Source organism: Cereibacter sediminicola (genome assembly GCF_007668225.1).
Classification (GTDB): Bacteria; Pseudomonadota; Alphaproteobacteria; order Rhodobacterales; family Rhodobacteraceae; genus Cereibacter_A; species Cereibacter_A azotoformans.
Genome location: NZ_VDEK01000005.1, coordinates 1 through 54,542, shown reverse-complemented (window position 1 = coordinate 54,542; position 54,542 = coordinate 1). Strand labels below are relative to the sequence as shown.

Sequence of the window (54,542 nt, the reverse complement as noted above, 5' to 3'; positions counted from 1 at the left end):
CTATCCGCTCGCCCTTCCTGTCTTTCTCGTGACGCCGCGCCGTCGCCTCCCGCTTTTTGCGCGCGAGTTTCTCGAGTTTCTCTCGACGGCGCCCGCCCAGCGTGCGGTGGCCGAAGCAGGCTTCGTGGACCGTCGGCCAAGCCGCGTGCCCCTCGTGTCCGACGGGCAGAGGTTGATGAACGCGATCCGCGTGGCGGGCGAAGAGGTGCCGCTTGCGGAACTCAAACGGCTGACCAGCCTGATGGTCGGCGCAGAGCGCCTGTCGATCACCTTCCGCTTCGAGGAGGGTGGCAACACACTGGAGGAACAGAGCCGTGAGGGCCTGACGGAGCTCGTCAAGCTGGTGGAGGTCGGTCGCTTCCGGGACCAGCAGCTGATGCTGGTCGGATTTTCCGATGGACGCGGGTCGGCCGAGGCGAACCTCTCCCTCTCGCGCGATCGGGCCGCAACCGTGGCGAGGGCGCTGCAGGAGGCCGCCCCCGATCTTGCACCGCCGCTCGTCGAAGGGTTTGGCGAAGCCCTCCCCCTGGCCTGCGATACGACCGTGGCCGGGCGGCGCATGAACCGGCGGGTGGAGCTGTGGCTTCGGCCGCTCACAGGTAGCCCTGGGCCCTGAAGCTCAGCTCGCGCTCGCGGCCCACGATCAGGTGGTCGTGCAGCACGATGCCCAGCGTCGCCGCCGCGTCCTGGATCTGGCCCGTCATGGCGATATCCTGTTCCGAAGGTGTCGGATCGCCCGAAGGGTGGTTATGCACAAGGATCAGCGCCGAGGCGTTCAGCTCCAGCGCACGCTTGACCACCTCGCGCGGATAGACGGGCACGTGATCCACCGTTCCCCGCGCCTGCTCTTCATCGGCGATCAGGACGTTCTTGCGGTCGAGGAACAGCACCCGGAACTGCTCGGTCGCGCGGTGGGCCATGGCCGTATGGCAATAGTCGAGCAGCGCCGCCCACGACGACAGCACCGGCCGATGCATGACCCGTGCCCGCGCCATCCGCTGCGCCAAGGCCTCAACCAGCTTGAGATCCTGCGCCACCGCCTCTCCGACCCCGTCGATCTCGAGGAGCCGGACGGGTTCGGCGGCAATGACGCTGTTCAGGTCGCCGAACCGGTCGATCAGGCGCCGCGCCAGAGGCTTCACGTCCTGACGCGGAATGGAGCGGAACAGCAGCAACTCCAGCAGTTCGTAATCCGGCATGGCCGTCGCTCCACCCTCCCGAAACCTCAGGCGGAGGCGCTTGCGGTGATCGGCGATATAGGACGGCAGCCGGCCGGCGATCGGCGCTGCCGCAGCCTCATCCCCGTCGCCGGGGAAGAGGGGCAGCGCAGCTTCATGAAAGGCCCGAGTCGCACACATGGGGTCAGTCTGGGCGCCACAGGGTTGCAAAACCCTTAACGCCTCACTGAAACCGCTCGGAAGGGGCTGCGCCGGCCGGGGCGCAGCCCTCGGACAGGCTCAGCCGGTCATGCCATCCCAGAAGCCCTTCACCTTCGAGAAAAAGCTCTTGCCTTCGGGATTGTTGTCCTCGGACAGCTTCTCGAACTCGCGCAGAAGCTCTTTCTGACGGGCGGTCAGGTTCACCGGCGTCTCGACGGCAAGCTCGATCAGCATGTCACCCGCGCCACCGCCACGCAGCGCCGGCATCCCCTTGCCGCGCAGACGCATCTGCTTGCCGGTCTGGCTGCCGGCCGGGATCTTCACCCGGCTGGAACCGCCGTCGATGGTCGGCACCTCGACCTCGCCGCCGAGCGCGGCCGCGGTGATCGAGACCGGCACGCGGCAGAAAAGATGCACGCCGTCGCGCTGGAAGAGCGCATGCTCACGCACCTCTATGAAGATGTAGAGGTCGCCCGAAGGGCCACCCCGCATCCCGGCCTCGCCCTCGCCGGCGAGGCGGATCCGGGTTCCGGTCTCGACCCCGGCCGGAATGTTGACCGAGAGCGAGCGTTCCTTCTCGACCCGTCCGGCGCCGTGGCAGGCCTTGCACGGGTTCTTCACGATCTGGCCCATGCCGTTGCAGGTCGGACAGGTGCGCTCGACGGTGAAGAACCCCTGCTGGGCCCGCACCTTGCCCATGCCCGAGCAGGTCGGGCAGGTCACAGGCTCGGCCCCGCCCTCGGCGCCGGTGCCCTTGCAGCTGTCACAGGCGACCGAGGCCGGCACGTTGATCGTCTTCTGGACCCCGCGATAGGCCTCGTCGAGCGTCACGCGCAGGTTGTAGCGCAGGTCCGACCCGCGCTGCGCCCGTGTGCGGGCAGCGCCGCCGCGGCCACCCATGAAATCGCCGAAAAGATCCTCGAACACATCCGAAAAGGCCGAAGCGAAATCGGCCTGCTGGCCGTAGCCGCCGCGGGCGCCACCGCCACCGCCCATGCCACCCTCGAAGGCCGCATGGCCGTAGCGGTCATAGGCGGCCTTCTTGTCGGCATCCCGCAGGACGTCGTAGGCCTCGTTCACTTCCTTGAACTGCGCCTCGGCCTGAGGATTGTCCGCATTCCGGTCGGGGTGCAGCTCTTTCGCCTTCGTCCGGTAGGCCTTCTTCAACTCATCCGCCGAGGCACCGCGGGAGACGCCCAGAACCTCGTAATAGTCGCGTTTTGCCATTGGCACATCCCCTTGGGCAACGTGAGTGGGGCGGCCCTTTCGAGACCGCCCCCTTCACGTTCCGCTGCGGCCTTACTTCCGCTTGTTCTCGCCGAGATCCTCGAAGTCGGCGTCGACGATGTCGTCATCCACCGACCGCGGACCGTCCTCGTCCGGCGTGGCGCCGGTCTCGGACTGGCTGGCCTTGTAGATCGCCTCGCCGAGACGCATCGCGGCCTCGGTCAGGTTCTGGATGCCGCCCTTGATCTTGCCGGCATCCTCGGTCTTGAGGCTTTCCTCGAGCGCGCCCATCGCCAGTTCGATCGCCTCGACGGTCGAGGGATCGACCTTGTCGCCATGCTCCTCGATCGACTTGCGGGTCGAGTGCAGCAGGCTCTCGCCCTGGTTCTTGGTCTCGACCAGCTCGCGGCGCTTCTTGTCGGCCTCGGCGTTGGCCTCGGCGTCCCGCACCATCTTCTCGATGTCCTCGTCGGACAGGCCGCCCGAGGCCTGGATGGTGATGTTCTGCGACTTGCCGGTGCCCTTGTCCTTGGCGCTGACCGACACGATGCCGTTGGCGTCGATGTCGAAGGTCACCTCGATCTGCGGCATGCCGCGCGGGGCCGGCGGAATGTCTTCCAGGTTGAACTGGCCGAGCAGCTTGTTGTCGGCCGCCATCTCGCGCTCGCCCTGGAAGACCCGGATCGTCACCGCGTTCTGGTTGTCCTCGGCGGTCGAGAACACCTGGCTCTTCTTGGTCGGGATCGTGGTGTTGCGGTCGATCAGGCGGGTGAACACGCCGCCCAGCGTCTCGATGCCGAGCGAGAGCGGGGTCACGTCGAGCAGCACCACGTCCTTGACGTCGCCCTGCAGCACGCCCGCCTGAATGGCGGCGCCGAGCGCCACGACCTCATCAGGGTTCACGCCCTTGTGCGGCTCCTTGCCGAAGAACTTGGTGACCTCTTCCACCACCCGCGGCATCCGGGTCATGCCGCCGACGAGAACCACCTCGTCGATGTCCGACTTCGAGACGCCGGCATCCTTCAGCGCGGCCTCGCAGGGCTTCAGCGACTTCTTGATGAGATCGGCCACGAGGCTTTCGAGCTTCGCCCGGGTCAGCTTCATCACCATGTGCAGCGGCTGGCCGGTGTTGCGGTCCATGCTGATGAAGGGCTGGTTGATCTCGGTCTGCTGGCTCGACGACAGCTCGATCTTGGCCTTTTCAGCCGCTTCCTTCAGCCGCTGCAGCGCCATCTTGTCGAGCGTCAGATCAACGCCATGCTCTTTCTTGAACTCGTCCGCGAGGTAGTTGACGATCCGCATGTCGAAGTCCTCGCCGCCGAGGAACGTGTCCCCGTTGGTCGATTTCACCTCGAAGAGGCCGTCGTCGATCTCGAGGATCGTGATGTCGAAGGTGCCGCCGCCGAGGTCATAGACCGCGATCGTCTTGGTGTCCTTCTTGTCGAGACCGTAGGCCAGTGCTGCCGCCGTCGGCTCGTTGATGATGCGCAGCACCTCGAGGCCCGCGATCTTGCCGGCGTCCTTGGTCGCCTGACGCTGGGCGTCGTTGAAATAGGCGGGCACGGTGATGACGGCCTGCGTGACCGTCTCGCCGAGGTAGGCCTCGGCGGTTTCCTTCATCTTCTGCAGGATGAAGGCCGAGATCTGGCTCGGCGAATATTTCTCGCCACGCACCTCGACCCAGGCGTCGCCATTGCCGCCGTTGACGATGGAATAGGGGACGAGCTTCTTGTCCTTTTCCACCTCGGCATCGCCCACGCGGCGGCCGATCAGGCGCTTGACGGCGAAGACGGTGTTCGAGGGGTTGGTGACCGCCTGACGCTTGGCCGGCTGGCCCACGAGGCGTTCGCTGTCGGTGAAACCGACGATCGAGGGCGTCGTGCGCGCCCCTTCCGAGTTCTCGATCACACGGGGTTGCGCGCCGTCCATGATGGCAACGCAGGAGTTGGTCGTCCCGAGGTCGATCCCGATGACTTTGGCCATGTATGCACCTCTCTTGCGGCGATGTTGTGGGGGTCAGGCCCGACTGTCGGCGTCCGATCCCCTATCCCGAATTCAGGCCGAAGGAGTGGCACCCCCTTCGGCTACCGGGCGTATATAGGGGGGGGCATTTGGGGCTGCAAGCGTCACGCCGCCGTGAAAATCATGTCAAACTGCCGATGATTTTCAGGCCCCGGCCGCCAGGCGGGCCTAGCGCGGAAGCGTGTCCATCACGCGTACCAGCTCGGCGCTGATGCCGGGCTCCGAAAGAGCGTGGCCCGCGAAGGGCACCAGCCGCAGGTCCGCCTTGTCCCAGCCCTCGGCCAGTTTCCAGGCAGAGAGCGGGGGGCAGATCATGTCGTAGCGCCCCTGCACGATCACGGCCGGGATGTGCGCGATCCGCGAGCGGTTGGCGAGGATCCAGCCGTCATGCTCGAGGAAACCTGCATTCGAGAAATAATGATTCTCCAGCCGGGCGAAGGCGCGCGCATATTCCGACGGGCTCTCGCCCATCGGCCCGTCCTGCGTGACCGAGGCCAGCGCATTCTCCCAGTTGGCCCAGGTTCGGCCAAAGCGCGACTCTTCCATCAGGTTGCCCGAGAAGAGCCGCCTCCGGTAGGCCGCGATCAGGTCGCCCCGCTCTTCCGGCGGAACCGGAGCGATGAACCGTGCCCAGACGTCGGGAAAGAAGGCAGCCGCGCCACCCCCGTAGAACCAGTCCAGTTCGGCCCGGGTCATCAGGAAGACACCGCGCAGCACGAGGTTCGTCACCCGCTCGGGGTGCGAAATGGCGTAGATCAGCGCCAGCGTGGCGCCCCAGCTGCCTCCGAAGCAGGTCCAGCGGTCGATCCCCAGCTTGGCGCGGATCACCTCGATGTCCGAGACGAGATGCCAGGTCGTGTTGGCCTCGACCGAGGCATGGGGCCGCGACCGCCCGCAGCCGCGCTGGTCGAAGAGCACCACACGGTAGCGTTCGGGATTGAAATAGCGGCGCATCGAGGGGCTGCAGCCGCCGCCCGGCCCGCCATGGAGCACGAGCACCGCCTCACCGCGGGGGTTGCCGCACTGCTCGACATAGATCCGGTGGCCGTCGCCCATGTCGATCACCCGCTGATCGAACGGGTCGATCGACGGATAAAGGAATTCGACTGCGCGCTTTTGGCCTGATCTTTGATCCATGGTCGTCCTATATAACCTCGCCAGCCTGATCCGCTACCGTTGAAACCGCAAGGAGTTTCCCATGTCTGCCACCTCCACCATCGACCCGGCCGAAGTCGCCAAGTTCGAGGCCATGGCGGCGGAATGGTGGAACCCGCACGGAAAGTTCAAGCCCCTCCATCAGATGAACCCCTGCCGGCTGGATTACATCACCCGGCAGATCGCCGCCGAGTTTGACCGCGACCTCTCGGCCCCTCTGCCGTTCCAGGGTCTGCGGCTGCTCGACATCGGCTGCGGCGGCGGGCTTCTGTCGGAACCGATGGCGCGACTTGGCGCGGACGTGGTGGGCGCCGACGCGGCGCCGCGCAACATTCCGGTGGCGAGGCTTCATGCCGAGCAGTCGGGCCTGACCATCGACTACCGCAACACGACCGCCGAGGATCTCGTGGCCGCAGGCGAGCGGTTCGACGTCGTGCTGAACATGGAGGTGGTCGAGCATGTGGCCGACCCCCTGGCCTATCTGACCGCCTGCCGCGAGCTGCTGAAGCCCGGTGGCCTGATGGTCTGCTCGACCCTCAACCGCAATCCCAAGAGCTTTGCGATGGCGATCGTCGGGGCCGAATGGATCATGCGCTGGCTGCCCAAGGGCACGCACGACTGGTCCAAGTTCATCACGCCGGACGAGCTTTACGAGCTGATCCGCAAGGCGGGCCTCGATCCGGTGGACCGCAAGGGCATGGTGTTCAACCCCGTCAGCTGGAGCTGGAGCCTGTCGGATCGGGACCTGTCGGTGAATTACGTGACCGCCAGCGTGCGCCCGCGCTAGTGGCCCGTCCACGTCGCGGGCGCGGGCCTGGCCGGATCGAAAGGACCGGCCGCGGGACGCGCGGCGTGATCCGTTCGCCCCGGGATCAGGCGGCCTGCGGCGCGCGGGTTTCCGTCAGGATCGCGTGAAGCTTGGCGGGATCGGTGTTCGCGCGCAGCTTGGTGCAGACGCCCGCATCGCGCATGGTGCGCGACACGAGCGCCAGGGCCTTGAGGTGGTCCACCCCGGAGTCCTTCGGCGCGAAGAGCGCGAAGACGAGGTCCACCGGCTGGCGGTCCACGCTGTCGTAGTCGAGCGGCTTTTCAAGGCGCAGGAACACGCCCACGATCCTGTCCAGATCCTCGAGCCGGGCGTGCGGCAGTGCGATGCCGTGCCCGACGCCCGTCGGGCCAAGGCTCTCGCGCTCCTGCAGCCCGTCGATGGCCACCGAGGCATTCAGGCCATAGGCCTGAGCGGCAACCTCTCCCAGTTCCTGGAAGAGGCGCTTCTTGCTGGTAACCTGACTCAGAACCCGAACGGCTTCCGGCATCAGAAGTTTGGATAGTTCCATGGGCGGTCGCTTGTCCTGCGCCTTGGGCGCGCGCTATTTGCTGTTGCGCGGGTCGATCCAGCCGATGTTCCCGTCATCCCGACGGTAGACGACGTTCACCCCGCCATGACCTTCATTGCGGAAGACAAGCATGTTGTGGCCCGCGAGTTCCAGCTGCATGACGGCCTCGCCCACGGTGATCGAAGGAACCTTCGTCTCCATCTCGGCGATCACCATCGGCTGAAGCGTATCGGCCTCTCCATCCTCGGCTTCCTCGGATGCGGCGAGGATATAGGAGGAACCCGGACCGAATTCAACCGGGGCCGTTCGCTCCCGGTGATGGTCGCGCAGGCGGCGCTTGTAGCGGCGCAACTGCTTGTCCATCTTCTCGCGGCAGCTCTCGAAGGCGGCATAGATCTCGGTCGCCCGGCCCGTGGCCTGCGCGGTCAGTCCGGTCGAGAGATGGATGGTGGCTTCGCAGACATGTTCATGCGCAACGCGCGAAAAGACGATCGTCGCCTCGGTGGGGCGCTGGGCATACTTCTCGATCACCTCGCCAAGCTCGGACTTGACGTGGGTCTGCAGCGCCTCACCGATGTCGATCTGTTTCCCGCTGATCTGGTATCGCATGATTCCTCCTTTTGACTCGGCATGGCCAGTCCGCCCCGAACCGGGGTGCCCGCCGATCTGTTATTGCGGATGCGGGCAAACGTCGGAACCCATGGGGCCTTGCACTTCTGCGGGGCCTTGAAGGAGCGGCGACGAGGGCGGGTTCTGCACGCATCAAGGTCATTTGGCTGCTTTTGGCGCGCGCTTGTCAACAGCAAGCTCAAGCCCTTCGCCTGACCTGAAGGTGCTACGAGATGCGGAAGTTCTGCCCGAGATAGACCCGCCGCACCATTTCGTCGTGAACCACTTCTTCCGTCGTTCCGCTCTTGAGGACGGTGCCGTCGTGCAGAATGTAGGCCCTGTCCACGATTTCCAGCGTTTCCCGTACGTTATGGTCGGTGATCAGCACCCCGATGCCCCGGCTCTTGAGGTCGTGGACGAGGCTGCGGATCTCGCCCACGGCGATCGGATCGACGCCTGCGAAGGGCTCGTCGAGCAGCAGGTAGCGGGGATCTGCGGCAAGACAGCGCGCAATCTCCACCCGTCGCCGCTCACCGCCCGAGAGGGCGAGCGCGGGCGTGCGCCGCAGATGGGCGATCGAGAATTCGCCCAGCAGCTCCTCGAGCCGCTCGCGCCGGGTGTGGGGGTCCTTTTCGGTGATCTCGAGCACCGCGAGGATGTTGTCCTCGACCGACAGGCCGCGGAAGATCGAGACCTCCTGCGGCAGGTAGCCGATCCCCATCCGCGCGCGGCGATACATCGGCAGGGCCGTGACGTCGCGGCCCTCGATCATGACCTGACCGCTCTCGGGGCTGATGAGGCCGGCGATGGCGTAAAAGCAGGTCGTCTTGCCCGACCCGTTCGGCCCGAGCAGTGCGACGACCTCTCCACGGTCGAGATGCATGGTCACATCGCGGATGACCGGCCGGCGCTTGTAGCTCTTGCGCAGGCCGATGACCTGAAGACCGGACCTTTCGTCCGAGAGGATGAACCCGGATTTCGCGTTCATGGCGACGTGCCCGGACGGAAGACGGTCTGCACCCGGCCCTCCATGCGGCCGGTGCCGGCGGTGAGGTCGATCACCAGCCTCTGACCGGCGAGCGTGTTGGGCCCCTGCGTGAGCAGGACATCGCCGGTCATCACGACCTCGCCGCTCTCGATCGTGTAGATGGCCTCCTGCGCCTCGGCCGCCTCGCGCTCGTTGGCCAGCGTGACCCCGCCGGAGGCGTGGAGCCTGCGGATCCCGCCCCCGTCGGGCCCGTATTCCACCCGGACCGACTGCGCGGCGAGGCGCATCGGACCCTGCACCACCCGGACATTGCCGAGAAAGATCGCCGTTCCGTCCGCCTGGTTCACCTGCAGCTCATCGGACTCGATCTCGACGGGCAGCGAGGTGTCCTGCGTCAGCCCGCCCCCGAAGGCCACGTTGGCGCCCTGTGCGAGCGCCGCCGCGGGCAGCCAGAGCGCGGCGGCCGCCGCCATCAGGATCGTCTTCATCACATGCCTCGACATCGGGTCCATCACTTCGTCGGATCGTACACCAGCTTCACACGATTCCCGAAGGTGAGCACATAGCTGCCGGGTGCTCCGGGATCCTCGCTCAGGCGCATCGAGCCGGCATCGATGCGGCCGGCGGGGCCTGTCGCCTCGAGCGCGCCCACGGACCGCACGTCGGTCTCGTCCAGCCCGGCCGTCATGGCCTCGGTTGTCAGATGGTAGCCGGTCGAGGTTTCCAGTTCCACCCCGCCGCCAAGCCGCAAAAGACGCGCCTCGCCGTCCAGCGACCCGGTCGCCGCCACAAGGCTTGCAACCGCGCCGTCCGGTGTCTCGAGGCGCGCATGCAGCGAGGCAGCCCGCCCCTCTTCTCCCGCGGTCTGGCCCGGCCGGGCCTCGGCCGCCTCGACGCTGAGGGCGGCGCCGTCGCTCGTGATGCCCGCCCAGGTCGGCGCGGTGATCCGGGGTTCGCGCACCAGCCCTTCGACATCCACCTCGGCATAGGGAATCGCATCGTCGGGATTGATGGTGCGCGCGACGAGGAACAGGGTGGACAGCACCGCCAGCGCCGCCAGCGGCAGGACGATCTTCAGCCAGGCGACCAGCCGGGAGTGAAGATTGTCAGGCCGCTGCGCCGCCATCGGTCACACCACTCCGGCGCGCAGGCAATCGTGGATGTGGATCAGCCCGACGGCCGCGCCCGACCCTTCGGGATCGACCACGAAGAGCGAGGTGATCTTCCGGGCGTTCATCTCGGCCACGGCCCGCTCGGCCAGCGCGTCGGGCGCGATGGTGCGCGGATTGCGGGTCATCACATCTTCGACGCAGAGCCCGAGCAGCCCGTCCAGATGGCGCCGAAGGTCGCCGTCGGTGATGACCCCCTCGAGCCGCCCGTCCTGTCCGGTCACGCCCAGCACCCCGAACCCGAGCCGGCTCATGGTGATCAGCGCCTCGCCCATGGGTGTGCCCGCGTCCACCAGCGGCAGGTTGCGGTGCATGAGATCGGCCACCTTCGCGAGCCGTGCCCCGAGCTTGCCGCCGGGGTGGAAGACGCGGAAATGCTCGGGCGTGAACTGCCGATGCTCCATCAGGGCGATGGCCAGCGCATCGCCCAGGGCCAGCGTCATGGTCGTCGAGGAGGTCGGCACGATCCCGTTGCCACAGGCCTCGGGCGCGGGTGGCAGCAGCAGCGCCACGTCCGACTGCCGCAGGAGCGTCGATTGCGCCCGGCCCGCCACGCCGATCAGCGGAATGTCGAAGCGCCGGGTGTGGGCGATGATGTCGGCCAGTTCCGGCGTTTCGCCCGAATTGGACAGCACAAGGGCCACGTCGTCCCGCGTGACCATGCCAAGGTCGCCGTGGCTGGCTTCGGCCGGATGGACGAACTGCGCGGGCGTGCCTGTCGAGGCAAGCGTCGCGGTGATCTTGCGCCCGATGTGGCCCGATTTGCCCATGCCCGAGACGATCACGCGCCCGCGCGCGCGCAGGATCATCTCGACAGCTTCGCCAAAGGCCTCGCCCAGGCTGTCGCCCAGCAGCGACAGGGCCTCGGCCTCGGTGGCGATGACCCTGCGGGCGGTGGCGAGGAAATCAGTGGTGGAAGATGTCATTCGGTTCGTCCCAGCCCATCAGGTCGAGCTCTGCCCGCGTGGGAAGGAAATCAAAGCAGCGTTGCGCCAGTTCCATCCGCCCCTCGCGCAGGAGCCGCGCCTCGAGTTCCTCCTTCAGCCGGTGAAGGTGAAGCACGTCCGAGGCGGCATAGTCCTTCTGCGCATCCGTCAGCTCGGCCGCGCCCCAGTCCGAGGTCTGCTGCTGCTTTGACACATCGACGCCCACCAGTTCGAGCAGCAGATATTTCAGCCCGTGCCGGTCGGTGAAGGTGCGCACCATCTTCGAGGCAATCTTGGTGCACCAGACCGGCTCGGTCCGCACGCCGAAGGCGCGCTGCAGGGCGGCGATGTCGAAGCGGCCGAAGTGGAACAGCTTCAGCACCTGCGGATCGGTCAGCAGACGTTCCAGATTCGGTGCGCTGGTCTGCCCGCGCTCGATCTGCACCAGATGCGCGTCACCGTCCCCGGCCGACAGCTGCACGACGCACAGCCGGTCACGCCGCGGGTCAAGGCCCATGGTCTCGGTGTCGATGGCGACCACCCGGCCGAGATCGAGCCCGTCCGGCAAGTCGTTCCGATGCAGGTGGATTGTCACTGTCTGATCCTTCGAATTGGCACGAAGGATCGATGGTGCCCAGGAGAGGACTCGAACCTCCACGCCTTGCGGCACACGGACCTGAACCGTGCGCGTCTACCAATTCCGCCACCTGGGCCGGTGTCGTGAGCCGCGATGTATATGGGGGATTCGGCAGTGTCAACGGGGTGTCATGAAAAATCCGCAGGATCATTCACGCTTGTTCCCCTGCCGCCGTAAAGTTATGGGAAGGGGCAATCTTTGGGGCCAAGCCGGGGTGAGGACGGAAGATGAGCAAGCTGGTGACGATCTACGGCGGGTCGGGCTTCGTGGGGCGCTACATCGCGCGCCGGATGGCCCAGCAGGGTTGGCGCGTTCGCGTGGCCGTGCGCCGTCCGAACGAGGCGCTGTTCGTCAAGCCCTACGGGGTCGTCGGGCAGGTCGAGCCGGTGTTCTGCAACATCCGCGACGATGCCTCGGTGCGGGCGGTGATGCACGGGGCCGATGCGGTGGTAAACTGCGTGGGCATCCTGGCCGAGACCGGAAAGAACCGCTTCCAGTCGGTGCAGGCCGAGGGCGCCGCCCGCGTGGCGCGGCTGGCCGCGGCCGAGGGCGTGCAGACGCTGGTGCAGATCTCGGCGATCGGCGCCGATGCGGACTCTCCCAGCGCCTATGCGCGCAGCAAGGCCGCCGGTGAGGCCGCCGTGCTTCAGGCCTTCCCGCGCGCGGTGATCCTGCGTCCTTCGGTGATCTTCGGCCCCGAGGATGATTTCTTCAACCGCTTTGCGCGCATGGCCCGCTTCAGCCCGGTTCTGCCGGTCGTGGGCGGCGAGACCCGGTTCCAGCCGGTGTTCGTGGACGATGTGGCGCAGGCCGCCGTGGCGGGTGTTCTGGGCCAGGCGGCGCCCGGCATCTACGAACTCGGCGGCCCCGACGCGCTGAGCTTCCGCGCGCTGATGCAGATGCTGCTGCGGGTGATCGAGCGGCGCAAGATGATCGTCAACGTGCCCTTCGGCGTGGCGAGGCTGATGGCGGCGACGCTCGATCTGCTTCAGACGGTGACGCTCGGACTTCTGTCGAACAAGACGCTGACGCGGGATCAGGTGCGCAACCTGGCGCGCGACAACGTGGTCTCGCCCGGCGCCAAGGGGCTGGCGGATCTCGGCATCTCGCCCACCGCCATGGAGGCGGTGCTGCCCGAATACCTCTGGAGCTATCGCCCGTCCGGCCAGTATGCCTCGATCAAGGCTTCGGCCCGCAACCTGCGCAAGACCTGAGACGGGCCGGATCTGAATCAACACGGAGCGACCATGACGGACTCGACCACGCTGGTCGCGCTTGTTCTCGGACTGCTGGAAGGCCTGACTGAATTCATTCCCGTCTCCTCGACGGGGCATCTTCTGCTTGCCGGCCACTTCCTCGGATTTCAGAGCGCGGGCCGCAGCTTCGAGGTGGTGATCCAGCTCGGCGCGGTGCTCGCGGTGCTGACGGTCTATGCGTCAAAACTGATCTCGGTGATCCGGGCGGCGCCGCGGGATCCGCAGGCGGCGCGCTTTCTCGCGGCGGTGCTGCTGGCGTTCCTGCCGGCGGTGGTGGTCGGCGTGATGGCGCACGGCTTCATCAAGACCGTGCTGTTCGAGGCGCCCATCGTGATCGCGATCATGCTGATCCTCGGCGGCATCATCCTGCTCTTCGTGGACCGGATGGCGCCAGCGCCGCGCTACAATGACGTGACGGAGGTGCCGCTTGGCGTGGCACTGAAGATCGGGTTCTTCCAGTGTCTCGCCATGGTTCCCGGCGTCTCGCGGTCGGGGGCGACCATCGTCGGCGCCCTGTTGCTCGGAACGGGCAAGCGCGCCGCGGCCGAGTTCTCCTTCTTCCTGTCCATGCCGACGATGGCGGGGGCCTTTGCCTTCGACCTTTACAAGAACCGCGACGTCCTCGATGCCGGGGCGCTGAGCGAGATTGCCGTCGGCTTCCTCGCCGCCTTCGTGGCGGCCGTGCTCGTGGTGCGCTGGCTGCTCGGCTATGTCAGCCGGCACGGATATTCCTTGTTCGGCTGGTGGCGAATCATCGTAGGCTCGGTGGCCTTGGTGGCTCTCCTGAAAGGCTTCTGAGGCGGTAGGTAACGGATGCTGACCTAACTGCGGCGAAAAAGTCCGCTCCAGACTGCCGAACCGAGAAAAAAGCCGTAATTAGGTCAGTCATGCTGACTTTTATCGCTGGCGACCCTGCTGTATGAGGTCCGAACCCCGCAGTCGGCCTCGAGGGAGGGCTCAGCATGGCAAAAGAACCGATGCTCCAGTTCGTCAAGATGGCGAGGGAGACCCCCGAGAAACGTCCGGCCAACCTGCGGTCGCACGATTTCCACGAGATCTACCGCGAGTTCGCCGCCGCCAAGGCGGCCGAGCAGGCCAGCCGCTGCAGCCAGTGCGGCGTTCCCTTCTGCCAGTCGCATTGCCCGCTGCACAACAATATCCCTGACTGGCTGCGCCTGACCGCCACGGGCCGCCTTCAGGAAGCCTACGAGATCAGCCAGGCCACCAACACCTTCCCCGAGATCTGCGGCCGCATCTGCCCGCAGGACCGTCTCTGCGAGGGCAACTGCGTGATCGAGCAATCGGGCCACGGCACGGTGACCATCGGCGCGGTCGAGAAATACATCACCGACATGGCCTGGGAGAACGGCTGGGTGACGCCCGGCCGCCCCATGCACGAGCGGTCGGAATCAGTGGGCATCATCGGGGCGGGGCCGGGTGGTCTCGCCGCCGCCGATGCGCTGCGCCGCGCCGGGCTTCAGGTCACGGTCTATGACCGCTACGACCGCGCGGGCGGGCTGCTGACCTACGGCATTCCGGGCTTCAAGCTGGAAAAGGACGTGGTCATGCGCCGCGTCGAGCAGCTCGAGCAGGCGGGCGTGCAGTTCGTGCTCAACTGCAACGTGGGCGAGGATCTCAGCTTTGACGCGATCCGGGGCCAGCATGACGCGGTGCTGATCGCGACGGGCGTCTACAAGCAGCGCGACCTTGCGGCGCCGGGCGTGGGCTCGGCGGGCGTGGTGCAGGCGCTCGACTATCTGACCCTGTCCAACCGGCGCAGCTTCGGCGACGAAGTCGATGCCGACGGGCTTGATGCCAGCGGCAAGCGCGTCGTGGTGATCGGCGGCGGCGACACGGCGATGGACTGCGTGCGCACCGCCATCCGCCAGGGCGCGACCAGCGTGAAGTGCCTCTATCGCCGCGACCGGGCCAACATGCCGGGCTCGCAGCGCGAGGTCGCCAATGCCGAGGAGGAAGGTGTCGAGTTCGTCTGGCTCGCGGCGCCGCGCGGCTTCATCGCGGGCGACGCGGTCGAGGGCGTGATCGTGCAGAAGATGCGTCTGGGCGAGCCCGACGCGTCCGGCCGGCAGATGCCCGAGGTGATCGAGGGTGCCGACTATGTCGAGCCGGCCGACCTCGCCATCATGGCGCTGGGCTTCGAACCCGAGGATCTGCCGACGCTCTGGGGCGTGCCCGAACTGGCCGTGACGCGCTGGGGCACGATCAAGGCCGACTTCCGCACCCACGCGACCAGCCTGCCCGGCGTTTATGCCGTGGGCGACATCGTGCGGGGCGCGAGCCTCGTCGTCTGGGCCATCCGCGACGGCCGCGAGGCGGCGGACGCGATCCTCGACTATCTGGCGCAACCGGCCATCGCCGCGGCCGAATAGGCGCCTCTCCGCGAAGCGACCGCCCGGAAGGTCCCGGGCGGCCGGTGCGACCGGGCTCCGGGGTGCTCCGGGCACGAGGTGATGGGACCATGGGCATGACGCTTCTGACGAAGATCCTGGCGGGAGGTCTGGCGCTGGCTGCGGCTGCGCCCGCGCTCGGCTCGGGGCGGACCTTCACGCCACCCGAGGGGTGCTCGGCCTTTCTCACCGTGCAGTCGCGCGGCTGCCGGGTCTCGCACCACTACCGTTGCGAGAAGGACCCGGCCGGCGATCAGTGGCGCGTGGACTTCGATCAGGACGGCCTCTTCTTCTCGTCCCACATCGACCGCGAGGCGCAGTGGGTCGAGAGCTACGAGATGTTTCCCCCGGCCCGCCAGACGCTCGACCCGAACCCGGCCGACCCGGCCTCGTTCACCGAGCTTCTGGACGGGGCGGACAGCTACGACTTCGGGCTGACGCGCGACACGGGCGAGCGGAGCCGCGTGACCGGCTATGACCGGCTGACCGGGCAGAGCTTCACCATCGACGGCGTCGTGCTGCAGGAGACCGAGTTCGAGTTCACCGAGACCAGCATCGGCGGCACCGTCCTGCGGCAGGCCCACGGACGGGAGTATATCCATCCCGAGTGGCGGCTGTTCTTTGCCGGCCCGACGCAGTGGGCGGACGGGACGGGCGGCTTCCTGCCCGTCGATGGCAGCCCCGTGCAGTTCGTCTTTCCTGGCGAGCCCGGCTTCCTCGTCACCGAGCCGATCTTCGACTGCGACGCGATCCTGTCGCAGGCGCCCGAAGACGGCCAGATCCTGAAGGTGCGCCATGACCGCTGAACGGACAGGGCACTGCCTCTGCGGGGCGGTCGCGGTCACCGCGACTCACGCCCCGCACGAGATCGGCGCCTGCCATTGCGAGATGTGCCGCCGCTGGACGGGCTCGGCCTTCGTCACGATGATGGTCCCCGAGACCGCCCTGACCGTGACCGGCGCCGACCATGTCCGGCGCTACGCCTCGTCCGGCTGGGCCGAACGCTGCTTCTGCGGCACCTGCGGCTCGACCCTCTGGTATCGCCTGACGGCGCCGGGGATGCCGCGCGACTATTACATGGCGGCGGGGCTGCTGGATGACCTGAGCGGCATCCGCCTCGCCCACGAGATCTACATCGACCGCAAGCCCGACGCCTGGAGCTTTGCCGGTCCGACCCACCAGATGACGGAAGCCGAGTTTCTCGCCACGCTTCCAGCCAGCCCAGAGGAGTGAGCCATGACGACCTATGATGAAGCCTGGGTGAAAGCCGAAGAAGCCAAGCGGGCCTGGCTGGATGCAAACGGTCTCTACAAGGCCGATGACGAGCGCGCCTCCTGCGGCGTGGGGCTCGTGGTCTCGATCTCGGGCAAGCCCTCGCGCAAGGTGGTCGAGAATGGCATCGCCGCGCTCAAGGCGGTCTGGCACCGCGGCGCTGTCGATGCCGACGGCAAGACCGGCGACGGCGCGGGTATCCATGTGCAGATCCCGGTCAAGTTCTTCTACGACCAGATCCGCCGCACCGGCCACGAGCCCGACATGAACAAGCTCGTGGCCGTGGGCCAGGTCTTCCTGCCGCGCACCGATCTTTCGGCGCAGGAGCGGTGCCGGACCATCGTCGAGTCCGAAGTGCTGCGCATGGGCCACTACATCTACGGCTGGCGCCACGTCCCGGTGGACACGAGCGTTCTGGGCGAGAAGGCCAACGCCACCCGCCCCGAGATCGAGCAGATCCTGATCCGCTGCGAGAAGGACATCGACGACGTCCAGTTCGAGCGCGAGCTTTACATCATCCGCCGCCGGATCGAGAAGGCGGCGCAGGCGGCCTCGATCCAGGGCCTCTACCTCTGCTCGCTCTCCTGCCGGTCGATCATCTACAAGGGCATGATGCTGGCCGAGCAGGTCGCGACCTTCTACCCCGACCTGATGGACGAGCGGTTCGAGAGCGCCTTCGCCATCTACCACCAGCGTTACTCGACCAACACCTTCCCGCAATGGTGGCTGGCGCAGCCCTTCCGCATGCTCGCCCACAACGGCGAGATCAACACGATCAAGGGCAACATCAACTGGATGAAGAGCCACGAGATCCGCATGGCCTCGTCGGCGTTCGGGGACGCGGCCGAGGACATCAAGCCGATCATCCCGCAGGGCGCCTCGGACTCGGGCGCGCTCGATGCGGTGTTCGAGGTGATGGTGCGCTCGGGCCGCTCGGCGCCGATGGTCAAGACCATGATGGTCCCCGAAGCCTGGTCCAAGACCACGACCGACATGCCCAAGGCCTGGGCGGACATGTACGCCTATTGCAACGCGGTGATGGAGCCGTGGGACGGACCCGCCGCGCTGGCAATGACCGACGGCCGCTGGGTCTGCGGCGGGCTTGACCGCAACGGCCTGCGCCCGATGCGCTATGTCGTGACCGGCGACGGGCTGCTGATCGCGGGCTCGGAAGCCGGGATGGTGCCGGTCGATGAGATGAGCGTGCGCGAGAAGGGCGCGCTCGGGCCGGGCCAGCTGATCGCGGTGGACATGGCCGAGGGCAAGCTCTACCACGACGCGCCCCTCAAGGACATGCTGGCGGCCTCGCAGCCCTTCGGCGACTGGATCGAGAAGGTCGTGGACCTGAACGCGATCCTGGCCGACGTGCCCGAGCAGCGGATGTTCGAGCCGGCCGAGCTGCGCAAGCGCCAGATCGCGGCGGGCTTCTCGGTCGAGGAGATCGAGCAGGTGCTCGTGCCGATGGCCGAGGACGGCAAGGAGATGATCGCCTCGATGGGCGACGACACGCCGCCTGCGGTGCTGTCGTCGGTCTACCGGCCGCTGTCGCACTTCTTCCGGCAGAACTTCAGCCAGGTCACGAACCCGCCCATCGACAGCCTGCGCGAAAGCCGGGTGATGAGCCTCAAGACCCGGTTCGGCAACCTCAAGAACGTGCTGGAAGAACATTCCAGCCAGACCGAGATCCTGATCCTCGAAAGCCCCTTCGTCGCGAACTCGGAGTTCGAGGCGATGCTGGCCCAGTTCGGGGCCGATGTCGCCACCATCGACTGCACCTTCCCGGCCGATCATCACCATGACGCGCTGCGCCACGGGCTCGAGCGCATCCGGGCCGAGGCCGAGGACGCCGTGCGCTCGGGCGCGGCCCATATCGTGCTGACCGACCAGAACCAGGGCCCCGGTGCGGTGCCGATGCCGATGATCCTCGCGACCTCGGCGGTGCATTCCTGGCTGACGCGCAAGGGGCTGCGCACCTTCTGCTCGATCAATGTACGTTCCGCCGAGTGCATCGATCCGCATTACTTCGCGGTGCTGATCGGCTGCGGCGCCACCACGGTGAACGCCTATCTGGCGCAGGACACGATCGCCGACCGGATCGAGCGCGGCCTGCTGGACGGCAGCCTCAACGACGCGATGCGCCGCTATCGTGACGCAATCAACGCGGGCCTTCTGAAGATCATGTCGAAGATGGGGATCTCGGTGATCTCCTCCTATCGCGGTGGTCTGAACTTCGAGGCGGTGGGTCTCTCGCGGGCCATGGTGGCCGAGTATTTCCCGGGGATGCACAGCCGGATCTCGGGCATCGGCACCTCGGGCATCCAGCACAAGCTGGAGCAGATCCACGCCAAGGGCTGGCTGGGCGGGTCGGACGTGCTGCCGATCGGCGGCTTCTACAAGGCGCGGCGCTCGGGCGAAAAGCACGCCTGGGAAGCCTCGACCATGCACATGCTGCAGCAGGCCTGCGACCGGGCGAGCTATGACATCTGGAAGCAGTTCTCGGCCGCGATGCGGGCGAACCCGCCGATCCACCTGCGCGACCTGCTCGACATCAAGACGCTGGGTCGTCCGGTGCCGATCGAGGAGGTGGAGTCGATCACCTCGATCCGCAAGCGGTTCGTGACGCCGGGCATGTCGCTGGGGGCGCTGTCGCCGGAGGCGCACAAGACGCTGAACATCGCGATGAACCGGATCGGCGCGAAGTCCGACTCAGGCGAAGGCGGCGAGGATCCGGCGCACTTCCTGCCGGAACCGAACGGCGACAATCCCTCGGCCAAGATCAAGCAGGTGGCCTCCGGTCGCTTCGGCGTCACCGCCGAGTATCTCAACGCCTGCGAAGAGCTTGAGATCAAGGTTGCGCAGGGTGCGAAACCCGGCGAGGGCGGCCAGCTTCCGGGCATGAAGGTGACGGAACTGATCGCGCGGCTGCGGCACTCGACGCCGGGCGTCACGCTGATTTCGCCGCCGCCGCACCACGACATCTACTCGATCGAAGACCTTGCGCAGCTGATCTACGACCTGAAGCAGATCAACCCGCGCGCCAAGGTCACGGTGAAGCTGGTGGCGGCGTCGGGCGTCGGCACCATCGCGGCGGGCGTGGCGAAGGCCAAGGCCGACGTGATCCTGATCTCGGGCCACAACGGCGGCACCGGCGCGAGCCCCGGCACCTCGATCAAATACGCGGGCCTGCCGTGGGAGATGGGCCTGACCGAGGCGCATCAGGTTCTGGCGATGAACAACCTGCGCGACCGGGTGACGCTGCGCACCGACGGCGGCCTGCGGACGGGCCGCGACATCGTCATGGCGGCGATGATGGGGGCCGAGGAATACGGCATCGGCACCGCCGCGCTGATCGCGATGGGCTGCATCATGGTGCGTCAGTGCCAGTCGAACACCTGCCCGGTGGGCGTCTGCACCCAGGACAAGGCGCTGCGCGACAAGTTCTCGGGCTCGGCGGACAAGGTGGTGAACCTGATCACCTTCTACGCCCAGGAGGTGCGCGAGATCCTCGCCTCGATCGGCGCGCGCTCGATGGACGAGATCATCGGCCGGGCCGACCTCCTGGTGCAGGTCAGCCGGGGCGCGGCGCATCTCGACGATCTGGACCTCAACCCGCTTCTCATCACCGTGGACGGGTCGAACCGCATCACCTACGATCGTTCGAAGCCGCGCAATGCGGTGCCGGACACGCTCGATGCCGAGATCGTCAAGGATGGGGCGCGCTTCTTCGAGGATGGCGAGAAGATGCAGCTGTCCTACGCGGTGCGGAACACGCACCGCACCATCGGCACGCGCGCCTCGAGCCACATCGTGCGGAAATACGGGATGCGGAACAACCTGCAGCCCGACCATCTGACGGTGAAGCTCACGGGCTCCTGCGGGCAGTCGCTGGGCGCCTTCGCGGCCAAGGGGCTGAAGATCGAGGTCGCGGGCGATGCCAACGACTATGTGGCCAAGGGCCTGTCGGGCGGCACCATCGTGGTCCATCCGCAAATGGAAAGCCCGCTGGTCGCGGCCGAGAACACGATCATCGGCAACACCGTGCTTTACGGCGCGACCGACGGCTTCCTCTTCGCCGCCGGCCGCGCGGGCGAGCGGTTCGCGGTGCGGAACTCGGGCGCGAAGGTGGTGGTCGAGGGCTGCGGCTCGAACGGCTGCGAATACATGACCGGCGGCGTCGCGGTGATCCTTGGCCGGATCGGCGCGAACTTCGGCGCGGGCATGACGGGCGGCATGGCCTATCTCTACGACCCCAAGGGCGTGGCGGAGGATTTCATGAACCTCGAGACGCTCGTGACCTGCGCGGTCAGCCACCCGCACTGGGAGGCGCAGCTCAAGGGCCTGATCGAGCGCCATGTGCGCGAGACGGGCAGCCGGCACGCGGCGCGCATCATGAACGACTGGGAGACCGAGCGGGCGAACTTCCTGCAGGTCTGCCCGAAGGAGATGCTGGTGCATCTGCCCTTCCCGCTGTCGGACGAGCCGCAGGCCGTCCCGGCGGAATGACCGGGAACCGGACGGGGGGCGCAGGCCTCCCGTCCTGCACACGAACCTCCTGCCCCGCGGCAGAGCGGGGCGCGGAGCCGCATCGCATCGTCCGGCCGCGACCCATCGTAGCCCCCGCCTTGCGGGATGCGGGTCCGCTTGACCCGTGGGGACGGTTGGTGTCCAAGGGCGCACCATGACCGCGCGCAAGACGACCCGTCGCAAGGCCACTCCGCCTCCGCCCGAGCCCGAGGCGCCGCCCACCCCGCCGCTGGCGCGCCGCCTGCGGCGCTGGGCGCTGACGGGTGTGGGGTGGGGGCTGGTGTCGGCGATCCTGCTCGTGCTGTTCTTCGGCCTCGTGAACCCGCCCGCCACTCCCTACATGATCAGCGAGAGCGTCCGGCTGGGCAGCGTCGATCATGACTGGGCCGACTGGGACGAGATCGCGCCGGTGATGGCCCGCTCGGTCGTGGCGGCGGAGGACGCCAACTTCTGCCTGCACTGGGGTTTCGACATGGCGGCCATCCGCGCCGCGATCAACGCGGGAGGCAACCGCGGCGCCTCGACGCTCTCGCAGCAGGTCACGAAGAACGTCTTCCTCTGGCAGGGCCGGAGCTGGCCGCGAAAGGCGCTCGAGGCGATGCTGACGCCGCTCGTGGAGACGATCTGGACCAAGCGGCGCATCCTCGAGGTCTATCTGAACGTGGCGGAGTTCGATGAAGGCGTGTTCGGGATCCGCGCCGCCTCCGAACATTATTTCGGCGTGGAGCCCGCGAAGCTGACGGCGCAGCAGGCGGCTCGGCTGGCGGCGGTCCTGCCCGATCCCAAGGTGCGTTCGGCCTCGAATCCGGGGCCGGTGGTGCGCCGGCGCTCGGCCGCCATCCTCGACGGCGCCAACACGATCCGGCGCGACGGACGGGCGGCCTGCTTCGAATAGGGGCGAGCGGGATTGCATCCCGGCGTCCTTCACGGCATTGAAGGGGGGCTCCCGGCCTCGAAAGATGACATTTGCGATGAACCGTCTCTATCACGTTCCGCTGTCCCCCTTCTGCCGCAAGGTCCGCCTGACGCTTGCCGAGAAAAAGATCGAGGTGGAGCTGATCGAGGAACGCTACTGGGAGCCGTCGCCCGACTTCCTGCGCCGCAACCCCGCCGGAAAGGTGCCGGTGCTGCGCATGGAGAGCAAGGTGCTCTCGGAAAGCCAGGCGATCTGCGAATATGTCGAGGAGATCGCGCCGAACCCGCCGCTCATGCCGCGCGACGTGGACGGCCGCTTCGAGGTGCGCCGCCTCTGCGCCTGGTTCGACGACAAGTTCCACAACGAGGTGACCTCGAAGCTGCTCTATGAGCGGGTGAACAAGAAGCTGATGGGGCAGGGCTACCCGGATTCGAAGAACGTGAAGTTCGGGTCGAACCGGATCAAGTATCACCTCGACTACATGGCCTGGCTGCTGGACCAGCGGCGCTGGCTGGCGGGGGACGTGATGACGCTGGCCGATTTCACCGCGGCGGCGCATCTGTCCTGCCTCGACTATATCTCGGACGTGGACTGGAACCGGCACGCGGTGGTCAAGGACTGGTATGCGAAGATCAAGTCGCGCCCGGCCTTCCGGCCGTTGCTGGCCGATCAGGTGCCGGGCTTTCCGCAGCCCGCGCATTACGCGGATCTGGACTTCTGAACGGAATCGGGCGGGGGGCTTCACGCCCCCCGCACCCCCCGTGGGATATTTGAGCAAGAATGAACGGCGACGAGACGCTGAGAGGGCGCCTGGAGGCGCGCGCGCGCGACGAGGGGTTCGCGCGGCTCGGCATCTGCGCGCCCGATGCGACGCCGGAGACGGCGGGGCGGCTGCGCGCCTTTCTTGCGGCGGGGCGGCACGGGCAGATGGGCTGGATGGAAGAGCGCGAGGCCTGGCGGGGATCGGCCGCGGCGCTCTGGCCCGAGGCGCGCTCGGTCGTCATGCTGGCGGAGCTTTACACGCCGGAGGAGGATCCGCGGCTGGTGCTGGAGGCGCGGGGGCACGGTGCCGTCTCGGTCTATGCGCAGGGGAAGGATTACCACGATCTTGTCAAGAAGCGGCTGAAGCGGCTGGGGCGCTGGCTGGTGGCCGAGACCGGGTGCGAGATCAAGGTCTTCGTCGATACGGCGCCGGTGATGGAGAAGCCGCTTGCCCAGGCGGCGGGGCTGGGCTGGCAGGGCAAGCACACGAACCTGCTGAGCCGTGAGCTGGGCAACTGGTTCTTTCTTGGCGCGATCTTCACCACGCTGGAACTGCCGCGCGACGCGGCGGAGCGGGATCATTGCGGCTCGTGCCGGGCGTGTCTCGACGCCTGTCCGACGGGCGCGTTCCCGGCGCCGTTCCAGCTCGATGCGCGGCGGTGCATCTCCTACCTGACGATCGAGCATCGCGGGCCGGTGGCGGAGGAGCTGCGCGAGCGGATGGGCAACCGGATCTACGGCTGCGATGACTGCCTCGCGGCCTGCCCGTGGAACAAGTTCGCGGTGGCCGCCTCGGAGATCGGCTATGCCGCGCGGGTGGGGGCGCCGCCGCTGGCGGAGCTGGCGGCGCTTGACGATGCGGGCTTTCGGCTCCGGTTCGCGGGCAGCCCCATCAAGCGGATCGGGCGGGACAGGTTCGTGCGCAACGTGCTCTACGCCATCGGCAATTCCGGCGATCCGGGGCTGCGCACCGCGGCCGGGGCGCTGCTGACCGATCCCGATCCGGCCGTGGCCGAGGCGGCGGCCTGGGCGCTGCGGCGGCTTGCCTGACGGTCCTTGGCCGACTTTGCTTGGTGCTTCAGCCGACTCGCCCTATATTGGGGCCGTCTGGAAACTGAAGGAGGACAGACATGAGCCGTCACCTCGCTGACAAGCGCACCCCTTCGGACGGCGGACGGGTGAAGAATTTCCTGAAGCTGGCGCGCAACCCGCGCTCGTTCTGGCACCGCGACGAGGCTCGGCCGATGGGGAACCGTCGGGTGGTCGAGTTCCTGCGCATCGCGCGGGGCCACGAGGCCTGAGCCTTTCCGCGGAAGGGTCGAGGGCGCACCCCGGGGGTGCGCCCTTCTTGTTTCCGGCCCTGTCTGGCGTCAGGAGCGGACGAGCTTTTCGTAATCCGTGGCGATCTCGCGCGTCAGCGCGCCCACCTCGAAGCTGTAGTCGCCGATCTGGCCGACCGGCGTGACTTCGGCGGCGGTGCCGGTGAGCCAGCACTGCTCGAAACCCTCGAGTTCCGAGGCTTCGATATAGCGTTCGTGCACCTTGATGCCCTTGTCGCGCAGCATCCCGATGACGGTCTGCCGGGTGATCCCGTTCAGGATCGCGTCCGGCAGCGGGGTGTGCACCTCGCCGTTCTTGACGAAGAAGATGTTGGCGCCGGTCGCCTCGGCCACATAGCCGCGATAGTCGAACATCATCGCGTCCGAGCAACCCTTGGCCTCGGCCGCGTGCTTGGACATGGTGCAGATCATGTAGAGACCCGAGGCCTTGGCCGCGCTCGGGATCGTCTCGGGCGAGGGGCGCTTCCATTTCGAGATGTCGAGCCTGGCGCCCTTGAACTTGGCGTCGCCATAGTAGTTGCCCCAGGACCAGACCGCGACCGCCATGCGGATCGGGTTGCGCGCGGAGGCCACGCCCATGTCCTCGCCCGCGCCGCGCCAGGCGAGCGCCCGCACATAGGCGTCGGTCAGGCCGTTGGCCTTCAGCGTGGCGTATTTGGCTTCCTCGATCTGCTCGACCGTCCAGGGCAGGGTCATGTCGAGAAGCTCGGCCGATTTCCGCAGCCGCTCGGAATGTTCCGCCGACTTGAAGATCCGGCCGTTGTAGCAGCGCTCGCCTTCGAAGACCGACGAGGCATAGTGCAGCGCGTGGGTCAGGACATGGACCTTCGCCTCACGCCATTCCACCAGAGTGCCGTCCATCCAGATCTTGCCGTCCCGATCGTCATATCCTGCCATGATCACTCTCCTGCGCGAGTCGCTTTGCATTAGTTGCGCAAGATAGGTCCGCATCGGGCATAAAGTTGCGCAAATGACGGGGCTTCGGTAACAGTTGAGTCTTGGAAAGTCAACAAGGCTGACATAAAATCTGCCCGCACAAAGGAGGCGGACCATGGCGGAGGGCGGACCGGGACCGGGGGGCGGCGAGTCGCTGCTGTTCCTAACGGATGAGCAGCTCAGGAAGGGCATCGAGGCGATGTTCTTCGCCTACCGCGGCTTCACCGCCGACCCCGACAGGATCCTCGGTGATCTCGACTATGGCCGGGCGCATCACCGGGCCATGCATTTCATCCACCGCAGCCCGGGCACGACGGTCAACAACCTGCTCTCGATCCTTGGCGTCACCAAGCAGAGCCTGAACCGGGTCTTGCGGACCCTGATCGAGGACGGGCTTGTCGAGAGCCGTGTGGGCCGGGTGGACAAGCGCGAACGACACCTCTACCTCACCCCGAGGGGGACCGACCTCGAGCGGGCGCTGTCGGATGCGCAGCGCGCACGGATGCGGGCCGCCTACCGCGCGGCGGGGCCCGCGGCGGTTCAGGGCTTTCGGCAGGTGCTGGAGGCGATGATGGATCCGGAGTTGCGTCGGCAGTATCAGACGCTGAAGGAGGGTGGAGCGTGAGCGAGCCGCAGGCGCATCTTCTGGTGGTGGACGATGACGAGCGCATTCGGAGCCTTCTGCAGAAGTTTCTGATCCGGAACGGGTTTCTCGTCTCGTCCGCGCGGGATGCGGCGCAGGCGCGCCGGCTGCTCGACGGGCTCGAGTTCGACCTGATCGTGCTCGACGTGATGATGCCGGGCGAGGATGGCGTCTCGCTGACGCGCGCGCTGCGCGAGGATCTGGCGACGCCTATCCTGCTTCTGACGGCGCGGGGAGAGACGTCGCACCGGATCGAGGGGCTCGAGGCGGGGGCGGACGACTATCTGGCCAAACCCTTCGAGCCGAAGGAGCTGCTGCTCAGGATCAACGCGATCCTGCGGCGCGTGCCCTCGGCGCGGCCCGAACTGGGGCCGAAGGTGCTGCATCTGGGCGACGTGCGCTACGATCTGGAGCGGGGCGAGCTCTGGCGCGGCACCGAGCCCGTGCGGCTGACGGCGACCGAGGCGGCGCTCATGCGGATCTTCGCGGCGCAGCCCGGCGAAGCGGTGAGCCGCGAGCGGCTGGTGGGGGATCTTGGCCGCGACGAGGGCCAGAGCCAGGAACGCGCTGTGGATGTGCAGATCACCCGCCTCCGCCGGAAGATCGAGGTCGATCCGCGGCAGCCGCGCTATCTACAGACCGTTCGCGGCTCGGGCTACATGCTGGCCCCGGACTGACGCGGCAGCCTTCCGGTCATTGGCGAAGCGCGAATGACCGGGCCTCCCTTCGTCGCGCTTGAGATGCCGGCGCTTTCCCCGCAGGCTCGGGCAGCGCATAGGAGAGGGAACGGCATGACGGTGGTCTGGATTTCGCACGCGGCCTCGGAAGGGCATGTGACGCCCGAGGGGCATCCCGAGCGGGTCGAGCGCATGGCGGCGGTGGCGGCGGCTCTCGACGGGCTGCCGCTCGAGAGGCGCGACGCGCCGATGGCCGATGACGCCGAGGTGCTGCGCTGCCACCCGCAAAGCCATCTCGACCGGATTCGCCGTGCGGAGCCCACCGAAGGCATCACCGGACTGGATCCCGACACCTGGATGTCGCCGGGCTCGTTCGAGGCGGCGATGCGCGCCGTCGGCGGCACCTGTGCCGCGGTCGATCTGGTGCTGGCGGGCGAGGCCTCCTCGGCCTTCGTCGGCTGCCGCCCGCCCGGCCACCATGCGGAACGCGAGAAGCCGATGGGTTTCTGTCTCTTTGGCAGCGTGGCCATCGCGGCCAGGCGCGCGCTTGACCATCACGGTCTGGGGCGCGTCGCCGTGGTGGATTTCGACGTCCATCACGGCAACGGCACGCAGGATCTGCTGTGGGACGAGGGGCGGGCCCTGTTCGTCTCGAGCCACCAGATGCCGCTCTATCCGGGAACGGGAGCCGCGGACGAACGCGGCGCGCACGGGCAGATCCTGAACCTGCCGCTCGCCCCGGGCAGCGGGGGCGCCGAGATGCGCGAGGCCTGGGACGAGGCCTTCCGGCGCATCGCGGACTGGCAGCCCGAACTGATCCTGATCTCGGCGGGGTTCGACGCCCATGCCGCCGATCCGCTGGCCAACCTCAACTGGCGCGAGGAGGATTTCCGCTGGCTCACCGGGCGCCTGTGCGATCTGGCTGCGGCGTCATGCGGCGGGCGGGTGGTATCGACACTCGAGGGCGGATATGATCTGGCTGCCCTCGCCGCGAGCAGCGCGGCGCATGTGGGCGTCCTTCTGGAGCGGAGCGCATGACGGAAAAAGCAGTGGCAGAGATGACATTCGAAGAGGCGATGGCCGCGCTGGAGGCGGTCGTCACGGCCTTGGAGAAGGGCGACGTGCCGCTGGACGATTCCATCCGCCTCTACGAGCGCGGGTCGGCGCTCAAGGCGCATTGCGCGCAGAAGCTGAAGGATGCCGAGGACAAGGTGGAACTGATCCGCGCCGCCGAAGGTCGCGCGACGGGGACGGTTCCGGCGGAGGGATTGTGAGCTTTTCCAAGGCTTTGACGGATGCGGCCGCGCGGGTGCAGGCGCGGCTTGACGCGGCGCTGGCGGATCGCGAGGAGCTGCCGGTGGTTCATGCCATGCGCTATGCGGTGCAGGGCGGCAAGCGGCTGCGGGGATTCCTCGTGCTGGAATCCGCGCGCCTGCACGGGATCGCGCCCGACGCGGCGGTGAGCGCCGCGGGCTCGATCGAGGCCCTGCACGCCTACAGCCTCGTGCATGACGACATGCCCTGCATGGACGATGACGACCTGCGCCGCGGCCTGCCGACGGTGCACCGGAAATGGGACGAATGCACCGCTGTCCTTGCGGGCGACGCGCTGCAGACGCTGGCCTTCGAGTTGCTGGCCGATCCGGCGCTGGGCCCGGCCGAGGTGCGGATCCGTCTTGTCGAGACGCTCGCCAGGGCCTCGGGCGCCGAGGGCATGGTGCTGGGCCAGGCGCTCGACATTGCCGCCGAGACGGCGGCTGTTCCCCTGACGCTCGAACAGATCACCCACCTGCAGGCGGGCAAGACGGGGGCGCTGATCCGCTGGTCTGCCGAAGCGGGCGCCATCCTGGGGCAGGCGGACACGGGGCCACTGCGCCGATACGCCACGGCGCTCGGGCTTGCGTTCCAGATCGCCGACGACATTCTCGACGTCGAGGGCGATGCGGACAAGGCGGGCAAGCGGCTCCAGAAGGATGCCGAGGCCGGCAAGGCCACATTCGTTTCGCTCCTCGGGCTCGACGGCGCCAAGGCGCGCGCGCGGGCTCTGGTGGAGGAGGCCGAGGCGGCGCTTGCCCCCTATGGGCCAGAGGCAGGAACTTTGATCGAGGCCGCGCGCTTCGTCATATCGCGTGAAAGCTGAAGGAAGACGATGACCGACAGACCCTGCACGCCGACGCTCGACCGGGTGACGCTTCCGGTCGACATGAAGGGCCTCACGGACCGTGAGCTGCGCAACCTCGCCGACGAGCTGCGAGCCGAGACCATCTCGGCCGTGTCGGTGACGGGTGGGCATCTGGGCGCAGGCCTCGGCGTGGTGGAGCTGACGGTTGCGCTCCATGCGGTCTTCGACGCGCCGCGCGACAAGATCATCTGGGACGTGGGGCATCAGTGCTACCCCCACAAGATCCTGACCGGCCGGCGCGACCGCATCCGCACGCTGCGGCAGGGCGGGGGGCTCTCGGGCTTCACCAAGCGGTCGGAAAGCCCCTATGACTGCTTCGGCGCGGGGCACTCCTCGACCTCCATCTCGGCGGCGGTGGGCTTTGCCGCCGCGCGTGAGCTGGGCGGCGACACGGGCGACGCGGTGGCGATCATCGGCGACGGCTCGATGTCGGCCGGCATGGCCTTCGAGGCGCTGAACCACGGCGGCCACCTGAAGAACCGCGTGATCGTGATCCTGAACGACAATGAGATGAGCATTGCTCCGCCAGTGGGGGCGCTCTCGTCCTATCTGTCGCGGCTCTATGCGGGGGCGCCGTTCCAGGACTTCAAGGCCGCCGCCAAGGGTGCGCTCGGCCTGCTGCCGGAACCTTTCCAGGAAGGGGCCCGTCGCGCCAAGGAGATGCTGAAGAGCGTGACCGTCGGCGGCACGCTGTTCGAGGAGTTGGGCTTTTCCTATGTCGGCCCCATCGACGGGCACGATCTCGACCAGCTTCTGCCGGTGCTGCGCACGGTCAAGCATCGCGCCAGCGGGCCGGTTCTGATCCATGTCATCACCAAGAAGGGCAAGGGTTACGCCCCGGCCGAAGCCGCGCGCGACCGCGGCCATGCCACGAACAAGTTCAACGTCCTGACCGGCGCGCAGGTCAAGCCGGTCTCGAACGCGCCCTCCTACACCAAGGTCTTCGCCCAGAGCCTCATCAAGGAGGCCGAGGTGGACGAGCGCATCTGCGCCGTGACCGCCGCCATGCCGGACGGGACGGGCCTCAACCTCTTCGCGGACCGTTTCCCCAAGCGGATCTTTGACGTCGGCATCGCCGAGCAGCACGCCGTCACCTTCTCGGCCGGCCTTGCGGCGGGCGGGATGCGGCCCTTCTGCGCGATCTATTCCACGTTCCTGCAGCGCGGCTACGACCAGATCGTGCATGACGTGGCGATCCAGCGCCTGCCGGTGCGCTTCGCCATCGACCGGGCGGGACTGGTGGGGGCGGACGGCGCCACCCATGCGGGCTCGTTCGACGTGGCCTTCCTGTCGAACCTGCCCGGCATCGTGGTGATGGCCGCCGCCGATGAGGCCGAGCTTGTCCATATGGTCGCCACCGCGGCCGCCCATGACGAAGGGCCCATTGCCTTCCGCTATCCGCGCGGCGACGGCGTGGGGGTCGAGATGCCGGCGAAGGGCGTGCCGCTCCAGATCGGGCGCGGCCGGGTGGTGAGCGAGGGCACGCGGATCGCGCTCCTGTCCTTCGGCACCCGCCTGTCGGAAGTGCAGGTGGCCGCCGAGGCGCTGGCGGCGCGCGGGATCTCGCCCACGGTGGCGGATGCACGCTTTGCCAAGCCGCTCGACCGCGACCTGATCCTGCAGCTGGCCGCCCATCACGAGGCGCTCATCACCATCGAGGAAGGCGCCATCGGCGGCTTCGGCAGCCATGTGGCGCAGCTTCTGGCCGAGGCGGGGGTCTTCGACCGCGGCTTCCGCTACCGCTCGATGGTGCTGCCCGACACGTTCATCGACCACAACAGCGCCGAGGCCATGTATGCGACGGCGGGCCTGAACGCCGCCGACATCGAGCGCAAGGCCTTGGAAACGCTGGGTGTGGAGGTTCTGGCCCGACGCGCCTGAGCCCGGGCAGGGCCCCGGCGAGCGGGGCCCCTTCCCTTCAACCGCCCGTCGCGAGAAGGGCGCGCAGCCCCGAACGGTAATCGGGATGGATGAGGCGGACCCCCAGCCGTTCCTTGATCCGATCGTTCCGCACCCGCTTGGATTCGGCGTAGAAGCTGCGCGCCATCGGCGTCATCTCGGCCTCGTCATAGGGCACCTCGGGCGGAGGAGGCAGGCCGATCAGTTCGGCCGCATAGCCCAGCACATCCTCGGGCGGCGCCGGATCGTCGTCGCAGACATTGTAGATCGCGCCCGGCTCGGGATGCCGGATCGAGGCCTCCAGAACCTGCGCGATGTCCTCGACATGGATGCGGCTGAAGACCTGCCCCGGCTTCACGATGCGGCGCGCCGTCCCGTCGCGGACCTTTTCGAACGGGCCCCGCCCGGGGCCGTAGATCCCCGCAAGCCGGAAGATGTGGAGCGGCAGACCCAGCGCCTGCCACTGGCGCTCGGCCGCGACGCGGGCCCGGCCGCGCTCGGTCGAGGGGGTGAGGGCGGTGTCCTCATCCACCCAGCCGCCCTGATGATCGCCATAGACGCCCGTGGTCGAAAGGTAGCCCACCCACTCTGGCCGGGCCTCGGCCATTCGCGAAGCGTGAATGGCGAGGAACGGATCGCCCTCGGGCCCCGGCGCGGCCGAAGCGAGGATGTGGGTGGCCTGAGCGAGGGCCGGGCCGGGATCGGAGGGCCAGAGCAGCGGCTCGACGCCCTGCGCGCGCAGGGCCTCGGCCTTGGCCGCGCTCCGCGTCGTGCCGATCACCCGCCAGCCGGCGGGAAGAAGCCGGCGCGCCAGCGCCTGCGCCGAATAGCCATGTCCGAGGGAAAGCAACGTCTTCATGCCGCCACTATCCGCAGGGCGGATGCGCGCCGCAAGAGGGGAACGGGTCCGCCCTCGCCGGTGCGGAGAGGCTTGATCCCCGTCGATGAGCCTGCGCATCCTTTCCCGAGGCAGCGACAGAAAGAGACAGACCCGTGACCGACGCGCCCCTTCCCCTACTCGTGCCCGATGTGCCTGCCCCCGAGAGCTTCACGGACCCCGCCGAGGCGGTCCGGCGGCTGGAGGAGATCTACGCCCTGTCCACCCGCTTTCTGTCGGGCCATTTCAGCGCCGCCGCCACTTCGGGCCGTCCCGCCACGCGCGTGCGGGCCTACTATCCCGAAATCCGCCTCACGACCACCAGCTTCACCCGCGCCGACAGCCGGTTGAGCTTTGGCCATGTCGCCGAGCCGGGCACCTATTCGACGACCGTGACGCGGCCGGACCTGTTCCGCAACTACCTGATCCAGCAGATCGGGCTGCTGATGCAGAACCACGGCGTGCCGGTCGAGATCGGCGTCTCGGCGACGCCGATGCCGGTGCATTTTGCGGTGGCGAACGATCCCTCGGTCGCCGTCCCGCAGGAGGGCGTGCTGTCGTTCCCGCTGCGCGACGTGTTCGACGTGCCCGATCTGGCGACCACCAACGACGACATCGTGAACGGATCGCGCCTCAGCCATCCCGACGGCTCGCTACCGCTGGCTCCCTTCACGGCGCAGCGGGTGGATTACTCGCTTGCGCGGCTCACGCATTACACGGCGACCAATCCGCGCCACTTCCAGAACCACGTCCTCTTCACCAACTACCAGTTTTATGTGGACGAGTTCGAGGCCATCGGGCGGGCGGCCCTTGCGGATCCGAACTCCGGCTACAGCGCCTTCGTGGGGCCGGGCGATCAGGAGATCACCGATCCCGAAACGCCGCTTGTCCTGCTGCCGCGCCTGCCGCAGATGCCGACCTACCACCTCAAGCGGCCGGACGGGCAGGGGATCACGCTGGTCAACATCGGCGTCGGCCCCTCGAACGCCAAGACCGCGACCGACCATATCGCGGTCCTGCGGCCCCATGCCTGGCTGATGGTGGGCCATTGCGCGGGCCTGCGGAACTCGCAGAGCCTTGGGGATTTCGTGCTGGCCCATGCCTATCTGCGCGAGGATCACGTCCTGGACGATGACCTTCCGGTGTGGGTGCCGATCCCGGCACTGGCCGAGATCCAGATCGCGCTCGAGGATGCGGTCGAGGAGGTGACCCAGCTTCAGGGCTACGAGCTCAAGCGCATCATGCGGACGGGCACCGTCGCCACGATCGACAACCGCAACTGGGAATTGCGCGACCAGTCCGGGCCGGTGCAGCGGCTGAGCCAGAGCCGGGCGGTGGCGCTCGACATGGAAAGCGCGACGATCGCGGCCAACGGCTTCCGCTTCCGGGTGCCCTACGGCACGCTGCTCTGCGTCTCGGACAAGCCGCTGCATGGCGAGCTGAAGCTTCCCGGCATGGCCAGCGATTTCTACCGCACGCAGGTCGCCCGCCACCTGCGCATCGGGATTCGCGCAATGGAAATGTTGCGTGAGACGCCGATCGAACGCATCCACAGCCGAAAGTTGCGCAGCTTCGAGGAAACCGCTTTCCTCTAGGCGTGTTGACGCGGGGGCAGGCCGGGAATAGGGCTTGATTTGTGCTGCAAAACAAGGTGTAGCCCTTGCATTAGCCCCCCGAGGCAGGAACAGACCCCGCGTCCAGCGGGGCAAGACCAGGAGACTCTCATGTCGAAACCGATGACCAAGACGCAGCTCGTGGCGACACTCGCTGACGAGATGGGCGCGGACAAGAAGACGGCCAATGCGGCTCTCGACGCGATCGCGTCCATCGTGGCCCGCGAAGTGGCCGCCGGCGGCGCGGTCACGCTGCCGGGCCTCGGCAAGGTCGTCTGCCGCGAGCGGCCCGAGCGTCAGGTGCGCAACCCCGCCACCGGCGAGCAGGTGACCAAGGCCGCCGACAAGCAGGTGAAATTCACGATCGCCAAGGCGCTGAAGGACAGCGTGAACGCCTGATCCTTCGGGCTCGGCCTTGGCAGCCATCCGAGGGTCGCCAGACGGCGGCCCTTTTTTCATGGGGGGAGCGGGATGGATCTGCGCAGCATCGGAATGGGCCTGGCCTTTGCCTTCATGTGGTCCTCGGCCTTCGCCTCGGCGCGGATCATCGTGGCCCATGCGCCGCCCCTGAGCGCCCTGTCGCTGCGCTTTCTCGTCTCGGGGCTCATCGCGCTGGCCATTGGCGCGGCGCTTGGCCAGTCGGCCCGGCTGACGCCCGCGCAGTGGCGCGGCGTGGTGATCTTTGGCCTGTGCCAGAACGCGCTCTACCTCGGGCTCAACTTCGTCGCGATGCGCTGGGTCAGCGCCAGCTTTGCCGCCATCGTGGCCTCGATCATGCCGCTGCTGGTGGCGCTGGCGGGCTGGATCTTCCTGCACGAGAGGCTGCGGCCGCTGACGGCGCTGGGGCTGCTTGCCGGAATGACGGGCGTGGTGCTGATCATGGGCACGCGGCTTTCGGGTGGCGAGGACGGGCTCGGCTTCCTCCTCTGCGTCGTGGGCGTGATCGCCCTGACGGCGGCGACGCTCACGGTGCGGGTGGCCTCGTCGGGCGGCAACCTGCTGATCATCGTGGGGCTGCAGATGCTGGTGGGCTCGGCCGCGCTCGCCCCCGTGGCGCTAGCGGTCGAGAACCCCCTCGAGGTTTCCTGGAGTTTCAGCCTGCTTGCGGCCTTCGCCTACACGACCCTCGTGCCGGGGTTGCTCGCGACCTGGGTCTGGTTTCTCCTCGTGGGCCGGATCGGAGCGGTGCGGGCGGCCACCTTCCACTTCCTCAACCCGTTCTTCGGCGTGGCCGTCGCGGCGGTGCTTCTGGGCGAACGGATGGGGATCTGGGACGCGGTCGGCGTCGTCGTGATCGCCGCGGGCATCCTGGCCGTGCAGCTGTCGCGCGTGCCTGAGGCCGCCCGGCGCTAGGCTTCGCCGATCGGGCCGCGCAGGCCGCCGGTCTGGCCACGGTCGAGGAGCAGGTGGTCGAGCAGAACGCAGCCCATCATCGCCTCGCCCACCGGCACCGCGCGGATGCCCACGCAGGGATCATGCCGGCCCTTGGTCACAACCTCCACCTCGCGGCCGTCGGTCGTGATCGAGCGCCGCGGCGTCAGGATCGACGAGGTCGGCTTCACGGCAAAGCGCACCACCACATCCTGCCCCGTCGAGATGCCGCCGAGGATGCCGCCCGCGTGGTTCGAGAGGAACTCGGGGCCGTTCGGTCCCATGCGGATCTCGTCGGCGTTCTCGCTGCCGGTGAGGCAGGCCGCCGCCATCCCCTCGCCGATCTCGACGCCCTTCACGGCGTTGATCGTCATCATCGCCGCGGCAAGGTCGCTGTCGAGCTTGCCGTAGATCGGCGCGCCAAGCCCCGCAGGCACGCCCGAGGCGCGGATCTCGACGATGGCGCCCACGGAGTCATGCGCCTTGCGCAGCCCGTCGAGATAATCGGACCAGAGCGCGGCCGTATCCGGGTCGGGGCACCAGAAGGGGTTGCGCTCGATCTCGGCCCGGTCGAACCGGCTGCGGTCGATGGCGTGCGGGCCGATCTGCACCATGTAACCCTCGATCCGCAGATCCGGCACCAGCTCGGACAGCGCCGCCCGTGCGATCCCGCCGGCCGCCACCCGCGCCGCCGTCTCGCGCGCCGAGGACCGGCCGCCGCCGCGATAGTCGCGCAGCCCGTACTTCCAGTGGTAGGTGATGTCGGCATGGCCGGGGCGGAAGCTCTGGGCGATCTCGCCGTAATCCTTGGATCTCTGATCGGTGTTCTCGATCATGAGCTGGATCGGCGTGCCGGTCGAACGGCCCTCGAACGTGCCCGACAGGATCCGCACCGCGTCGGGCTCCTGCCGCTGGGTGGTGAAGCGGTTCTGCCCCGGCTTGCGCCGGTCCAGCCAGTGCTGGATCGCCTCGGGGTCGATGGCGATGCCGGGCGGGCAGCCGTCCACGGTCGCGCCGAGCGCGGGTCCGTGGCTTTCGCCCCAGGTGGTGACGCGGAAGATGTGGCCGAAGGTGTTGAAGCTCATGACGCCTGTTCCCGTTTGGGCCGAGCCATAGGCCAGATGCGGCCGCCGGGGAACCGGATTCTGGCGAAATGGGCGGCTTTCCTGTTGCGGCGGCAGGCCGCGTCGCTATGGTCGGGGGCACCTCGGGGTGCCTGCAAGGGCTGAGACGCGCGCTGCGAACCCGTTGAACCTGACCCGGTTAGGACCGGCGGAGGGAAGGTGCATGGCTCCTCATCCCGTTCCGCCCGCGTCGTGAGAGGAGGATGAGATGAAGTTTCCGATGCTTGCTGCGGGTTTCATGCTGACGGCCGGGGTGGCCGCGGCGGAGACCCCCGTGTTGACCGTGCTGACCTACGACAGCTTCACCTCGGAATGGGGCCCGGGCCCTGCCGTCGAGGCGGCGTTCGAGGAGATCTGCGGCTGCGACCTGCGCTTCGTGGCGGCGGGCGACGGCGCGGCGCTGCTGGCGCGCCTCCAGCTCGAGGGGGCGCGGAGTGAGGCCGACGTGGTGGTGGGTCTCGACACCAACCTCACGGCGGCGGCGGCGGCCACGGGGCTTTTTGCCCCGCATGGCGCGGCGGCCGAGGTCGATCTGCCGGTGGCATGGGACGATCCTCTGTTCCTGCCCTTCGACTGGGGCTGGTTCGCCTTCGTCCATGACCGCAAGATGGCCGAGGTGCCGGGCTCCTTCGAGGAGCTTGCCGCCTCGGATGCCCGGATCGTCATCCAGGACCCGCGCAGCTCGACCCCCGGCCTTGGCCTGCTGATGTGGGTGAAGGCGGCCTACGGCGATCGCGCGCCCGAGATATGGAGTGCGCTGGCCGACAACATCGTGACGGTGACGCCGGGATGGTCCGAGGCCTATGGCCTCTTCCTCGAGGGCGAGGCCGACATGGTGCTGAGCTACACGACCTCGCCCGCCTACCACCTGATCGCCGAAGAGGATGACAGCAAGGCCGCGGCGCCCTTCCGCGAGGGCCACTACCTGCAGGTCGAGGTGGCGGGCAAGCTCGCGGCCTCGGACCAGCCCGAGCTGGCCGACCGCTTCCTGGCCTTCCTGCTTGAAGAGCCGGTGCAGTCGGTGCTGCCCACGACCAACTGGATGTATCCCGCCAGGCTGCCGGCCGGCGGGCTGCCCGACGGGTTCGAGACGCTGGTCCGGCCGGAGGTGTCGCTGCTTCTGCCGGCCGATCAGGCCCTCTCGCTGCGGCCGGAGGCCCTCCGCGAATGGCAAGACGCGCTGGCGCGCTGATCGTTGCCGCGGCCCTTGCCGCGCTGACGCTGGGACCGCTCGCGCTGGTGATGGCGCGGGCGGGCGGCGGCGCGCTGGGGGCTGCCGACTGGGCCGCGCTGCGCTTCACGGTCCTTCAGGCGGCGCTTTCGTCCCTCGTGTCGGTGCTGCTCGCCGTTCCGGTGGCGCGGGCGCTGGCGCGGCGCAGCTTTCCGGGCCGCGGGCTGATGATCGCGCTGCTGGGCGCGCCCTTCCTGCTGCCGGTCATTGTGGCGGTGCTGGGGATCATCGCGGTCTTCGGCCGGGCGGGCCTGCTCAATCGTGGGTTCGAGGCTCTGGCGGTGGCGCCACTCTCGATCTACGGGCTGCATGGGGTGGTGTTGGCGCATGTCTTCTTCAACATGCCCTTTGCGGTTCGGCTGATCCTGCAGGGCTGGCTTTCCATTCCGTCCGAGCGGTTTCGCCTCGCGGCGGCGCTGGGGTTCGGCCCGGCCGACGTCGCGCGGCATCTCGAGCGGCCGATGCTGCGCGAGGTGCTGCCGGGCGTGGCGCTCGTGGTCTTCGTGATCTGCCTGTCAAGCTTTGCCGTCGCCCTGACGCTGGGCGGGGGTCCCCGGGCCACGACGGTCGAGCTTGCGATCTATCAGGCGCTCCGGTTCGAGTTCGACCTTGGGCGGGCGGCCTTGCTGGCCGCGCTGCAATTCACGATCTGCGGCGCGGCGGTGCTGGCCACGGGTGCCGTGGCCCTGCCCTCGGCCTTCGGCGCGGGCCTTGATCGTGCCGCCGTGCCCTTTGCGCCGCGTGGCTGGCGCCGAGTGGCGGACGCCCTCGTGTTGACAGCAGCGGCCGCCTTTCTTCTTCTGCCGATGGCCATGGTCGCGGCGCGCGGGCTGCCGGGGCTGTTGCAGCTGCCCCCGGAGGTCTGGGCGGCGGCGGGACGGTCGCTTTCGGTGGCGCTGCCTTCGGCCTTCCTGTCCGTCTCGGGGGCGTTGGTTCTGGCGCTGGCCTCTCCGCGATTCGGGCTGGTGGCGACCCTTCCGCTTGCGGCCTCGTCGCTCGTGCTCGGGACCGGGCTGTTCCTCGCCGTCCATCCGTTCCTGAATCCGACGCTGGTCGCGCTGCCGGTGACGATGCTGGTCTATGCGATCCTGTCGCTGCCCTTCGCCTACCGCATCCTCGCGCCCGAGGCCCGCGCGCTCGAGGCCGACTACGGGCGACTTGCTCAGGCGCTGGGGCTGCGCGGGCTGGCGCGGCTTCGCTGGCTGACGCTGCCCCGGCTGCGGCGGCCGCTGGGCTTTGCGCTGGGGGTTTCGGCGGCGCTGGCGATGGGGGATCTTGGGGTGATCGCGCTCTTTGCGGGGGAAGGCGGCGCCACGCTGCCGCTCCTCGTCCAGCGGCTGATGGGGGCCTACCGGCTCGAGCAGGCGGCGGGGGCGGCGCTTCTGCTCGTGCTGACGAGCTTTGCCCTGTTCTGGGTCTTTGACCGTGGAGGCCGCCATGCTGCATCTTGACCGGATGCGGGTGCGGCTCGGCAGCTTCACCCTGAGCGCGGACTGGCAGGCGGCCGCGGGCGAGCGTCTGGCCGTGATCGGCCCGTCGGGCGGGGGCAAGTCCACCCTGCTGATGGCGATCGCGGGCTTTGTTGCGCTGGCGGAGGGGAGGGTGCTCTGGCAGGGGCGTGATCTCGGGCCCATGGCGCCGGGCGACCGGCCGGTGAGCATTCTCTTTCAGGATCAGAACCTCTTCCCGCACCTCACGCTGCGCGAAAACCTGGGGCTCGGCCTGTCGCCGCGGCTGCGGCTGGGACGCCAGGACAGGGAGCGGATCGAGGCCGCGCTGGAGCGTGTCGGCCTGTCGGGGTTCGGGGATGCGCGGCCGGGGCGGCTGTCGGGCGGCCAGCAGGGCAGGGCGGCGCTGGCGCGCGCCCTCCTCCGGGCGCGACCGGTTCTGCTGCTCGACGAGCCCTTCGCCGCGCTCGGCCCCGCGCTCAAGTCCGAGATGCTGACGCTGGTGGCCGAGATCGCCGCCGAGACGCAGGCGACGGTGCTGATGGTGACCCATGATCCCGAGGATGCCCGCCGCTTTGCCGGGCGAACGGTGCTGGTGGCGGAGGGTGTCGCCCAGGCGCCGCGCGAGACCGACGCGCTCTTTGCCGATCCGCCGCCCGCGCTGCGGCAGTATCTCGGTACCTGATCCGGCCCTGGAAAAGCAGAAGGCCCCGCGCGAGCGGGGCCTTCGGGTCGATCCGCTGCGGGATCAGGCTTCGGTCTTCTTCTTGCCCTTCACGCCGGCCCAGAGCCGCTTGTTCGTCAGGTAGAGCAGGACGGACAGGACGGTCAGGAACATCACGGCGGTGAAGCCGGCCTGCTTGCGGGCCATCATCTTCGGCTCGGCCGTCCACATCAGGAAGGCCGAGACATCTTCGGCCATCGAATGGATGCTGGCATCGTGGCCGTCGGCATATTCGACCAGATCATCCATGAGCGGAGGCGGCATGGCGATCCAGCTGCCGGCCACGGTCTTGACGCCATTGGCATCCTTGCAGCTGTCCGGCACCGCGCCGTTCTGGAACACGCGGTTGTAGTAGTAGCCATCGGGTTCGTTGTCGATGGCGCACCGCGGCGGCTCATCCGGGTAGCCGGTGAGGATCGAGAACATGTACTCGGCCCCGCCCATCCCGTTGAAGAGCTGGCTGAGACCCGTGCCCATCGGGCCGTGGAAGCCCGCGCGCGACTTCGTCATCAGGCTGAGGTCGGGCGCGTTCTCAAGCTGCGAGACCGGGAAGTGGTCGGTCGGAGCGCCGTCGCGGTCCTCGCCGGTCTCGGCATCCACCACGGTGAACTGGGTGGCATAGGCCCGGACCTGGTCCTCGGGCAGCTCGGGGCCGCCCTTGTCTGAGAGGCTGCGGATCGGGACATACTTCAGCCCGTGGCAGGCCGAGCAGACCTCGGTATAGACCTGAAGGCCGCGCTGCAGCTGGTGCTGGTCGAAGGTGCCGAACGGGCCCTCGAACACGAAGTCCACATCCTCGATGTGGCCGGCGCCACCGGCCGCCATCGCGGCCCCGCCCGACAGGGCGAGCGCCGTGACGGCTGTGAGAGTGAGTTTCCGGATCATCGTCACTGTCCTTTCCCTTACTCGGCCACGACGGTTTTCGTGCCGCCGGTTTCCGGCGAGTAGTGGGCGTTGAAGTCTTCCTCGATGGTCGCGGGCGCGGCCAGCGGCTTCTCGATGGCGCCAAGGATCGGCAGGATCACCAGGAAGTAGGCGAACCAGTAGGTCGAGGCGATCAGCGAGATCCAGTCGTAGGGGAAGTCGGTCTGCTGCGCGCCGACCCAGGTGAGCACCACGAAGTCCACGACCAGAAGCCAGAAGTAGATCTTGAACATCGGGCGGTAGCGGCCCGACCGCACCGGCGAGGTGTCAAGCCACGGCACCAGCGCCATCACGAGGATCGCGCCGAACATCGCGAGCACGCCGAAGAACTTGGCGTCAACGATGCCGAAGGTCAGGAACTGGACGATCTGCACCACCCAGACGTCGGCGGTGAAGGCGCGCAGGATCGCGTAGAACGGCAGGAAGTACCATTCGGGCACGATATGCGCGGGCGTCGCGAGCGGGTTGGCCTCGATGTAGTTGTCGGGGTGGCCGAGGTAGTTCGGCATGAAGCCGACGATGGCGAAGAACACCAGCAGGACGACGGCGAGCGCGAAGAGGTCCTTGATGATGAAGTAGGGCCAGAAGGGAAGGGCGTCCTTCTGGGCTTCCGCCTTGGAGGTGCGGCGGACTTCGACGCCGGTCGGGTTGTTGTTGCCGGTGGCGTGGAAGGCCCAGACGTGGATCGCGACGAGAGCGACGATCACGAAGGGCAGCAGATAGTGCAGCGAGAAGAAGCGGTTGAGCGTCGCGTTGTCCACCGCCGGGCCGCCGAGCAGCCAGGTCTGGATCGGCGCGCCGATGCCCGGGATCGCGCCGAAGAGGCCGGTGATCACGGTGGCGCCCCAGAAGGACATCTGACCCCACGGAAGCACATAGCCCATGAAGGCCGTGGCCATCATCGCGAGGTAGATCAGCATGCCGACGATCCAGGTGATCTCGCGCGGGGCCTTGTAGCTGCCGTAGTAGAGACCGCGGAAGATGTGCAGATAGACGGCGATGAAGAACAGCGAGGCGCCGTTGGCATGCAGGTAGCGCAGCATGTGGCCGGCGTTCACGTTGCGCATGATGTGCTCGACCGAGGCAAAGGCCAGATCGACATGCGGGGTGTAGTGCATCGCGAGAATGATGCCGGTGACGATCTGCAGCACGAGGCAGAACACCAGCACGACACCCCAGATCCACATCCAGTTCAGGTTCTTGGGTGTGGGGATCATGATCGTGTCATAGGCCAGCGCCACGATCGGCAGCCGGCGGTGCAGCCACTTCTCGATGCCTGTCCGCGGCTCGTAGTGGTCGTGGGGGATTCCGGACATGGCTTGTTCCTTACCCGAGCTGGATGGTGGTTTCGTCGATGAACTGGGCGAGCGGGATCGGCAGGTTCTCGGGGGCCGGACCCTTGCGGATGCGGCCGGCGCTGTCGTAGTGCGAGCCGTGGCAGGGGCAGAACCAGCCGCCGAAGTCGCCCGAGGCGCCACCGATCGGCACGCAGCCGAGGTGCGTGCAGACCCCCCACATCACCAGCCACTCGCCCGCTTCGTCCAGCGTGCGGTTCTGGTCCGAGGCATCGGCCCCGCCGTCGATGTTGGCGTTGCGCGCGCTCTGATCAGGGAGTTGGCTCAGTTGCACCGCGCGGGCGGCCTCGATGTCGACCTCGGTGCGGCGGCGGATGAAGATCGGCTTCCCGAGGAACTTGACCGTAAGCTGGACGCCCGGATCGACGGCGCTGACATCGACGAAGATGGAGGCGAGAGCCTGCACGTCCGCCGACGGGTTCATCTGGTTGATCAGCGGCCAGACGGCGGCCCCGGTGGCCACCGCCCCGGCCCCGGCCGTGGCATAATACAGGAAATCCCTGCGGGTGCCTGCGTGATCTTCTGCGTTGGACACGAGAACTTCTCCCTTCCTCGGGCCGCTGCAGGCCCACAAGATGACCGGGCCGCGCAAACGCAGCCTTGCCTGTCGCCTTCTAATTCCCATGCGGCGTTGCGTCCAGCGGACAAACAGGCGCAGCGGACGTTTGAAAGCAGCTTTCGGTGCCGGTTTGGCGGCCACTTCCGGTGACCTGATGCTGCAAGAATCGTCACGAGTGCGTGAAGGTGAGGGCGATTCCGCAGAAGACGCCGGCTGGAAGTGGGCGGTGCCTCATCGGCCAGCCCGCCGCAGGACGAGGCCCGCCATTCGCGCTTCGCGAATGACCGGCCGGGGTCTCAGCCGACAGGCACGGTTGCGATCATGGAGGGGCGCTGGCTGAAGCCCGCTTCCCAGCCGGCCAGCGCCGGGTGGGCCTTGCGCCAGTTGCGCCCGGGGTGACGGAAGTCGAGATAGGCGAGCGCGCAGCCCATGGCGATCTGGCCGATGTCCAGCGGGCCGCAGAGCTGGCTCATCCAGCGCGCCTCGACGGCCTGAAGGCTGCGGGCGATCTTGCTCCATTGCCCTTCGATCCAGGGCTCGTGGCGCTTCTCCTCGGGCCGGGTGCGGATTTCATAGACCATCAGCACCGCCGCCTCGAGGATCCCGTCGGCCGTCGCCTCGAGGGTCAGCGCATCCCAGAGCCGGGGCGGCGACGGATAGAGACCCGCATTCGCGACCGAGTCGAGGTAGCGGCAGATCACCCGGCTGTCATAGAGGGCCGGCCCCTCCTCCCGCTCGAGCACCGGGATCTTGCCAAGCGGGTTCAAGGCGAGGGGCAGCGTCCCCGGATCCACGGGCGTGCCACCGGCCAGGACCCGCTCGACCTGATCGGCCAGCCCCGTCTCGTGCAGAACGACATCAACCTTGCGCACGAAGGGCGAGGTGGCGGACGCGTAGAGGCGCATGGATCACACTTTCCGTATGCGAAGCCTGCCGAGCCAGGCCGCGTCGATCTCGACGCCTCCGCCCGACCAGGTGAGGGTGCGGCGGAATCGCCCGGCGGCATTCGTCTGGCGCGTGTCCACCGAGGCGCGATCGGCAGGACGGTGAAGCGAGAGCCCCTCGCCCAGATCGTCGAGGGCGTCCTCGGCCCTCTGGTCGGTGCGACCCGGAAGGACGATGGTGCGGCGGGCGAGCCAGACGAGTCCGGCGACGGCACCGGCGCGCAGCGCGAAGGCGGCGACGGGAACGATGGGCAGGGGCATGGCGACCTCCTCTGTCGGCCCCCCGGATGGTAGGGCGGAGGTCCGCGTCTGGCAACCGCCCTGGCCCGAGAGGGTCCGTCCGCGGTCGGCGCGCGGGTGCACCCGGCCGGACATGAGAAGGCCGCCGCGGGATGGTCCCGGGCGGCCTTTCTGTCCCTCGAAGATCCGAAGCGATCAGCCCTGGCGGGCCTTGTAACGCTTCTGCGTCTTGTTGATCACATAGACGCGGCCCTTGCGGCGCACGACCTGGCAGTCGCGGTGGCGCAGCTTGAGCGAGCGGAGCGAGTTCGCAACCTTCATCTCTCTTCTCCCTTTCGCGGCGCGCGTGCGCCTTGAAAAAACGATGCCCCCGAACCGGGGGCGGCGAAAATGGTGGGCGGTACTGGGATCGAACCAGTGACCACTACGATGTCAACGTAGTGCTCTACCGCTGAGCTAACCGCCCACTCTGACCTCGGCCGTGTCATCCTTTGGAAGGATGGACGAAGCCGCGTCGGTGCGCTGGTCTATAAATAGAGTCGGCGGGGTGTTCAAGGGGTTTTGGAGGGCTAGAAAATGAAGCACTATCGGGCGGTGAAGGAACCCAGATGACCCCGGACGCCTATACGCTGATCCGCCCGGAAAGGCGCGACACATCCGTGATCTTTTCCTCGCCGCACAGCGGGCGGGACTATCCGGCCTCGCTGGTGGGGCGAACGATTCTCGACGAGCGGACGCTGCGTTCCTCGGAAGATGCCTTCGTGGACGAGCTTCTGGCCCCGGCGCCGCTGCTGGGGGCGCCGCTGCTGCTGGCCCGTGTTCCGCGCGCCTATGTGGACATGAATCGCGCCGCCGACGAGATGGATCCCGCGCTGATCGAGGGCATCTCGCGTGCGCCGCACAATCCGCGTGTCAGTTCGGGACTGGGGGTGATTCCGCGGGTCGTGGCCAACGGCCGGTCAATCTACCGCGGCAAGATGCCTCTCTCGGAAGCCGAGGCGCGCATCGCCCGCTACTGGACACCCTATCATCGGGCGCTGCGCGACCTGATCGAGGAGAGCCGCACCCTGTTCGACGAGGCGGTTCTCGTCGATTGCCACTCGATGCCGCACGAGGCGATCGAGACCCACGCCCGGCCCGGCCAGCCCACGCCCGAGGTCGTTCTGGGGGACCGTTTTGGCGCGGCCGCCTCGCGCGAGGTGGTGGACCGGATCGAGGAGGCCTTTGTCTCGGCAGGCCTGCGCGTCGTGCGCAACGCGCCCTTCGCCGGGGCCTACATCGCGCAGGCCTACGGCCGTCCCTCGCGCAACCAGCATGTCGTGCAGGTCGAGGTGGACCGCTCTCTCTACATGGACGAGATGCGCATCGAGCGCAGCGCGCGCTTTGCGGCCTTTGCCGAGCTGATGGCCACGGTCGTGTCCGAGATTGCCGGAGTGGGCCGGCCCGCGATGCCCCTGGCCGCCGAGTGATCAGCGCAGCGCCCGGCCCTTGATGATCGCGTCGCGGCCAAAGCGTGCCCGGATCGCATCTGTCGCCCGCTCGGCCGCCATGCGCTTGCCCGCGGTCGGATCGAGCAGGTCGCCCGTCAGGTCCTCCGCGGTTGCCCCGGCGAGGTCCGAGATGCCGACGCCGATCAGCCGGAACGGGCCCGCGATGCGGGCTGCATCGAACAGGGCGCGGGCCTCGCGGTAGATGCGGTCCGCCGACTGTGTGGGCCCGGCAAGCGCGTGCCGCCGCGTGACCAGCGCGAAGTCCGTCCGCTTCAGTTTCAGCGTGACCGTGCGGCCCGACAGGCCGCGCGCCTTGGCCCGGTCCGCGACCTGCTCGGACAGCCGCCACAGATGGCCGTCGAGGATCTCGGGATCGGCGGTGTCCTCGTGAAAGGTCGTCTCCTTCGAGATCGACTTCAGCGCATGGTCGGGGGCGACGCGGCGGCGGTCCTCGCCGCGGGCCAGATGCCAGAGCCGCTCGCCGGTCTGGCCGAAGCGCGCGACAAGGTCCGTCTTCTCCCAGCGCAGGAGGTCCGAGATGGTGCGGATCCCCGCACGCTCCAGCGCGCCCTGCGTGGCGGTTCCCACGCCCCAGATGATGCGCACCGGCTTTTCACGCAGGAAGTCGGCCGTCCCGGCCCGTCCGATCACCGAGAAGCCGCGCGGCTTGTCGAGATCCGAGGCGATCTTGGCGAGGAACTTGTTGTGCGACAGCCCGATCGACCCGGTGATGCCAAGCTCGGTCTCCATGCGGCGCAGGAGGCGGGCGAGCAGCACGGCCGGCGGGGCGCGGTGCAGCCGCTCGGTGCCCGACAGGTCGAGAAAGGCCTCGTCGAGCGAGAGCGGTTCGATGGCGGGGGTCAGCGTCTCCATCATGGCCCGGATCTGGCGCGAGACGCCTGCATAGACCTCCATCCGCGGCTTCACGACCTCCGCCTCGGGGCAGAGCTTGAGCGCCTGGAACATCGGCATCGCCGAGCGCACGCCCGAGATGCGCGCGATGTAGCAGCAGGTCGAGACGACGCCGCGGGTGCCTCCGCCCACGATCAACGGCCTGTCGCGCAAGGACGGATCGTCCCGCTTCTCGACGCTGGCGTAGAAGGCGTCGCAATCCATGTGCGCGATCGAGAGCGAGAAAAGCTCGGGATGTGCCGTCACCCGGGGCGAGCGGCAGGAGGGGCAGCGGGCGCCGCCGTCGAACAGGGCAAGGCAGTCGCGGCACAGGGCAGGCATGTCACGATCATACAGGCGCGCCGGCGGCGGCGGTAGATCGTCAGCCAGATCTTTACCTCTTTCCGCAATGCTTGCGCGGCCGAGGCCTTCCCGGCATCAAGGACTGCAGGCGATCAAGGAGCGAACATGGAACCCGCGGATTTCATCGGCGGAAACGCCGTCCTTCTGGCACTGGCGGCCTTCCTCATCCTCTGTGTCTTTCTGGGCGTGCGGATCGTGCCCCAGTCGCAAAAGCATGTGGTCGAGCGGTTCGGCCGACTGCGGGCGGTGCTGGGGCCCGGAATCAACTTCGTGGTGCCGTTCCTCGATGTGGTCGCTCACAAGATTTCGATCCTCGAACGGCAGTTGCCCAACGCCATGCAGGATGCGATCACCGCCGACAACGTGCTGGTGAAGGTCGAGACCTCCGTCTTCTACCGCATCACCGAGCCTGAAAAGACGGTGTACCGGATCCGCGACGTGGATGGGGCCATTGCCACGACCGTCGCCGGGATCGTCCGGTCCGAGATCGGCAAGCTCGAGCTTGATCAGGTCCAGTCGAATCGGGCGGACCTGATCTTCAAGGTGCGCGAGCAGGTGGCCGCCATGGTGGACGACTGGGGCATCGAGGTGACGCGGGCCGAGGTTCTCGATGTCAATCTCGACGACGCGACCCGCGCCGCGATGCTGCAGCAGCTGAACGCCGAGCGCGCGCGGCGCGCGCTGGTGACCGAGGCCGAGGGCCGCAAGCGCGCGGTGGAACTGAATGCCGACGCCGAACTTTATGCCGCCGAGCAGGAGGCCAAGGCGCGTCGCGTCCTCGCCGATGCCGAGGCCTACGCCACCGGCGTCATCGCCGTGGCGATCCGCGAGAACGGGCTTGAGGCTGCGCAGTATCAGGTGGCGTTGAAGCAGGTGGAGGCGCTGACCGCCGTGGGCAAGGGGGATGGCAAGCAGCTTGTCGTCGTGCCGGCATCGGCAATGGACGCGTTCGCGGATGCCTTCAAGATGCTCAAGGGGCGCGCATGATCTGGTCGGTCTGGTGGGCCTGGGTCGTGGCCGGGCTGCTCATCGGGATCGTGGAGATCCTGATTCCGGGCTTCGTCTTCCTGGGCTTCGCGGCCGGGGCGGTGGTGACGGGCGGGCTGATCTGGCTGGGGCTCGAGGCGGGGCTGCCGCTCCTTCTTGTCATCTTCGCGCTGGTGTCGCTGGGGGTCTGGCTCGCGATGCGCCGGATCTTCGGCCTGCCGCAAGCGTCGGTCAAGGTCTGGGACAGGGACATCAACGACAACTGACGATCGCGCCGAGGCGGGACGGGACTTCCGCCCTCCGCTTGGCGGGCTTCCGCTTTCGCCCCGCTTGTGGCCCGACACAAGGGAACCGCTCGCGGCGAGTTCTGTTCTCTTGCCAAGGAAACAGGAAGGAGGTTCTCATGTCTGACTATCGTCGCGACCCCGGCCCGACCCCCACCAACCGGACGCCGGGCGAGCGCCCTGTGGAGTCATCGAGCTCGCGGACCATGTGGTATGTGGTCGGCGCGATCGTCGTGCTGCTCCTGGTGCTGTGGTTCCTGTTCGGCGGTTCGAGCGCCAACAACAATGCCACGGTCGATACGCCGCCCGCGGCCACCACAACGACCACCGAGCCCGCGCCCGATGCCGCTGCGCCGCCGGCCGTTGCACCTGCCCCGGACGCGACCACGCCCGCACCCGATGCGGAGCCGGTCACTCCTGCGCCCGACGCGACCACCCCGGCCGCTCCTGCGCAATAAGGTTCAGCCGCGGGCCGGCAGCTCTGCCTGGACGGCAAGGGCGGCGGCCCGCGGATCCTCGGCTTGCCAGATCGGCCGGCCCACGACGATATGGTCGGCCCCGTCGAGAATGGCGCGGGCCGGCGTTGCCACGCGCTTCTGGTCGCCGAGGGCGGCCCCGGCTGGCCGCACGCCCGGCGTGACGATCAGCCGGCCCGCCGCCTGGGGCAGGGCCCGGATGGCGGCTGCTTCCTGAGGGCTGGCGATCACGCCATGCGCCCCGACCTCGAGGGCGCGCTGGGCGCGCTCGAGCGTGATCTCGGCCAGGTCTCCCGGCCGGATCATGTTCGCGTCCAGATCCGCCCGGTCGAGCGAGGTCAGCACCGTCACCGCGAGGATGCGCAGCCCGCTGCCCGCAGCGCCCTCGGCCGCTGCGCGCACCACCTGCGGATCGCCGTGGACGGTGAGAAAGTCGATGTCGTAGCGCGCAAAGCCTCGGACGGCGGCCTCGATGGTCGCGCCGATGTCGAAGAGCTTCATGTCGAGGAAGATGCGCTTGCCGTGCTCCTGCTTGAGCTCGTTGGCCAGCGCCAGCCCGCCTCCGGTCAGCATCCCCAGTCCGATCTTGTAGAACGAGACCGAATCCCCCAGCCGCTGGGCCAGATCCATCCCCTGCAGGACGTTGGGCAGGTCGAGTGCCACGATCAGGCGGTCGTCGGCCATGAAAAGCTCCTTTTCTCTCGGGGGTCGCGCGGTCATGCGGCTGAAGGGCGGACCTGTCAAGCCGGACCATTCCGTCCGCCGCGCGCGGCTGCTATCAGCCAGCCATGCTGATCGCCTTCGACATTGGCGGATCCCGCATCCGCGCCGCGCGGGTCTTTGCGCCCGATCACCTGGAGCCTCTGGGCGAACTGCCCATGCCGCCGAGCTTTCCCGGGTTCATCCGGGCGCTGGGGCAGCTGGTGCCACGCGCCTCGCGCGCCGTGGCGATCTCGATTGCAGGGGTGATCGATCCGGCAAGCGGGCGACTCACCTCGGCCAATCTGCCGGCGGTGAATGGCCGGCGGCTTGCGGGCGATCTGGCGGCGGCACTCGGGCGCCCCGTCTGGGTTGGCAACGATGCGGACTGTTTCGTGCTGACCGAGGCCCGGCGAGGTGTGGCGCGCGGGCACCGCAATGTCTTTGGCATCATCTTGGGCAGCGGCGTGGGCGGCGGGCTGGTGCTCGACGGCGCGCTTGTCGCGGGCGCGGGGGGCATCACGGGCGAATGGGGGCACGGCCCGGTGCTGGACCAGCGGCCGCTCGGCCACGAGTTGCCCCGGCTGCGCTGTGGGTGCGGGCAGACCGGGTGCCTCGACACGGTGGGCGGCGCCCGCGGGATCGAGCGGCTCCACCTTCACCTGTCGGGGCGGGGGCTGGAAAGCCGTGAGATCCTCTCGGCTTGGCGGGCGGGGGAAATGGCCGCGGCCGAAACCATGTCGGTCTGGCTGGAGCTGGTCTCGGGTCCGCTGGCGGTGGTGCTGAACGTGGTCGGCTCGTCGGTGGTGCCGGTGGGTGGGGGGCTGGCGAACGACCGTGATCTCGTGGCGGCGCTCGATCGGGCTGTCCGCCAGCGAATCCTGCGCCCGACGACCGAGCCCGTGCTGCGGCCCGCGATCCATCCCGAGCCCGGACTTGTGGGCGCGGCGCTCGCGGGCCTCGAGACCTTTGGCTGAGGGCGCGCCTCAGGCCGCGCGCTCGACCTGCGGCTCGTAGCGGGCGAGGAACAGCGTCTTGGCGCTGTCGATCAGCCGCTCGCGCAGCGGGGCGCCGCCCCGGGCGGGCTCGGTGGTGAAGATCCGGCGGACATAGGGCACCGGGCGCGCGCTGTCCTTGACCAGCAGCGCGACGGTAGCCTCGACCTGACCGAAGTCGCGGGCATAGTGGGCGCGCTCGATGGTGGCAGAGAGGATACGCATCATTGACACTCCTCGTGGGACCGGAGGGCCGGTCGGGTTCGGGTTCACCGGTCTGGACCTGCCGGATGAAAGCGGAGGGGGTGCCGCCTCTTTCCGATGGGTGCCAGCCGGTTGGCTTGTGGATAAATCAACGTGGGGTGCCTTCGGTTCCGGCGCAGGGGGCTGCCGGACACGGCTGCTTGAGTGCTTCGTGATCCTTGAAATCGCCCGGGGCCGCGACCACCTGATCAGCGAGACCCGGAACGGGCCGTGCCGACTGTCGGGCGGAAGTGCCGGGGGCTTTGTAAGAGGAGTGACCGATGAACCTGGAAAAGTTCACGGAGCGGTCGCGCGGGTTCCTTCAGGCCGCGCAGACCATCGCGATGCGCGAGAGCCATCAACGGCTGGCGCCCGAGCATCTGTTGAAGGCGCTGATGGATGACGATCAGGGGCTGGCCTCGAACCTGATCCGCCGCGCGGGGGGCGAGCCGGCCCGCGTGGCCGAAGCGGTCGAGCTGACCCTCGCCAAGCTGCCGAAAGTGACGGGCGACGCGCAGCCCTTCATGGATCCGGGCCTTGTGCGGGTGCTGGACGAGGCCGAGAAGATCGCGAAGAAGGCGGGCGACAGCTTCGTGCCGGTCGAGCGGATCCTGATGGCGCTCGCCATGGTGGCGTCGAAGGCCAAGGACGCGCTGGATGCGGGTGCCGTTACGGCGCAGAAGCTGAACGGCGCGATCAACGACATCCGCAAGGGCCGGACGGCCGACACCGCCTCGGCCGAGGAAGGTTATGACGCGTTGAAGAAATACGCCCGCGACCTGACGCAGGCGGCGCGCGACGGCAAGATCGACCCGATCATCGGCCGCGACGACGAGATCCGCCGCGCGATGCAGGTGCTCAGCCGCCGCACCAAGAACAACCCGGTGCTGATCGGCGAGCCCGGTGTCGGCAAGACCGCCATCGCCGAAGGCCTCGCCCTGCGCATCGTCAATGGCGACGTGCCGGAAAGCCTGAAGAACAAGCGGCTCCTGTCGCTCGACATGGGCGCGCTGATCGCCGGCGCGAAATACCGCGGCGAGTTCGAGGAGCGGCTGAAGGCGGTTCTGAACGAGGTCACCTCGGCGGCTGGCGAGATCATCCTCTTCATCGACGAGATGCACACGCTGGTGGGCGCGGGCAAGTCCGAGGGCGCGATGGACGCCGCAAACCTCATCAAGCCGGCGCTGGCGCGGGGCGAGCTGCATTGCGTGGGCGCGACGACGCTCGACGAATATCGCAAGCATGTCGAGAAGGACGCGGCCCTGGCCCGGCGCTTCCAGCCGCTGATGGTGGAAGAGCCGACGGTCGAGGACACGATCTCGATCCTGCGCGGCATCAAGGAGAAGTATGAGCTTCACCATGGGGTGAGGATCGCCGACGCGGCACTGGTGGCGGCGGCGACGCTGTCGCACCGCTACATCACCGACCGCTTCCTGCCCGACAAGGCGATCGACCTGATGGACGAGGCTGCCTCGCGCCTGCGGATGGAGGTGGACAGCAAGCCCGAGGAGCTGGACGCGCTCGATCGCCAGATCCTTCAGGCGCAGATCGAGGCCGAGGCCCTTCGGCGCGAGGACGATGCAGCGTCGAAGGACCGGCTGGCGAAGCTGGAGAAGGACCTCTCGGAGATGACCCAGAACGCGGCCGAAATGACCGCGAAATGGCAGGCCGAGCGTGACAAGCTGGAGGTCGCGCGCGACCTGAAGGAGCAGCTGGACCGAGCGCGCGCCGAACTGGATCAGGTCAAGCGCGAGGGCAACCTCGCCCGTGCGGGCGAACTGTCCTACGGCGTCATTCCTCAGCTTGAGAAGAAGCTGGAAGAGGCCGAGGCGCGCGAGGGCGACCTTCTGGTGGCCGAGGCCGTCCGCCCCGAGCAGATCGCCGAGGTGGTGGAGCGTTGGACCGGCATCCCGACCTCGAAGATGCTCGAGGGCGAGCGTGAGAAGCTTCTCAAGATGGAAGAGGAGTTGGGCAAGCGGGTGATCGGCCAGCGGCCTGCGCTGACGGCGGTGGCCAATGCCGTGCGCCGCGCCCGCGCCGGGCTGAACGACGAGCGGCGTCCGCTGGGCAGCTTCCTGTTCCTCGGGCCGACCGGCGTCGGCAAGACGGAACTCACGAAGGCGGTGGCCGAATATCTCTTTGACGACGATCAGGCGATGGTCCGCATCGACATGTCCGAGTTCATGGAGAAACACTCGGTTGCGCGCCTGATTGGCGCGCCTCCGGGCTATGTCGGCTATGACGAGGGCGGCGTGCTGACCGAGGCCGTGCGGCGCCGGCCCTACCAGGTCGTGTTGTTCGACGAGGTGGAGAAGGCCCACCCGGAGGTGTTCAACGTGCTGTTGCAGGTGCTGGATGATGGCGTGCTGACCGATGGTCAGGGTCGAACGGTGGACTTCAAGCAGACGCTGATCATCCTGACCTCGAACCTCGGCGCCTATGCGCTGAGCCAGCTGCCCGAGGGTGCCGACCCCGCGCCCGCGCGTGCGGCGGTGATGGAGGCGGTGCGCGGTCACTTCCGCCCCGAGTTCCTGAACCGTCTGGACGAGATGGTGATCTTCGACCGGCTCAGCCGCGACGACATGGGCCATATCGTCGAGATCCAGCTCGGGCTGCTGGAGAAGCGGCTCGCGAACCGCAAGGTGACGCTCGAACTCGATGCGGCGGCAAAGCAATGGCTGGCCGATGAGGGCTACGATCCGGTCTATGGCGCCCGTCCGCTGAAGCGGGTGATCCAGCGCCACCTGCAGGACCCGCTGGCCGAGATGATCCTGGCCGGGGATGTGCTCGACGGTTCGGTGGTCAAGGTCAGCGCCGGAGTGGATGGCCTGATCATCGGCGACCGGATCTCGGCCTCGCGGCGAGACCGGCCGCAGGACGCCGTGGTCCACTGATCGAGCGAGGCTCATCGGGGGCCCGCCCCACCGGGGCGGGCCCTTCCGCTGTCAGGCACCCGGCATCAGCACGCCGTCGATCACATGGATCACCCCGTTCGAGGCATCCACGTCCGGCTGCGAGATCGCGGTGCCATTCACCTTCGGGCCGCCCTCGAGCGTGATGGTGAGTTCGCCTCCCTGCACGGTTTCGGCGGTCATGCCTTCGGCAAGATTCGAGGACATGACCTCGCCGGGGACGACATGATAGGTCAGGATCTCGGTCAGCCGTTCCTTGTTCTCGGGCTTCAGCAGATCCTCCACCGTGCCTTCGGGCAGGGCCGCGAAGGCCGCATCCGTGGGCGCGAAGATCGTGAAGGGCCCCTCGCCCTTCAGCGTTTCGACCAGATCCGCCGCCTCGGCTGCGGCCAGCAGCGTCGAGAAATCGCCCGCTCCAGTGGCGGTCTCGACGATGTCTCCGGTCTGGGCCAGGGCAGGGGCCGCGAAGAGGGCGGCCGCCCCGAGGGCGAGAAGTGTCTTGCGCATCAATCCAGTCCTCCTGTGTCATGCCGGGATCGGCGCAAGGCTTACGGCCCGGCCCGAAGGCCGGATCGGGCGCCTGCAGAAGCCGTGATCCGTCGTGATCGGCCGTGAGCGCAGTCCCCGCCTTGTGAACGCGGCGGGATTTGAAATCCGGTGCGGCCCATGCACCTATGGGGTAGGCAAGGGAGAGAGTCGATGCGCAAGATCGGATGGTCGGAGGTGACCCCCAGGGCGGACTGGCTGAACCGGCGCCAGCTCATGGCGGCGGCCGGAGTGATCGGTCTCGCCGGTCCGGCCTTCGGCCGGGTCGAGCCGCGGCCGAGCCGCTTCTCGACCGACGAAGCGCCCAACACGTTCGAGGAGATCTCGAACTACAACAATTTCTACGAGTTCGGCCTCGACAAGGCGGACCCGGCGCGGCACGCGGGCGCGCTGACGGTCGATCCCTGGTCGGTCGAGATTGCGGGGCTGGTGGAGCGTCCCGGCTCCTACCCGCTCGACGACATCCTGCAGTCTGTCACCCTCGAGGAGCGGATCTACCGGCTGCGCTGCGTCGAGGGATGGTCGATGGTCGTGCCCTGGATCGGGTTCGAGTTGCGAGAGCTGCTCGAGCGCGCGGGGGTCCGGCCCGCCGCGAAGTTCGTGGCCTTCGAGACCCTTGTCCGCCCCGAGGAGATGCCGGGCGTGCGCAGCCGGATCCTCGACTGGCCCTACCGCGAGGGGTTGCGTCTGGACGAGGCGATGCACCCGCTGACGATCCTCGCCACCGGCCTCTACGGCGAGGAGATGCCGAAGCAGAACGGAGCGCCGATCCGGCTGGTGGTGCCGTGGAAATACGGCTTCAAGTCGATCAAGAGCATCGTGCGGATCTCGCTGGTCGAGACCATGCCGGCCACCTCCTGGAACATGCAGAACCCGCGCGAATATGGCTTCTACAGCAACGTTAACCCGGCCGTGGACCATCCGCGCTGGAGTCAGGCCTCGGAGCGGCGGATCGGCTCGGGCTTCTTTGCGCCCCGGATCGAGACGCGGCTGTTCAACGGCTATGAGGAAGAGGTCGCGCACCTCTACGCCGGGCAGGATCTGAAGGTCGATTTCTGAATGATCGCGCAGCGCATCAACGGGGTCCTGCGGCCGGTGCCGACGGGCTTCGTCTATGCGGCGGGGCTTGTGCCGCTGGCCCTTCTGGTCTGGCAGGCGGCGACCGGGGGACTGGGGGTCGATCCGGTCAAGGCAATCGAGCATCGGCTGGGCGAGCTTGCGCTTCAGTTCCTGGTGGGTGTGCTGGCCATCAGCCCGCTGCGCTGGTGGACCGGCGTGAACCTCATCCGGTTCCGGCGGGCGATCGGGCTCCTGTCGTTCTTCTACGTCTGCCTGCATCTCTCGGTCTGGCTGGCGCTGGATCTGCAGTTCCGCTGGGCAGAGATCGGGGCGGATATTGCCAAGCGTCCCTACATCACCCTCGGAATGCTGGCCTTTGCCGCCATGATCCCGCTTGCGGTGACCTCCACCAACGGCGCGATCCGCCGGATGGGGGCCGCTGCATGGATGCGGCTTCACCGGCTGACCTATCTCGCGGCGGTGCTGGGGGCACTGCACTTCCTTCTGCTCGTGAAGGCCTGGCCGCCCGAGCCGATCATCTACCTGGGCTGCGTGCTTTTCCTGCTTGGTCTGAGGGCACTCCGCGCGCTCAGGCGTGGGGCCTGAGTTGTCCACATGATGTAGTCTCTGCGCCCACTATGGCACAACATCTGGGTACATTTTCGACCGGAGGGAAAAATATCGGGCTTCTCTCACTTTTCCTCTTGCGGGTTTTTTTGCGGTTCCCTAGATAGCGCCTCACCGAAGCGGAACGGCGACGGTGACGGGATTGAGAGGCGGCGGCGCTGCCTTGAGGTTTCGAAAATCTGGGAGATGATGCGGACGAGATCGCTGGTTATCTGGCGAGACCGTTGTTTTTTGTCTTCTTTGCTCTTTGACATTGATGATGATGAAGGGATATGCGGGCGGTTTGGTCGTTTCGA

57 protein-coding genes, 2 tRNA genes and 1 riboswitch (1 of these 60 running past the window's edge) are annotated in these 54,542 nt (G+C 67.9%); of the genes, 32 read left to right on the top strand and 27 right to left on the bottom strand.

The annotated features are described in order from the left end of the window. Positions 1-616, top strand: the 3' portion of a protein-coding gene (locus FG154_RS05260; protein ID WP_145104973.1) for a phosphate ABC transporter substrate-binding/OmpA family protein. It extends 884 nt beyond the left edge of the window; 616 of the gene's 1,500 nt are visible here — the last part of the coding sequence; its start codon lies off the left edge, out of view; its stop codon occupies positions 614-616. Here the strand turns inward: FG154_RS05260 and radC are convergent. The 4 genes from radC to pip form a co-directional block, all read right to left on the bottom strand. Next, positions 594-1,358 carry a RadC family protein gene (radC, locus tag FG154_RS05255; RefSeq protein ID WP_145104971.1) on the bottom strand — a complete coding sequence of 255 codons (765 nt, stop codon included), beginning with the start codon at positions 1,356-1,358 and terminating at the stop codon, positions 594-596. The genes FG154_RS05260 and radC overlap by 23 nt on opposite strands. Before the next feature lie 99 nt (positions 1,359-1,457). Then, on the bottom strand, positions 1,458-2,606 hold the full coding sequence (gene dnaJ / locus FG154_RS05250; RefSeq protein WP_145104969.1) for a molecular chaperone DnaJ: 1,149 nt from the start codon (positions 2,604-2,606) through the stop codon (positions 1,458-1,460). A gap of 72 nt (positions 2,607-2,678) precedes the next feature. Then, complete coding sequence (dnaK, locus tag FG154_RS05245; protein ID WP_145104968.1) at positions 2,679-4,589, bottom strand: molecular chaperone DnaK; 1,911 nt, start codon at positions 4,587-4,589, stop codon at positions 2,679-2,681. 207 nt (positions 4,590-4,796) lie between these two features. Continuing rightward, the gene (gene pip, locus FG154_RS05240; protein ID WP_145104966.1) at positions 4,797-5,765 is read right to left on the bottom strand and encodes a prolyl aminopeptidase; all 969 of its coding nucleotides are present in this window, start codon (positions 5,763-5,765) and stop codon (positions 4,797-4,799) included. Positions 5,766-5,826: 61 nt separating this feature from the next. Between pip and ubiG the strand changes: the two genes are divergently transcribed. After that, positions 5,827-6,570, top strand: coding sequence for a bifunctional 2-polyprenyl-6-hydroxyphenol methylase/3-demethylubiquinol 3-O-methyltransferase UbiG (ubiG, locus tag FG154_RS05235; RefSeq protein WP_145104965.1), 744 nt, complete (start codon positions 5,827-5,829; stop codon positions 6,568-6,570). An 85-nt stretch (positions 6,571-6,655) separates the two neighbouring features. Here ubiG and FG154_RS05230 read toward each other — a convergent pair whose 3' ends face one another. From FG154_RS05230 to FG154_RS05195, 8 genes are all read right to left on the bottom strand, one after another. Beyond that, on the bottom strand, positions 6,656-7,120 hold the full coding sequence (locus tag FG154_RS05230; RefSeq protein WP_145104962.1) for a PTS sugar transporter subunit IIA: 465 nt from the start codon (positions 7,118-7,120) through the stop codon (positions 6,656-6,658). Positions 7,121-7,153: 33 nt separating this feature from the next. Beyond that, positions 7,154-7,729, bottom strand: coding sequence for a ribosome hibernation-promoting factor, HPF/YfiA family (gene hpf, locus FG154_RS05225; protein WP_145104960.1), 576 nt, complete (start codon positions 7,727-7,729; stop codon positions 7,154-7,156). Positions 7,730-7,955: 226 nt separating this feature from the next. Continuing rightward, positions 7,956-8,717 (bottom strand): LPS export ABC transporter ATP-binding protein, encoded by a 762-nt coding sequence (gene lptB, locus FG154_RS05220; RefSeq protein ID WP_145104958.1) that lies wholly within the window; start codon positions 8,715-8,717, stop codon positions 7,956-7,958. Continuing rightward, positions 8,714-9,205, bottom strand: coding sequence for an LptA/OstA family protein (locus tag FG154_RS05215; RefSeq protein ID WP_145104956.1), 492 nt, complete (start codon positions 9,203-9,205; stop codon positions 8,714-8,716). The genes lptB and FG154_RS05215 overlap by 4 nt, the downstream gene beginning before the upstream one ends. A gap of 23 nt (positions 9,206-9,228) precedes the next feature. Next, positions 9,229-9,843, bottom strand: a complete 615-nt coding sequence (locus tag FG154_RS05210; RefSeq protein ID WP_145104955.1) for a hypothetical protein — start codon at positions 9,841-9,843, stop codon at positions 9,229-9,231. A gap of 3 nt (positions 9,844-9,846) precedes the next feature. Continuing rightward, positions 9,847-10,812, bottom strand: coding sequence for a KpsF/GutQ family sugar-phosphate isomerase (locus tag FG154_RS05205; protein ID WP_145104953.1), 966 nt, complete (start codon positions 10,810-10,812; stop codon positions 9,847-9,849). Next, on the bottom strand, positions 10,793-11,407 hold the full coding sequence (locus FG154_RS05200; protein ID WP_145104951.1) for a ribonuclease D: 615 nt from the start codon (positions 11,405-11,407) through the stop codon (positions 10,793-10,795). The genes FG154_RS05205 and FG154_RS05200 overlap by 20 nt, the downstream gene beginning before the upstream one ends. Positions 11,408-11,440: 33 nt before the next feature. Beyond that, positions 11,441-11,525 (bottom strand) — tRNA-Leu (locus FG154_RS05195). A 151-nt stretch (positions 11,526-11,676) separates the two neighbouring features. Between FG154_RS05195 and FG154_RS05190 the strand changes: the two genes are divergently transcribed. The 10 genes from FG154_RS05190 to FG154_RS05145 all read left to right on the top strand — a co-directional run bounded on the left by FG154_RS05190 (position 11,677) and on the right by FG154_RS05145 (position 23,888). Continuing rightward, positions 11,677-12,663 carry a complex I NDUFA9 subunit family protein gene (locus tag FG154_RS05190; RefSeq protein ID WP_145104949.1) on the top strand — a complete coding sequence of 329 codons (987 nt, stop codon included), beginning with the start codon at positions 11,677-11,679 and terminating at the stop codon, positions 12,661-12,663. 33 nt (positions 12,664-12,696) lie between these two features. Next, positions 12,697-13,503, top strand: a complete 807-nt coding sequence (locus FG154_RS05185) for an undecaprenyl-diphosphate phosphatase (protein WP_145104947.1) — start codon at positions 12,697-12,699, stop codon at positions 13,501-13,503. Between the two features lie 164 nt (positions 13,504-13,667). Next, positions 13,668-15,095, top strand: a complete 1,428-nt coding sequence (locus FG154_RS05180; protein ID WP_011909726.1) for an NAD(P)-dependent oxidoreductase — start codon at positions 13,668-13,670, stop codon at positions 15,093-15,095. Positions 15,096-15,190: 95 nt separating this feature from the next. After that, complete coding sequence (locus FG154_RS05175; RefSeq protein WP_246100129.1) at positions 15,191-15,919, top strand: hypothetical protein; 729 nt, start codon at positions 15,191-15,193, stop codon at positions 15,917-15,919. Then, entirely contained in the window at positions 15,909-16,346 is a 438-nt protein-coding gene (locus FG154_RS05170) for a GFA family protein (protein ID WP_145104944.1), read from the top strand. Before FG154_RS05175 ends, FG154_RS05170 begins: the two co-directional genes overlap by 11 nt. Before the next feature lie 3 nt (positions 16,347-16,349). Beyond that, positions 16,350-20,888 (top strand): glutamate synthase large subunit, encoded by a 4,539-nt coding sequence (gltB, locus tag FG154_RS05165; RefSeq protein WP_145104942.1) that lies wholly within the window; start codon positions 16,350-16,352, stop codon positions 20,886-20,888. 175 nt (positions 20,889-21,063) lie between these two features. After that, positions 21,064-21,804 carry a monofunctional biosynthetic peptidoglycan transglycosylase gene (mtgA, locus tag FG154_RS05160; protein WP_145104940.1) on the top strand — a complete coding sequence of 247 codons (741 nt, stop codon included), beginning with the start codon at positions 21,064-21,066 and terminating at the stop codon, positions 21,802-21,804. A 76-nt stretch (positions 21,805-21,880) separates the two neighbouring features. After that, positions 21,881-22,546, top strand: coding sequence for an FtsZ-binding protein FzlA (fzlA, locus tag FG154_RS05155; RefSeq protein WP_044248373.1), 666 nt, complete (start codon positions 21,881-21,883; stop codon positions 22,544-22,546). A 59-nt stretch (positions 22,547-22,605) separates the two neighbouring features. After that, positions 22,606-23,637, top strand: coding sequence for a tRNA epoxyqueuosine(34) reductase QueG (queG, locus tag FG154_RS05150; RefSeq protein WP_145104938.1), 1,032 nt, complete (start codon positions 22,606-22,608; stop codon positions 23,635-23,637). An 80-nt stretch (positions 23,638-23,717) separates the two neighbouring features. After that, positions 23,718-23,888, top strand: a complete 171-nt coding sequence (locus FG154_RS05145; RefSeq protein ID WP_145104936.1) for a hypothetical protein — start codon at positions 23,718-23,720, stop codon at positions 23,886-23,888. A 69-nt stretch (positions 23,889-23,957) separates the two neighbouring features. Here FG154_RS05145 and FG154_RS05140 read toward each other — a convergent pair whose 3' ends face one another. Beyond that, complete coding sequence (locus tag FG154_RS05140; RefSeq protein ID WP_145104934.1) at positions 23,958-24,824, bottom strand: branched-chain amino acid aminotransferase; 867 nt, start codon at positions 24,822-24,824, stop codon at positions 23,958-23,960. A gap of 154 nt (positions 24,825-24,978) precedes the next feature. Between FG154_RS05140 and FG154_RS05135 the strand changes: the two genes are divergently transcribed. The 6 genes from FG154_RS05135 to dxs all read left to right on the top strand — a co-directional run bounded on the left by FG154_RS05135 (position 24,979) and on the right by dxs (position 30,246). Next, positions 24,979-25,488 carry a MarR family winged helix-turn-helix transcriptional regulator gene (locus tag FG154_RS05135; RefSeq protein ID WP_145104932.1) on the top strand — a complete coding sequence of 170 codons (510 nt, stop codon included), beginning with the start codon at positions 24,979-24,981 and terminating at the stop codon, positions 25,486-25,488. Further along, on the top strand, positions 25,485-26,183 hold the full coding sequence (locus FG154_RS05130; RefSeq protein ID WP_011909736.1) for a response regulator: 699 nt from the start codon (positions 25,485-25,487) through the stop codon (positions 26,181-26,183). Before FG154_RS05135 ends, FG154_RS05130 begins: the two co-directional genes overlap by 4 nt. A gap of 114 nt (positions 26,184-26,297) precedes the next feature. Further along, positions 26,298-27,221: a histone deacetylase family protein gene (locus FG154_RS05125; protein WP_145104930.1), complete on the top strand. Its 924-nt coding sequence runs from the start codon at positions 26,298-26,300 to the stop codon at positions 27,219-27,221. Then, entirely contained in the window at positions 27,218-27,457 is a 240-nt protein-coding gene (locus tag FG154_RS05120; protein ID WP_011909738.1) for an exodeoxyribonuclease VII small subunit, read from the top strand. The genes FG154_RS05125 and FG154_RS05120 overlap by 4 nt, the downstream gene beginning before the upstream one ends. Then, on the top strand, positions 27,454-28,323 hold the full coding sequence (locus FG154_RS05115; protein ID WP_145104928.1) for a polyprenyl synthetase family protein: 870 nt from the start codon (positions 27,454-27,456) through the stop codon (positions 28,321-28,323). Before FG154_RS05120 ends, FG154_RS05115 begins: the two co-directional genes overlap by 4 nt. 9 nt (positions 28,324-28,332) lie before the next feature. Continuing rightward, positions 28,333-30,246 (top strand): 1-deoxy-D-xylulose-5-phosphate synthase, encoded by a 1,914-nt coding sequence (gene dxs, locus FG154_RS05110; protein WP_145104926.1) that lies wholly within the window; start codon positions 28,333-28,335, stop codon positions 30,244-30,246. A gap of 37 nt (positions 30,247-30,283) precedes the next feature. Here dxs and FG154_RS05105 read toward each other — a convergent pair whose 3' ends face one another. Continuing rightward, entirely contained in the window at positions 30,284-31,123 is an 840-nt protein-coding gene (locus tag FG154_RS05105) for an SDR family oxidoreductase (protein ID WP_145104924.1), read from the bottom strand. 134 nt (positions 31,124-31,257) lie between these two features. Between FG154_RS05105 and FG154_RS05100 the strand changes: the two genes are divergently transcribed. The 3 genes from FG154_RS05100 to FG154_RS05090 all read left to right on the top strand — a co-directional run bounded on the left by FG154_RS05100 (position 31,258) and on the right by FG154_RS05090 (position 34,107). Further along, entirely contained in the window at positions 31,258-32,736 is a 1,479-nt protein-coding gene (locus FG154_RS05100) for an AMP nucleosidase (RefSeq protein ID WP_145104922.1), read from the top strand. Positions 32,737-32,865: 129 nt separating this feature from the next. Continuing rightward, complete coding sequence (locus tag FG154_RS05095) at positions 32,866-33,153, top strand: HU family DNA-binding protein (RefSeq protein ID WP_011909743.1); 288 nt, start codon at positions 32,866-32,868, stop codon at positions 33,151-33,153. Between the two features lie 72 nt (positions 33,154-33,225). Continuing rightward, on the top strand, positions 33,226-34,107 hold the full coding sequence (locus FG154_RS05090; protein WP_145104920.1) for a DMT family transporter: 882 nt from the start codon (positions 33,226-33,228) through the stop codon (positions 34,105-34,107). On the opposite strand, the gene aroC is transcribed toward FG154_RS05090, so the two are convergent. Then, positions 34,104-35,210 (bottom strand): chorismate synthase, encoded by a 1,107-nt coding sequence (gene aroC / locus FG154_RS05085; RefSeq protein WP_145104918.1) that lies wholly within the window; start codon positions 35,208-35,210, stop codon positions 34,104-34,106. The two genes, FG154_RS05090 and aroC, sit on opposite strands and share 4 nt — an antisense overlap. A 113-nt stretch (positions 35,211-35,323) precedes the next feature. Further along, positions 35,324-35,423: riboswitch (TPP riboswitch) on the top strand. Between the two features lie 34 nt (positions 35,424-35,457). Between aroC and thiB the strand changes: the two genes are divergently transcribed. Genes thiB through FG154_RS05070 form a run of 3 tightly spaced genes read left to right on the top strand, consistent with a single transcriptional unit; the run spans position 35,458 to position 38,613 of the window. Next, positions 35,458-36,441, top strand: a complete 984-nt coding sequence (gene thiB, locus FG154_RS05080; RefSeq protein ID WP_145104916.1) for a thiamine ABC transporter substrate binding subunit — start codon at positions 35,458-35,460, stop codon at positions 36,439-36,441. Continuing rightward, positions 36,417-37,931: a thiamine/thiamine pyrophosphate ABC transporter permease ThiP gene (locus FG154_RS05075; protein WP_145104914.1), complete on the top strand. Its 1,515-nt coding sequence runs from the start codon at positions 36,417-36,419 to the stop codon at positions 37,929-37,931. The genes thiB and FG154_RS05075 overlap by 25 nt, the downstream gene beginning before the upstream one ends. Next, a complete protein-coding gene (locus FG154_RS05070; RefSeq protein WP_145104912.1) occupies positions 37,918-38,613 on the top strand; it encodes a thiamine ABC transporter ATP-binding protein in 696 nt (231 codons plus the stop codon). Before FG154_RS05075 ends, FG154_RS05070 begins: the two co-directional genes overlap by 14 nt. Positions 38,614-38,676: 63 nt before the next feature. Here the strand turns inward: FG154_RS05070 and petC are convergent, their stop codons facing one another. The 7 genes from petC to FG154_RS05035 all read right to left on the bottom strand — a co-directional run bounded on the left by petC (position 38,677) and on the right by FG154_RS05035 (position 43,140). Continuing rightward, complete coding sequence (petC, locus tag FG154_RS05065; protein WP_145104910.1) at positions 38,677-39,537, bottom strand: cytochrome c1; 861 nt, start codon at positions 39,535-39,537, stop codon at positions 38,677-38,679. 17 nt (positions 39,538-39,554) lie between these two features. Further along, positions 39,555-40,892: a cytochrome b gene (gene petB, locus FG154_RS05060; protein ID WP_145104908.1), complete on the bottom strand. Its 1,338-nt coding sequence runs from the start codon at positions 40,890-40,892 to the stop codon at positions 39,555-39,557. Positions 40,893-40,902: 10 nt separating this feature from the next. Next, on the bottom strand, positions 40,903-41,466 hold the full coding sequence (gene petA, locus FG154_RS05055) for a ubiquinol-cytochrome c reductase iron-sulfur subunit (protein ID WP_145104906.1): 564 nt from the start codon (positions 41,464-41,466) through the stop codon (positions 40,903-40,905). Between the two features lie 320 nt (positions 41,467-41,786). Continuing rightward, the gene (locus FG154_RS05050; protein WP_145104904.1) at positions 41,787-42,395 is read right to left on the bottom strand and encodes a glutathione S-transferase; all 609 of its coding nucleotides are present in this window, start codon (positions 42,393-42,395) and stop codon (positions 41,787-41,789) included. Positions 42,396-42,398: 3 nt separating this feature from the next. Continuing rightward, positions 42,399-42,695: a hypothetical protein gene (locus FG154_RS05045; protein WP_145104903.1), complete on the bottom strand. Its 297-nt coding sequence runs from the start codon at positions 42,693-42,695 to the stop codon at positions 42,399-42,401. A 174-nt stretch (positions 42,696-42,869) separates the two neighbouring features. Beyond that, a complete protein-coding gene (gene ykgO / locus FG154_RS05040; RefSeq protein WP_002722020.1) occupies positions 42,870-42,995 on the bottom strand; it encodes a type B 50S ribosomal protein L36 in 126 nt (41 codons plus the stop codon). Positions 42,996-43,065: 70 nt separating this feature from the next. Further along, positions 43,066-43,140: transfer RNA gene (locus tag FG154_RS05035), tRNA-Val, on the bottom strand. 142 nt (positions 43,141-43,282) lie between these two features. Here FG154_RS05035 and FG154_RS05030 point away from each other — a divergent pair. Then, positions 43,283-44,143: an N-formylglutamate amidohydrolase gene (locus tag FG154_RS05030; protein WP_145104901.1), complete on the top strand. Its 861-nt coding sequence runs from the start codon at positions 43,283-43,285 to the stop codon at positions 44,141-44,143. Here the strand turns inward: FG154_RS05030 and FG154_RS05025 are convergent, their stop codons facing one another. Further along, the gene (locus FG154_RS05025) at positions 44,144-45,397 is read right to left on the bottom strand and encodes a DNA polymerase IV (protein ID WP_145104899.1); all 1,254 of its coding nucleotides are present in this window, start codon (positions 45,395-45,397) and stop codon (positions 44,144-44,146) included. It abuts the gene before it with no gap. Between the two features lie 126 nt (positions 45,398-45,523). On the opposite strand from FG154_RS05025, the gene FG154_RS05020 reads away from it, so the two are divergent. From FG154_RS05020 to FG154_RS05010, 3 genes are all read left to right on the top strand, one after another. Then, positions 45,524-46,405 (top strand): SPFH domain-containing protein, encoded by an 882-nt coding sequence (locus FG154_RS05020; protein ID WP_011909756.1) that lies wholly within the window; start codon positions 45,524-45,526, stop codon positions 46,403-46,405. Then, positions 46,402-46,671: an NfeD family protein gene (locus tag FG154_RS05015; RefSeq protein WP_145104897.1), complete on the top strand. Its 270-nt coding sequence runs from the start codon at positions 46,402-46,404 to the stop codon at positions 46,669-46,671. The genes FG154_RS05020 and FG154_RS05015 overlap by 4 nt, the downstream gene beginning before the upstream one ends. A 137-nt stretch (positions 46,672-46,808) precedes the next feature. After that, on the top strand, positions 46,809-47,147 hold the full coding sequence (locus FG154_RS05010; protein WP_145104895.1) for a hypothetical protein: 339 nt from the start codon (positions 46,809-46,811) through the stop codon (positions 47,145-47,147). Positions 47,148-47,150: 3 nt separating this feature from the next. On the opposite strand, the gene pyrF is transcribed toward FG154_RS05010, so the two are convergent. Then, complete coding sequence (gene pyrF / locus FG154_RS05005; protein ID WP_145104893.1) at positions 47,151-47,849, bottom strand: orotidine-5'-phosphate decarboxylase; 699 nt, start codon at positions 47,847-47,849, stop codon at positions 47,151-47,153. 104 nt (positions 47,850-47,953) lie between these two features. Between pyrF and FG154_RS05000 the strand changes: the two genes are divergently transcribed. Then, positions 47,954-48,841, top strand: a complete 888-nt coding sequence (locus tag FG154_RS05000; protein ID WP_145104891.1) for an ROK family protein — start codon at positions 47,954-47,956, stop codon at positions 48,839-48,841. Positions 48,842-48,850: 9 nt separating this feature from the next. On the opposite strand, the gene FG154_RS04995 is transcribed toward FG154_RS05000, so the two are convergent. After that, a complete protein-coding gene (locus FG154_RS04995) occupies positions 48,851-49,084 on the bottom strand; it encodes a hypothetical protein (RefSeq protein ID WP_044248907.1) in 234 nt (77 codons plus the stop codon). 299 nt (positions 49,085-49,383) lie between these two features. Between FG154_RS04995 and clpB the strand changes: the two genes are divergently transcribed. After that, complete coding sequence (gene clpB / locus FG154_RS04990) at positions 49,384-51,996, top strand: ATP-dependent chaperone ClpB (RefSeq protein WP_145104889.1); 2,613 nt, start codon at positions 49,384-49,386, stop codon at positions 51,994-51,996. A gap of 51 nt (positions 51,997-52,047) precedes the next feature. On the opposite strand, the gene FG154_RS04985 is transcribed toward clpB, so the two are convergent. Beyond that, positions 52,048-52,521: a fasciclin domain-containing protein gene (locus tag FG154_RS04985; RefSeq protein WP_145104887.1), complete on the bottom strand. Its 474-nt coding sequence runs from the start codon at positions 52,519-52,521 to the stop codon at positions 52,048-52,050. A gap of 192 nt (positions 52,522-52,713) precedes the next feature. Here FG154_RS04985 and msrP point away from each other — a divergent pair, with 192 nt between their 5' ends. Both msrP and msrQ read left to right on the top strand, forming a co-directional pair. Further along, positions 52,714-53,619 carry a protein-methionine-sulfoxide reductase catalytic subunit MsrP gene (gene msrP / locus FG154_RS04980; RefSeq protein WP_145104885.1) on the top strand — a complete coding sequence of 302 codons (906 nt, stop codon included), beginning with the start codon at positions 52,714-52,716 and terminating at the stop codon, positions 53,617-53,619. Further along, complete coding sequence (gene msrQ, locus FG154_RS04975; protein ID WP_145104883.1) at positions 53,620-54,225, top strand: protein-methionine-sulfoxide reductase heme-binding subunit MsrQ; 606 nt, start codon at positions 53,620-53,622, stop codon at positions 54,223-54,225. 132 nt (positions 54,226-54,357) lie between these two features. On the opposite strand, the gene FG154_RS21200 is transcribed toward msrQ, so the two are convergent. Then, the coding region (locus FG154_RS21200; RefSeq protein WP_222120550.1) for a hypothetical protein at positions 54,358-54,542 on the bottom strand (185 nt) is incomplete at its 5' end.

Excerpts from the sequence above, each read along its gene's own strand:
- gltB (WP_145104942.1), top strand. The coding sequence starts at position 16,350 with ATGACGACCTATGATGAAGCCTGGGTGAAAGCCGAAGAAGCCAAGCGG.
- pyrF (WP_145104893.1), bottom strand. The coding sequence starts at position 47,849 with ATGGCCGACGACCGCCTGATCGTGGCACTCGACCTGCCCAACGTCCTG.
- FG154_RS05025 (WP_145104899.1), bottom strand. The coding sequence starts at position 45,397 with ATGCCTGCCCTGTGCCGCGACTGCCTTGCCCTGTTCGACGGCGGCGCC.
- FG154_RS05125 (WP_145104930.1), top strand. The coding sequence starts at position 26,298 with ATGACGGTGGTCTGGATTTCGCACGCGGCCTCGGAAGGGCATGTGACG.
- FG154_RS05020 (WP_011909756.1), top strand. The coding sequence starts at position 45,524 with ATGGAACCCGCGGATTTCATCGGCGGAAACGCCGTCCTTCTGGCACTG.
- aroC (WP_145104918.1), bottom strand. The coding sequence starts at position 35,210 with ATGAGCTTCAACACCTTCGGCCACATCTTCCGCGTCACCACCTGGGGC.
- fzlA (WP_044248373.1), top strand. The coding sequence starts at position 21,881 with ATGAACCGTCTCTATCACGTTCCGCTGTCCCCCTTCTGCCGCAAGGTC.
- FG154_RS04995 (WP_044248907.1), bottom strand. The coding sequence starts at position 49,084 with ATGCGTATCCTCTCTGCCACCATCGAGCGCGCCCACTATGCCCGCGAC.
- dnaK (WP_145104968.1), bottom strand. The coding sequence starts at position 4,589 with ATGGCCAAAGTCATCGGGATCGACCTCGGGACGACCAACTCCTGCGTT.
- FG154_RS05185 (WP_145104947.1), top strand. The coding sequence starts at position 12,697 with ATGACGGACTCGACCACGCTGGTCGCGCTTGTTCTCGGACTGCTGGAA.
- FG154_RS05045 (WP_145104903.1), bottom strand. The coding sequence starts at position 42,695 with ATGCCCCTGCCCATCGTTCCCGTCGCCGCCTTCGCGCTGCGCGCCGGT.
- lptB (WP_145104958.1), bottom strand. The coding sequence starts at position 8,717 with ATGAACGCGAAATCCGGGTTCATCCTCTCGGACGAAAGGTCCGGTCTT.
- ykgO (WP_002722020.1), bottom strand. The coding sequence starts at position 42,995 with ATGAAGGTTGCGAACTCGCTCCGCTCGCTCAAGCTGCGCCACCGCGAC.
- FG154_RS05180 (WP_011909726.1), top strand. The coding sequence starts at position 13,668 with ATGGCAAAAGAACCGATGCTCCAGTTCGTCAAGATGGCGAGGGAGACC.
- FG154_RS05190 (WP_145104949.1), top strand. The coding sequence starts at position 11,677 with ATGAGCAAGCTGGTGACGATCTACGGCGGGTCGGGCTTCGTGGGGCGC.
- FG154_RS05010 (WP_145104895.1), top strand. The coding sequence starts at position 46,809 with ATGTCTGACTATCGTCGCGACCCCGGCCCGACCCCCACCAACCGGACG.
- dxs (WP_145104926.1), top strand. The coding sequence starts at position 28,333 with ATGACCGACAGACCCTGCACGCCGACGCTCGACCGGGTGACGCTTCCG.
- FG154_RS05095 (WP_011909743.1), top strand. The coding sequence starts at position 32,866 with ATGTCGAAACCGATGACCAAGACGCAGCTCGTGGCGACACTCGCTGAC.
- FG154_RS05000 (WP_145104891.1), top strand. The coding sequence starts at position 47,954 with ATGCTGATCGCCTTCGACATTGGCGGATCCCGCATCCGCGCCGCGCGG.
- thiB (WP_145104916.1), top strand. The coding sequence starts at position 35,458 with ATGAAGTTTCCGATGCTTGCTGCGGGTTTCATGCTGACGGCCGGGGTG.
- FG154_RS05145 (WP_145104936.1), top strand. The coding sequence starts at position 23,718 with ATGAGCCGTCACCTCGCTGACAAGCGCACCCCTTCGGACGGCGGACGG.
- ubiG (WP_145104965.1), top strand. The coding sequence starts at position 5,827 with ATGTCTGCCACCTCCACCATCGACCCGGCCGAAGTCGCCAAGTTCGAG.
- FG154_RS05015 (WP_145104897.1), top strand. The coding sequence starts at position 46,402 with ATGATCTGGTCGGTCTGGTGGGCCTGGGTCGTGGCCGGGCTGCTCATC.
- FG154_RS05030 (WP_145104901.1), top strand. The coding sequence starts at position 43,283 with ATGACCCCGGACGCCTATACGCTGATCCGCCCGGAAAGGCGCGACACA.
- FG154_RS05215 (WP_145104956.1), bottom strand. The coding sequence starts at position 9,205 with ATGAAGACGATCCTGATGGCGGCGGCCGCCGCGCTCTGGCTGCCCGCG.
- FG154_RS05050 (WP_145104904.1), bottom strand. The coding sequence starts at position 42,395 with ATGCGCCTCTACGCGTCCGCCACCTCGCCCTTCGTGCGCAAGGTTGAT.
- petC (WP_145104910.1), bottom strand. The coding sequence starts at position 39,537 with ATGATCCGGAAACTCACTCTCACAGCCGTCACGGCGCTCGCCCTGTCG.
- FG154_RS05170 (WP_145104944.1), top strand. The coding sequence starts at position 15,909 with ATGACCGCTGAACGGACAGGGCACTGCCTCTGCGGGGCGGTCGCGGTC.
- FG154_RS05140 (WP_145104934.1), bottom strand. The coding sequence starts at position 24,824 with ATGGCAGGATATGACGATCGGGACGGCAAGATCTGGATGGACGGCACT.
- FG154_RS05070 (WP_145104912.1), top strand. The coding sequence starts at position 37,918 with ATGCTGCATCTTGACCGGATGCGGGTGCGGCTCGGCAGCTTCACCCTG.
- petB (WP_145104908.1), bottom strand. The coding sequence starts at position 40,892 with ATGTCCGGAATCCCCCACGACCACTACGAGCCGCGGACAGGCATCGAG.
- FG154_RS05075 (WP_145104914.1), top strand. The coding sequence starts at position 36,417 with ATGGCAAGACGCGCTGGCGCGCTGATCGTTGCCGCGGCCCTTGCCGCG.
- FG154_RS05135 (WP_145104932.1), top strand. The coding sequence starts at position 24,979 with ATGGCGGAGGGCGGACCGGGACCGGGGGGCGGCGAGTCGCTGCTGTTC.
- FG154_RS04985 (WP_145104887.1), bottom strand. The coding sequence starts at position 52,521 with ATGCGCAAGACACTTCTCGCCCTCGGGGCGGCCGCCCTCTTCGCGGCC.
- pip (WP_145104966.1), bottom strand. The coding sequence starts at position 5,765 with ATGGATCAAAGATCAGGCCAAAAGCGCGCAGTCGAATTCCTTTATCCG.
- hpf (WP_145104960.1), bottom strand. The coding sequence starts at position 7,729 with ATGCGATACCAGATCAGCGGGAAACAGATCGACATCGGTGAGGCGCTG.
- clpB (WP_145104889.1), top strand. The coding sequence starts at position 49,384 with ATGAACCTGGAAAAGTTCACGGAGCGGTCGCGCGGGTTCCTTCAGGCC.
- mtgA (WP_145104940.1), top strand. The coding sequence starts at position 21,064 with ATGACCGCGCGCAAGACGACCCGTCGCAAGGCCACTCCGCCTCCGCCC.
- FG154_RS05230 (WP_145104962.1), bottom strand. The coding sequence starts at position 7,120 with ATGGAACTATCCAAACTTCTGATGCCGGAAGCCGTTCGGGTTCTGAGT.
- dnaJ (WP_145104969.1), bottom strand. The coding sequence starts at position 2,606 with ATGGCAAAACGCGACTATTACGAGGTTCTGGGCGTCTCCCGCGGTGCC.
- msrP (WP_145104885.1), top strand. The coding sequence starts at position 52,714 with ATGCGCAAGATCGGATGGTCGGAGGTGACCCCCAGGGCGGACTGGCTG.
- queG (WP_145104938.1), top strand. The coding sequence starts at position 22,606 with ATGAACGGCGACGAGACGCTGAGAGGGCGCCTGGAGGCGCGCGCGCGC.
- radC (WP_145104971.1), bottom strand. The coding sequence starts at position 1,358 with ATGTGTGCGACTCGGGCCTTTCATGAAGCTGCGCTGCCCCTCTTCCCC.
- msrQ (WP_145104883.1), top strand. The coding sequence starts at position 53,620 with ATGATCGCGCAGCGCATCAACGGGGTCCTGCGGCCGGTGCCGACGGGC.
- FG154_RS05205 (WP_145104953.1), bottom strand. The coding sequence starts at position 10,812 with ATGACATCTTCCACCACTGATTTCCTCGCCACCGCCCGCAGGGTCATC.
- FG154_RS05105 (WP_145104924.1), bottom strand. The coding sequence starts at position 31,123 with ATGAAGACGTTGCTTTCCCTCGGACATGGCTATTCGGCGCAGGCGCTG.
- FG154_RS05210 (WP_145104955.1), bottom strand. The coding sequence starts at position 9,843 with ATGGCGGCGCAGCGGCCTGACAATCTTCACTCCCGGCTGGTCGCCTGG.
- FG154_RS05175 (WP_246100129.1), top strand. The coding sequence starts at position 15,191 with ATGACGCTTCTGACGAAGATCCTGGCGGGAGGTCTGGCGCTGGCTGCG.
- FG154_RS05090 (WP_145104920.1), top strand. The coding sequence starts at position 33,226 with ATGGATCTGCGCAGCATCGGAATGGGCCTGGCCTTTGCCTTCATGTGG.
- FG154_RS05120 (WP_011909738.1), top strand. The coding sequence starts at position 27,218 with ATGACGGAAAAAGCAGTGGCAGAGATGACATTCGAAGAGGCGATGGCC.